The 57,393-nt window shown below is 66.6% G+C and carries 48 protein-coding genes and 1 tRNA gene (2 of these 49 only partly in view); 26 read left to right on the forward strand and 23 right to left on the reverse strand.

Going from position 1 to position 57,393, the window contains the following annotated elements; all coding sequences use genetic code 11:
- Positions 1-107, reverse strand: the 5' portion of a protein-coding gene (locus tag IB257_RS20860) for a LysE family translocator (protein ID WP_192492742.1). 526 nt of this gene lie to the left of the window's left edge; the window shows 107 of its 633 coding nt (coding positions 1-107); it begins with the start codon at positions 105-107; the stop codon falls past the left edge of the window.
- Positions 108-199: 92 nt separating this feature from the next.
- Here IB257_RS20860 and rsmB point away from each other — a divergent pair, with 92 nt between their 5' ends.
- The 7 genes from rsmB (at position 200) to IB257_RS20895 (ending at position 9,634) form a co-directional block, all read left to right on the forward strand.
- Positions 200-1,537, forward strand: a complete 1,338-nt coding sequence (gene rsmB / locus IB257_RS20865) for a 16S rRNA (cytosine(967)-C(5))-methyltransferase RsmB (protein WP_192492743.1) — start codon at positions 200-202, stop codon at positions 1,535-1,537.
- Between the two features lie 40 nt (positions 1,538-1,577).
- The gene (locus IB257_RS20870) at positions 1,578-2,168 is read left to right on the forward strand and encodes a DUF4390 domain-containing protein (RefSeq protein ID WP_082401241.1); all 591 of its coding nucleotides are present in this window, start codon (positions 1,578-1,580) and stop codon (positions 2,166-2,168) included.
- Positions 2,165-4,480 carry an ATP-binding protein gene (locus IB257_RS20875; RefSeq protein WP_192492744.1) on the forward strand — a complete coding sequence of 772 codons (2,316 nt, stop codon included), beginning with the start codon at positions 2,165-2,167 and terminating at the stop codon, positions 4,478-4,480. Before IB257_RS20870 ends, IB257_RS20875 begins: the two co-directional genes overlap by 4 nt.
- Positions 4,481-4,491: 11 nt before the next feature.
- Positions 4,492-5,184, forward strand: a complete 693-nt coding sequence (locus IB257_RS20880) for a response regulator (RefSeq protein ID WP_054457731.1) — start codon at positions 4,492-4,494, stop codon at positions 5,182-5,184.
- A complete protein-coding gene (gene trkA / locus IB257_RS20885; RefSeq protein WP_054457730.1) occupies positions 5,181-6,560 on the forward strand; it encodes a Trk system potassium transporter TrkA in 1,380 nt (459 codons plus the stop codon). The genes IB257_RS20880 and trkA overlap by 4 nt, the downstream gene beginning before the upstream one ends.
- Positions 6,561-6,611: 51 nt before the next feature.
- On the forward strand, positions 6,612-8,081 hold the full coding sequence (locus IB257_RS20890) for a TrkH family potassium uptake protein (RefSeq protein WP_054457729.1): 1,470 nt from the start codon (positions 6,612-6,614) through the stop codon (positions 8,079-8,081).
- A 308-nt stretch (positions 8,082-8,389) separates the two neighbouring features.
- The gene (locus IB257_RS20895) at positions 8,390-9,634 is read left to right on the forward strand and encodes a YbdK family carboxylate-amine ligase (protein ID WP_054457728.1); all 1,245 of its coding nucleotides are present in this window, start codon (positions 8,390-8,392) and stop codon (positions 9,632-9,634) included.
- A 56-nt stretch (positions 9,635-9,690) separates the two neighbouring features.
- Here IB257_RS20895 and IB257_RS20900 read toward each other — a convergent pair whose 3' ends face one another.
- On the reverse strand, positions 9,691-10,623 hold the full coding sequence (locus IB257_RS20900) for a methyltransferase domain-containing protein (protein ID WP_054457727.1): 933 nt from the start codon (positions 10,621-10,623) through the stop codon (positions 9,691-9,693).
- A 287-nt stretch (positions 10,624-10,910) separates the two neighbouring features.
- Here IB257_RS20900 and IB257_RS20905 point away from each other — a divergent pair, with 287 nt between their 5' ends.
- Together IB257_RS20905 and IB257_RS20910 are read left to right on the forward strand one after the other, a co-directional pair.
- On the forward strand, positions 10,911-11,456 hold the full coding sequence (locus IB257_RS20905; protein ID WP_370540115.1) for a ComF family protein: 546 nt from the start codon (positions 10,911-10,913) through the stop codon (positions 11,454-11,456).
- A gap of 80 nt (positions 11,457-11,536) precedes the next feature.
- Positions 11,537-12,007 (forward strand): tRNA (cytidine(34)-2'-O)-methyltransferase, encoded by a 471-nt coding sequence (locus IB257_RS20910; protein WP_054457725.1) that lies wholly within the window; start codon positions 11,537-11,539, stop codon positions 12,005-12,007.
- A 50-nt stretch (positions 12,008-12,057) separates the two neighbouring features.
- Here the strand turns inward: IB257_RS20910 and IB257_RS20915 are convergent, their stop codons facing one another.
- The 5 genes from IB257_RS20915 to IB257_RS20935 form a co-directional block, all read right to left on the reverse strand.
- Complete coding sequence (locus IB257_RS20915; RefSeq protein ID WP_054457724.1) at positions 12,058-13,050, reverse strand: tripartite tricarboxylate transporter substrate binding protein; 993 nt, start codon at positions 13,048-13,050, stop codon at positions 12,058-12,060.
- 48 nt (positions 13,051-13,098) lie between these two features.
- Entirely contained in the window at positions 13,099-14,181 is a 1,083-nt protein-coding gene (locus IB257_RS20920) for an NAD(P)H-dependent glycerol-3-phosphate dehydrogenase (RefSeq protein ID WP_054457723.1), read from the reverse strand.
- A gap of 94 nt (positions 14,182-14,275) precedes the next feature.
- The gene (gene secB / locus IB257_RS20925; RefSeq protein WP_054457722.1) at positions 14,276-14,806 is read right to left on the reverse strand and encodes a protein-export chaperone SecB; all 531 of its coding nucleotides are present in this window, start codon (positions 14,804-14,806) and stop codon (positions 14,276-14,278) included.
- Between the two features lie 40 nt (positions 14,807-14,846).
- Positions 14,847-15,104 carry a glutaredoxin 3 gene (gene grxC / locus IB257_RS20930; RefSeq protein WP_054457721.1) on the reverse strand — a complete coding sequence of 86 codons (258 nt, stop codon included), beginning with the start codon at positions 15,102-15,104 and terminating at the stop codon, positions 14,847-14,849.
- Between the two features lie 51 nt (positions 15,105-15,155).
- Positions 15,156-15,578, reverse strand: a complete 423-nt coding sequence (locus IB257_RS20935) for a rhodanese-like domain-containing protein (protein ID WP_059378185.1) — start codon at positions 15,576-15,578, stop codon at positions 15,156-15,158.
- A gap of 162 nt (positions 15,579-15,740) precedes the next feature.
- Between IB257_RS20935 and gpmA the strand changes: the two genes are divergently transcribed.
- The 7 genes from gpmA (at position 15,741) to IB257_RS20970 (ending at position 23,903) form a co-directional block, all read left to right on the forward strand.
- The gene (gene gpmA, locus IB257_RS20940; protein ID WP_054457719.1) at positions 15,741-16,493 is read left to right on the forward strand and encodes a 2,3-diphosphoglycerate-dependent phosphoglycerate mutase; all 753 of its coding nucleotides are present in this window, start codon (positions 15,741-15,743) and stop codon (positions 16,491-16,493) included.
- 7 nt (positions 16,494-16,500) lie between these two features.
- Positions 16,501-18,120 (forward strand): murein hydrolase activator EnvC, encoded by a 1,620-nt coding sequence (locus tag IB257_RS20945; RefSeq protein ID WP_192492745.1) that lies wholly within the window; start codon positions 16,501-16,503, stop codon positions 18,118-18,120.
- 59 nt (positions 18,121-18,179) lie between these two features.
- Complete coding sequence (locus tag IB257_RS20950; RefSeq protein WP_054457717.1) at positions 18,180-19,625, forward strand: S41 family peptidase; 1,446 nt, start codon at positions 18,180-18,182, stop codon at positions 19,623-19,625.
- A complete protein-coding gene (locus tag IB257_RS20955) occupies positions 19,622-20,377 on the forward strand; it encodes a molybdopterin-synthase adenylyltransferase MoeB (RefSeq protein ID WP_054457716.1) in 756 nt (251 codons plus the stop codon). Before IB257_RS20950 ends, IB257_RS20955 begins: the two co-directional genes overlap by 4 nt.
- A 107-nt stretch (positions 20,378-20,484) precedes the next feature.
- Positions 20,485-21,672 (forward strand): GGDEF domain-containing protein, encoded by a 1,188-nt coding sequence (locus tag IB257_RS20960; protein WP_192492746.1) that lies wholly within the window; start codon positions 20,485-20,487, stop codon positions 21,670-21,672.
- A gap of 102 nt (positions 21,673-21,774) precedes the next feature.
- Positions 21,775-22,494, forward strand: a complete 720-nt coding sequence (locus IB257_RS20965; protein WP_175182281.1) for a FadR/GntR family transcriptional regulator — start codon at positions 21,775-21,777, stop codon at positions 22,492-22,494.
- Positions 22,491-23,903, forward strand: coding sequence for an FAD-binding oxidoreductase (locus tag IB257_RS20970; RefSeq protein WP_054457713.1), 1,413 nt, complete (start codon positions 22,491-22,493; stop codon positions 23,901-23,903). The genes IB257_RS20965 and IB257_RS20970 overlap by 4 nt, the downstream gene beginning before the upstream one ends.
- Positions 23,904-24,893: 990 nt before the next feature.
- On the opposite strand, the gene thiC is transcribed toward IB257_RS20970, so the two are convergent.
- Positions 24,894-26,807 (reverse strand): phosphomethylpyrimidine synthase ThiC, encoded by a 1,914-nt coding sequence (gene thiC, locus IB257_RS20975; RefSeq protein ID WP_192354765.1) that lies wholly within the window; start codon positions 26,805-26,807, stop codon positions 24,894-24,896.
- Between the two features lie 373 nt (positions 26,808-27,180).
- Here thiC and IB257_RS20980 point away from each other — a divergent pair, with 373 nt between their 5' ends.
- Positions 27,181-27,741, forward strand: coding sequence for a hypothetical protein (locus tag IB257_RS20980; protein WP_054457711.1), 561 nt, complete (start codon positions 27,181-27,183; stop codon positions 27,739-27,741).
- A gap of 112 nt (positions 27,742-27,853) precedes the next feature.
- On the opposite strand, the gene nadS is transcribed toward IB257_RS20980, so the two are convergent.
- The 3 genes from nadS to IB257_RS20995 form a co-directional block, all read right to left on the reverse strand.
- A complete protein-coding gene (gene nadS / locus IB257_RS20985) occupies positions 27,854-28,144 on the reverse strand; it encodes a NadS family protein (protein WP_119450206.1) in 291 nt (96 codons plus the stop codon).
- A 1-nt stretch (position 28,145) separates the two neighbouring features.
- The gene (locus IB257_RS20990) at positions 28,146-28,448 is read right to left on the reverse strand and encodes a type II toxin-antitoxin system RelE/ParE family toxin (protein WP_192492791.1); all 303 of its coding nucleotides are present in this window, start codon (positions 28,446-28,448) and stop codon (positions 28,146-28,148) included.
- A gap of 81 nt (positions 28,449-28,529) precedes the next feature.
- On the reverse strand, positions 28,530-28,982 hold the full coding sequence (locus IB257_RS20995; protein WP_054457708.1) for a helix-turn-helix domain-containing protein: 453 nt from the start codon (positions 28,980-28,982) through the stop codon (positions 28,530-28,532).
- A gap of 79 nt (positions 28,983-29,061) precedes the next feature.
- Between IB257_RS20995 and IB257_RS21000 the strand changes: the two genes are divergently transcribed.
- On the forward strand, positions 29,062-29,772 hold the full coding sequence (locus IB257_RS21000; RefSeq protein ID WP_192492747.1) for a response regulator transcription factor: 711 nt from the start codon (positions 29,062-29,064) through the stop codon (positions 29,770-29,772).
- Here IB257_RS21000 and proB read toward each other — a convergent pair.
- The 5 genes from proB to IB257_RS21025 form a co-directional block, all read right to left on the reverse strand.
- Positions 29,741-30,877, reverse strand: coding sequence for a glutamate 5-kinase (gene proB / locus IB257_RS21005; RefSeq protein WP_054457706.1), 1,137 nt, complete (start codon positions 30,875-30,877; stop codon positions 29,741-29,743). The two genes, IB257_RS21000 and proB, sit on opposite strands and share 32 nt — an antisense overlap.
- 56 nt (positions 30,878-30,933) lie before the next feature.
- Positions 30,934-32,070, reverse strand: coding sequence for a GTPase ObgE (obgE, locus tag IB257_RS21010; RefSeq protein WP_054457705.1), 1,137 nt, complete (start codon positions 32,068-32,070; stop codon positions 30,934-30,936).
- Positions 32,071-32,261: 191 nt separating this feature from the next.
- On the reverse strand, positions 32,262-32,522 hold the full coding sequence (gene rpmA, locus IB257_RS21015; protein ID WP_006216229.1) for a 50S ribosomal protein L27: 261 nt from the start codon (positions 32,520-32,522) through the stop codon (positions 32,262-32,264).
- A gap of 34 nt (positions 32,523-32,556) precedes the next feature.
- Entirely contained in the window at positions 32,557-32,868 is a 312-nt protein-coding gene (rplU, locus tag IB257_RS21020) for a 50S ribosomal protein L21 (RefSeq protein WP_006216228.1), read from the reverse strand.
- A gap of 284 nt (positions 32,869-33,152) precedes the next feature.
- Complete coding sequence (locus tag IB257_RS21025) at positions 33,153-33,911, reverse strand: IclR family transcriptional regulator (protein ID WP_119450208.1); 759 nt, start codon at positions 33,909-33,911, stop codon at positions 33,153-33,155.
- Between the two features lie 104 nt (positions 33,912-34,015).
- Between IB257_RS21025 and IB257_RS21030 the strand changes: the two genes are divergently transcribed.
- The 4 genes from IB257_RS21030 (at position 34,016) to IB257_RS21045 (ending at position 38,865) form a co-directional block, all read left to right on the forward strand.
- Complete coding sequence (locus IB257_RS21030) at positions 34,016-35,179, forward strand: fumarylacetoacetate hydrolase family protein (RefSeq protein WP_192492748.1); 1,164 nt, start codon at positions 34,016-34,018, stop codon at positions 35,177-35,179.
- Between the two features lie 195 nt (positions 35,180-35,374).
- Positions 35,375-36,340, forward strand: a complete 966-nt coding sequence (gene ispB / locus IB257_RS21035; protein WP_192492749.1) for an octaprenyl diphosphate synthase — start codon at positions 35,375-35,377, stop codon at positions 36,338-36,340.
- A 149-nt stretch (positions 36,341-36,489) separates the two neighbouring features.
- Positions 36,490-36,566: transfer RNA gene (locus tag IB257_RS21040), tRNA-Pro, on the forward strand.
- Between the two features lie 160 nt (positions 36,567-36,726).
- The gene (locus IB257_RS21045) at positions 36,727-38,865 is read left to right on the forward strand and encodes a LamG-like jellyroll fold domain-containing protein (RefSeq protein ID WP_175213048.1); all 2,139 of its coding nucleotides are present in this window, start codon (positions 36,727-36,729) and stop codon (positions 38,863-38,865) included.
- A 39-nt stretch (positions 38,866-38,904) separates the two neighbouring features.
- Here the strand turns inward: IB257_RS21045 and IB257_RS21050 are convergent, their stop codons facing one another.
- Positions 38,905-39,870: a LysR family transcriptional regulator gene (locus IB257_RS21050; protein ID WP_175213049.1), complete on the reverse strand. Its 966-nt coding sequence runs from the start codon at positions 39,868-39,870 to the stop codon at positions 38,905-38,907.
- Between the two features lie 124 nt (positions 39,871-39,994).
- On the opposite strand from IB257_RS21050, the gene IB257_RS21055 reads away from it, so the two are divergent.
- Positions 39,995-40,975 carry a tripartite tricarboxylate transporter substrate binding protein gene (locus IB257_RS21055; protein WP_192492750.1) on the forward strand — a complete coding sequence of 327 codons (981 nt, stop codon included), beginning with the start codon at positions 39,995-39,997 and terminating at the stop codon, positions 40,973-40,975.
- Complete coding sequence (locus IB257_RS21060) at positions 40,972-42,498, forward strand: sulfatase-like hydrolase/transferase (RefSeq protein WP_175213051.1); 1,527 nt, start codon at positions 40,972-40,974, stop codon at positions 42,496-42,498. The genes IB257_RS21055 and IB257_RS21060 overlap by 4 nt, the downstream gene beginning before the upstream one ends.
- A gap of 22 nt (positions 42,499-42,520) precedes the next feature.
- Here the strand turns inward: IB257_RS21060 and IB257_RS21065 are convergent, their stop codons facing one another.
- Together IB257_RS21065 and IB257_RS21070 are read right to left on the reverse strand one after the other, a co-directional pair.
- Entirely contained in the window at positions 42,521-45,904 is a 3,384-nt protein-coding gene (locus IB257_RS21065; protein WP_192492751.1) for an ATP-binding protein, read from the reverse strand.
- 222 nt (positions 45,905-46,126) lie between these two features.
- Entirely contained in the window at positions 46,127-46,858 is a 732-nt protein-coding gene (locus tag IB257_RS21070) for a response regulator (protein ID WP_306650739.1), read from the reverse strand.
- Positions 46,859-47,202: 344 nt separating this feature from the next.
- Between IB257_RS21070 and IB257_RS21075 the strand changes: the two genes are divergently transcribed.
- Together IB257_RS21075 and IB257_RS21080 are read left to right on the forward strand one after the other, a co-directional pair.
- The gene (locus IB257_RS21075; RefSeq protein ID WP_192492752.1) at positions 47,203-48,891 is read left to right on the forward strand and encodes a ShlB/FhaC/HecB family hemolysin secretion/activation protein; all 1,689 of its coding nucleotides are present in this window, start codon (positions 47,203-47,205) and stop codon (positions 48,889-48,891) included.
- 80 nt (positions 48,892-48,971) lie between these two features.
- Positions 48,972-51,998: a filamentous hemagglutinin N-terminal domain-containing protein gene (locus IB257_RS21080; protein ID WP_192492753.1), complete on the forward strand. Its 3,027-nt coding sequence runs from the start codon at positions 48,972-48,974 to the stop codon at positions 51,996-51,998.
- 68 nt (positions 51,999-52,066) lie between these two features.
- Here IB257_RS21080 and IB257_RS21085 read toward each other — a convergent pair whose 3' ends face one another.
- The 4 genes from IB257_RS21085 to IB257_RS21100 form a co-directional block, all read right to left on the reverse strand.
- Entirely contained in the window at positions 52,067-53,257 is a 1,191-nt protein-coding gene (locus tag IB257_RS21085) for a fimbrial protein (protein ID WP_054457693.1), read from the reverse strand.
- Between the two features lie 36 nt (positions 53,258-53,293).
- Positions 53,294-54,055, reverse strand: a complete 762-nt coding sequence (locus IB257_RS21090) for a molecular chaperone (RefSeq protein WP_225589052.1) — start codon at positions 54,053-54,055, stop codon at positions 53,294-53,296.
- Positions 54,052-56,673, reverse strand: a complete 2,622-nt coding sequence (locus tag IB257_RS21095) for a fimbria/pilus outer membrane usher protein (RefSeq protein ID WP_192492754.1) — start codon at positions 56,671-56,673, stop codon at positions 54,052-54,054. Before IB257_RS21095 ends, IB257_RS21090 begins: the two co-directional genes overlap by 4 nt.
- A gap of 81 nt (positions 56,674-56,754) precedes the next feature.
- Positions 56,755-57,393, reverse strand: the 3' portion of a protein-coding gene (locus IB257_RS21100; protein ID WP_225589053.1) for a molecular chaperone. Its footprint extends 93 nt past the window's final position; the window shows 639 of its 732 coding nt (coding positions 94-732); its start codon lies beyond the right edge, outside the window; the stop codon is at positions 56,755-56,757.

Raw genomic sequence — 57,393 nt, forward strand, 5'->3', positions numbered from 1 at the left:
ACGCCGTGGCGCGAACCGTTGCTCATGGCGAGCAGGACGGTGGGGCCCGGCGTGATGATGGTGATGGCCGAGGCCAGGATGAAGAGCAGCAGGGTGGCGAGGGTCATGAGGGGCTCCGTGGCTGGGGCCAGTGTGCCGCGACGGCCGCCATTCGTCCAGGTCCGGCTACCATAGCGGTCTTATCTCCTGAATTTGCATCATGTCCACGCGTTCCGACTCCCCCAATCTGGCCCCTCCGCTGTCCTCCGTCCTGCTTTCCAGCGCGGAGGTGGTCGAGGGCGTGCTGGACGGCCGCTCCCTGACGGACGCGCTGGCCGACGTGGAATCGTTCCTGCGACCCGCCACGCAGGCCGTGTCGTTCCATGCCATGCGTTACCTGGGCTGGGCCGACGCCGTGGGCCGCGAGATGGTGCAGCGCTATCCCAGCGTGTTGTTCGAATCTTTGTTGCTGGTGTCGCTGACCCTGCTGAAGGAAGAAGGCGATGCCGCCGCCGCCCTGCCGGGCATGCCGGTCTACGCGGCGCACACGGTGGTGGACCAGGCCGTGACGGCGGCCTCCCGCAGCCGCGCCCTGGCTTCCTATAAGGGCATGCTCAACGCCTGCCTGCGTCGTTTCCTGCGCGAGCGCGCTGCGCTCGAGGCTGCCGTGGGGGACAGCCCCGAGGCCCAATGGAACCACCCCGGCTGGTGGGTCAAGCAGCTGAGCGTGGCCTATCCGCGGGAATGGCGCGAGATCCTGGCTGCGGCCAATGTGCCCGCGCCGCTGACCCTGCGGGTCAATCGCCGCCGCGCCAGCCGCGAGCAGGTGTTGGCCGCCTTCCAGGCCGCCGGCCTGGCGGCCGAACCTGTGGGCCAGTCCGGCCTGGTACTGGCCACGCCCAAGCCGGTCACGCAACTGCCCGGCTTTGCCGAGGGCTGGTGGTCGGTGCAGGACGCCGGCGCGCAACTGGCGGCCGAACTGCTGGCGCCTGCCGACGGCATGCGGGTGCTGGACGCCTGCTCGGCCCCTGGCGGCAAGACCGCCCACCTGCTGGAGCTGGCCGATATCGACCTGCTGGCGCTGGATGCCGACGCCGACCGGCTGGCCCGCGTCGGGCAGAACCTGGACCGGCTGGGTCTGGCAAGCGATCGTGTCCAGTTGAAAGCGGCGGATGCGGCCGACCTGGACGCCTGGTGGGACGGCAAGCCGTTCGACGCCGTGCTGGCCGACGTCCCCTGCACGGCCTCGGGCATCGTGCGCCGCCATCCCGACATCCGCTGGCTGCGGCGCGAGAACGACGTGCGTCGCACGGCCACCCTGCAGGCCAGCATCCTGGACGCGCTCTGGCGCACCGTGGCGCCCGGCGGGCGGCTGCTTTACGTGACTTGCTCGATCTTCCCGATCGAGGGTACGCGCCAGGCGCTGGAGTTCATGCAGCGCCATCCGGAGGCGCAGCGCCTGGACGCGCCCGGCCAATTGCTGCCAGTTGCGGTCGATGCAACACCTGCGGCGCAGCGCGACGGGTTTTTCTACGCCTTGTTTGCCAAGCAGTCCTGAATCGCCAAGAATAGGGGGCATGACGTAGTTCCGGTGCCGTATGTCCATTATTCCGCGCTTATTTCTCGGGTTGTTGCTCGCATCTGCCTTGCTTTCCTTCGTGCCGGGCGGGCAGGCGCATGGGGCGGAACCCAAGGTCACCGAAGTTCGCCCGGCGGTTCGAGACGGCCAGCTCCAGATCGACGCGGACATCGAGTTCGAACTGAACTCGCAGCTGCGCGAAGCCGCCCAGCGCGGAGTGCCGCTGTATCTCACCGCCGACCTCACCGTCACGCGCGAACGCTGGTGGTGGTTCGACAAGTCCCTGGTCGACACGTCCCGCACCTGGCGCATCATCTACAACGCCCTGACCCGGCAATGGCGGGTGGGCGTGGGCGAACTTACCTTTCCAGTCGCCTCGCTGGATGACGCCATGGGGGTCATCCGGCATATCCGCAACTGGCCGGTGGCGGACGCCGCCGACTTCGATGCGGGCGTGCTGTACGGCGGCCAGTTGCGCCTGCGCCTGGATACGTCGCTGCTGCCGCGGCCCTTCCAGGTCAACGCCCTGAACAGCAGCTCCTGGGTACAGTCGACGCCGTGGATGGACTTCACGTTCGTGCTCAGCGACAAGGAGAAAGACCCGTCATGAGGCTTGTGCTTCGGCTGGCCCTGATGGTTGGCGCCGCAAGCGGCCTGGCATTGCTGGGGCTGTTGGCGTGGTCCACCGGCAATGCCTCGCGCTTTGCGCGCTACTACGACACGCTGCTGGTGCTGAATGGCATTTTTGCGCTGGCGCTCTTCATCTGGGTGGTGGCGCTGACCGTGAGGCTGGCGCGGCAGATCCGTCGACGCCAGTTCGGCGCGCGGCTGACGGCCCGTTTTTCCCTGGCGTTTGCGCTGATCGGCGTGGTGCCCGGCGCCCTGATCTACACCGTGTCGGTGCAGTTCATGTCGCGCTCGATCGAATCCTGGTTCAACGTGCGCGTGGACACGGCGCTGGAGGCGGGCCTGAACCTGGGCCGCGCCGCGCTGGATTCGCTGCTGGCCGACCTGGACGCGCGTGCGCGCTCCATGGCGATGGAACTGAACCGCAGTTCCGACAGCGGCGTGACGCTCGCCTTGACGCGGCTGCGCGAGGCCAACGGCGTGCAGGAAGCCATGGTCTTTACCGGCAGCGGGCGCATGATCGCGTTCTCCACCAGCCAGTACGGGCAATTGCTGCCCGCGATGCCGCCGTCCACCGTCATGAACCAGCTGCGGCTGGCGCGCGGCTACTCCGCCGCCGAGGCCGATGACCCGGTGACCCCCGGCGCTGAAGGCGGGCTGCACCTGCGGGTGGTGATTCCGCTGACCGGCCCCGACCGCTACGACAACCTGTTGGGACCGGCATCCGAACCGCGTTGGCTGCAGCTGCTGCAGCCGGTACCCGAGCAGATCGCCCACAACGCCAATCTGGTGCAGCAGGGTTTTCGCGACTACCAGGAGCTGGCGCTGTCGCGGCTGGGCTTGCGCAAGCTGTACGGCATCACCCTGACCCTGGCCTTGCTGCTGGCGGCCTTCGGCGCCATCGCGGTGGCGCTCTCATTGTCCAAGCGGCTGGTGCGCCCGCTGCTCAGCCTGGCGGGCGGCACGCAGGCCGTGGGCGTGGGCGACTACCGGCCCTTGCCCGAGCCGCCCGAGCGCGACGAAGTCGGCCAGCTCACGCGTTCGTTCAACGCCATGACACGCCAGCTCGACGAGGCCCGCCGCATGGTCGAGAGCAACCGGCAGCAGCTGGAACGCTCCAATGTCTATCTGGAAAGCGTGCTGTCGAACCTGTCCTCCGGGGTGCTGGTGTTCGACGAATCGTTCCGCGTCACCACCGTCAACCAGGGCGCCCAGACCATCCTGGGCGCGGACCTGCGCTCGGTGATCGGACGGCCGCTGGAAACCGTGGCCGGCATGCTGGAGTTCGCCAACATCGTGCGGCAGGCTTTTTCCGCCCACGCCGCGGTGGGGTCCGAGCGCCAGCACTGGCAGCAGCAATTCGAGATCGCCCCGGGCCAGGACGACGCGCCCGCTGGCTCGCAGCCCCTGACCCTGCTGGCGCGCGGCACGCATCTGCGCGTGGACGGGCGCGGCAACGGCTATCTGGTGGTGTTTGACGACATCACCGAAGTGATCTCGGCCAACCGGACCGTGGCCTGGGGCGAAGTCGCCCGCAGACTGGCGCACGAGATCAAGAACCCGCTTACGCCGATCCAGCTATCGGCCGAGCGCCTGGCGATGAAGCTGGAGGGCAAGCTGCCTCCCGCCGAGGCCCAGATCGTGGCACGGTCTACCAATACCATCGTCAACCAGGTGGCATCGCTCAAGCAGATGGTGGACGACTTCCGCGAATATGCCCGCACGCCGCCGGCCGTGATGCAACGCATCGACTTCAACGCCCTGGTGGCGGACGTGCTGTCGCTGTACGGCTGGGAGCCCGAAGGCGGTTCGTCGCGCCTGGCCGAAATGGCCCTGAATCTGGACGTGACGCTGGCGCCGGACCTGCCGCCCATCGAGGGCGATCCCACCCAGTTGCGGCAGGTGATCCATAACCTGATGTCCAATGCCCGCGACGCGATCGCCGAGCAGGGCGGGCAAGGGCGGGTCAGCGTGACCACGCAGCTCATGCGCAGCGAGCAGCCCGACCGGGCGGCCCATCAGGCGCTCAGGTTCACGGTCGCCGACACGGGCCCGGGCTTTCCTCCCCAGGTCATGCAGCGCGCGTTCGAGCCCTACGTCACCACCAAGTCCCACGGGACTGGGTTAGGATTGGCAATCGTACGCAAGATCGTGGAAGAACACGGCGGGCGTATAGACCTTGCGAACCGCAAGGAAGGGGGCGCGCGGATCTCCATATTGTTGACCCGGCTGGCTTCCGAGGCCGATACTATGGACGCGACCGCGCAAGAAAAGGATAATGCGGCTACGCAATAGGTGGATGCTTTATGGCCAGAATTCTGGTGGTTGACGACGAAGTCGGTATACGCGAGCTTTTGTCGGAAATCCTATACGACGAAGGACACACGGTCGAGCTGGCTGAAAACGCGGCGCAAGCGCGCGCCGCACGCTTGCGCATGCGTCCTGACCTGGTGTTGCTGGACATCTGGATGCCGGACACGGACGGCGTCAGCCTGCTCAAGGAATGGGGCTCGCAAGGCCTGCTGGACATGCCCGTGATCATGATGAGCGGCCATGCCACCATCGACACGGCAGTCGAAGCCACGCGCATCGGCGCCATGGACTTCCTTGAAAAGCCGATCACGCTGCAGCGCCTCCTGAAGACGGTCGCCGCCGGCCTGGCGCGCGGCCGCGCGCCGCATCCGGCGCCTGCCACCGCGCATTCGGCCGTGGCCAGCCCGGCGGTGGCGCTGGAAGACGAACTCGATCCCCCGGTCCAGGCCGCCGCGCCGTCCAACGAAGTCCCCGTCACGTCCAACGGCCAACTGGGCAGCATTTCGCTGGACCAACCGCTGCGCGAGGCGCGCGACGAATTCGAGCGTATCTATTTTGAATACCACCTGGTCCGCGAAAGCCACAGCATGACCCGCGTGTCGGAACGCACGGGGCTGGAACGCACCCACCTGTACCGCAAGCTCAAGCAATTGGGCATCGAGTCCGCCCGCAAGCGGAGCTCATGAAGATCCTGATCATGGGCGCTGGTCGCGTAGGCACCAGCGTGGCCGAGAACCTGGTGTCCGAAGAGAACGACATCACGGTGATCGATTCGGATCCTGTCCAGCTCCAATACCTGCAAGAACACTTCGACCTGCGCGTCGTCCATGGCGACGGCTCGCAGGTTTCGGTGCTGGAGGCCGCTGGCGCCGCCGACACCGACCTGCTGATCGCCTGTGCGGCCTCGGATTCGGCCAATATGGTGGCCTGCAAGATCGCGCGCCAGCTGTTCAACATTCCCCGCCGCATTGCCCGCATCCGTTCGGTGGAGTTCGCCGAACACCCGGAACTCATGAGCGAAGAGGGCTTCTGCATCGACGCCCTGATCAGCCCCGAGCGCAGCGTCACCACCTATCTGCACAGCCTGATCGAATTTCCCGAGGCCCTGCAGGTGGTGGAGTTCGCCGAAGGCCGGGTCAGCGTCGTGACCGTGCGGGTCGGCGCGGGCAGCCCGATGGCCCATTCGCCGGTCGACAAGCTGCGCGACGTCTGGCCCGACGTGAAGGCGCGAGTGATCGACGTGCTGCGCGGCGGCAGGCCGCTGCGGGCCGGCAGCGGTACCGTCGTCGCCCCGGGCGACGAGGTGGTGCTGGTGGTGGACTCGCGCGATGCGCGCCGCGCCGTTCGGCAGCTGCGTGAGGCCGAGCGTGCCGTGCGCCGCGTGATGATCGCGGGCGGCGGCAACATCGGCCTGCGCCTGGCGCGCCAACTGGCCGAGGAAAAATACAGCGTCCGCATCATCGAGCGCGACCAGAAGCGCTGCGAATACCTGGCGACCCAGTTGCCCGACAGTGTGCTGGTGCTGCACGGCAGCGGCACCGACGAGGCGCTGCTGGAACGCGAGAACATCGAGGACATGGACACCTGGCTGGCGCTGACCAGCGACGACGAGGACAACATCATGTCCTCGCTGCTGGCCAAGCGCCTTGGCGCGCGCAAGGTGATCGCGCTGATCAACCGCCAGGCCTACGGCGAGCTGATGCAGGGCAGCCATATCGACATCGCCGTGTCGCCATCCCAGGCCACCATGAGCGAACTCCTGCGGCATGTGCGCCGCGGCGACGTGGCCGCCGTGCACCGGCTGCGCCAGGGCGTGGCGGAAGCGCTGGAGGCCATCGCCCACGGCGACCGCTCCACCTCCAAGGTGGTGGGGCGCGCGGTCGGGCAGATCAGCCTGCCCAAAGGCGCCAGCATCGGCGCGCTGGTGCGGGAGGACGAAATCATCCTGCCGGACGCCGACACCGTGATCGAATCCGACGACCACGTCATCGTCTTCGTGCCCTCGCGCCGGCAGATGCCGCGCGTGGAAAAGCTGTTCCAAGTCTCGGCGTCGTTCTTCTGATGCGCGCCGCCTCCTTCCTTCTGCGCGGGCCGCGCGCGGCCGGATAGCTCCATGAAGCGCGTCCTGGGCACTCTCTACATCCTGGGCCTGACGATGGTGATGTTCGCGCTCACCATGCTGATCCCGCTGACCGTCGCCTACGTGGGCGGCGACGGCGCGCGCGAGGCCTTCCTGGACGGGTTCCTGATCTCGGTGGGCATAGGCGGCGGCCTGGCCGCGATAACGCGCCGCGCCCGCTGCGAGCTGCGGGCGCGCGACGGCTTCGTGCTGGTGTCGGCCGTGTGGGCGGGCCTGCCCCTGCTGGCGGCCATTCCGCTGCTGCTCTACTTCCATGGCGCCGGCTTGCCGCTGTCGTTTACCGGCGCCTATTTCGAGGCCATGTCGGGCCTGACCACCACCGGCGCCACCGTCCTGACCAATCTGGACACCTTGCCCGCGTCGATCAACCTGTGGCGGGCCACGCTGATCTGGATCGGCGGCATGGGCATCCTGGTGCTGGCCGTGGCCATTCTGCCCCTGCTTGGCGTCGGCGGGCACCAGGTGGTGCGGGCGGAAACCCCCGGACCGATGAAGGACGAGCGGCTCACGCCGCGCATCGCCAGCACCGCCAAGGCGCTGTACGCGGTGTATTTCGTATTCTCCATCCTGTGCTTCCTGGCCTACCGGGCGGTCGGCCTGTCGTGGTTCGAGGCTTGGTGCCACATGGCCACCACCATGGGCCTGGGCGGCTTTTCGACCTGGGATGACGGCTTCGCCCATTTCGATTCGGTCGCGGTGGAAATGGTGGCGATGGTGTTCATGCTGATCGCGGGCATCAACTTCGCCACCCACTTCAATGCCTTCCGCCAGCGCAGCGCGCGCGCCTACGTGCGGTGTCCGGAGGCGATCCCCTACCTGGTGGTGGTATTGGGAGTCGGGCTGGTCATTTCGGTGTTCCTGTTCCTGAAAGGGGTCTATGAAGATCCGCTGCAGGCGCTGCGCTACGGCATGTTCAACACGATTTCCATGGCGACCACCACGGGCTACGCCAATACCGACTTCGCGCAATGGCCGCTGTTCGCTCCGCTGACCATGCTGCTGCTGTCGGGCTTCGCCACGTCGGCCGGGTCGACCGGGGGCGGCATCAAGATGATCCGGGCGATCCTGCTGGTCAAGCAGGCGCGCAATGAGCTGGTCACAATGTTGCACCCGCACGCGGTCAGCCCGGTGCGCATCAATGGCCGCGCGGTCGAGACCCGCACCATGTCGTCGGTGCTGGCCTTTATGCTGTTCTACGGCCTTTCCATCGCCGTTTTCACCAGCCTGCTGCTCCTGTCTGGCCTGGATCCGATCACCGCCTTCTCGGCCGTCTTCGCCAGCGTCAACAACACCGGACCAGGCCTGGGGCCCGTCGGACCCATGGGCAACTTCGCCGTCCTGTCCGATTTCCAGATCTGGGTCTGCACCTTCGCGATGCTGATCGGGCGCCTGGAACTGCTGACGGTGCTGGTGTTGTTCACCCCTATTTTTTGGCGGAAATAGATAAGGGACAACCCTTATAAGGGTTGTCCCACCCCCTCTTGAAAGCCCCTTGAGCGCTTGCTTTCCGGCTGCCGCAGCCCGGGAGGCCGCGCCATTTCTATGCCGTGAGCGCTCGCTCACTTTCCTTCACAGGGAAAAACCGATTGCTTCGTGATGTTGCACATAAATGTCACGATTTTCCATCTTCTTGCCACAAAACAGCGGCTATCATGCGTGCACAAGCTGCCGTCTAGTGCCCCCCGGGCTGTTTCCGGGCTTCAAGGTCGAACGGCGCACACCCTCATCAAACATTCAGAAAGGAGTCCGAGATGGAACAGATCCCGTTCATTTCGTCGGCCCCCAACACCCTGGGCATCGAGCTCGAGCTGCAACTGATAGACCCGCGCAGTTTTGACCTGACCGCAGCCTCGGACGAGCTGCTGGCCCAAATGGCCAACCACCCCATCGCCGACCGCGTTAAACCGGAAATCACGCGGTCCATGATTGAACTGAATTCCTCGGTGCACGAGCACCCCATGGGCCTCTTGGCCGAGATGCGCGAAATGCGCGACGCCCTGATCGAAGCGGCGGACGCCGTGGGCGTATCGGTCGCTGGCGGGGGCGCCCACCCCTTCATGCGTTGGCAGGAACGGTCCATTTCGGACACCCCGCGCTTCCAGTACCTGGCCGAAATGTACGGTTACCTGGCGCGTCAATTTACGGTCTTCGGCCAGCACATCCACCTGGGCGTCAAGAGCGGCGACGATTCCATCAAACTGTTGCGCCGCCTGTCGCCCTATGTGCCGCACTTTATCGCCCTGTCGGCCTCGTCGCCCTATTGCGAGGGGGTGGACACCTTGTTCTCGTGCTCGCGCCTGAACGCGGTGAACAGCTTCCCGCTGGCCGGGCACATGCCGCCCGAGGTGAAGGACTGGTACCAGTTCGAGGCCCATCTGGCGCAGCTGCGCGCCTATGGCCTGGCGGAAAGCATCAAGGACCTGTACTGGGACATCCGCCCCAAGCCGGAATTCGGCACGGTCGAAATCCGCGTGTGCGACACGCCGCTGACGGTCGAACGGGCTTGCCAGCTGGCGGCTTTTGCCCAGGCCCTGGCGGTGCTGCTGATGCGCGAGGGCGACCCCGGCGACGGCGCCTGGCTGTCCTACCGCAGCAATCACTTCCAGGCTTGCCGCTTCGGCCTGCAGGGCAGCTACGTGACCCCGGACGGCCAGCGCCTGCGGCTGATGGACCACCTGCGCAACCTGTTCCAGCGCCTGATGCCGGTGGCTGAAGAACTGGGCACGGGCGACATGATCGCCGCCCTGCGCGATGAATCCATGCGCAGCGGCAACGATTCCCGCTGGCTGCGCAGCCAGTTCCACCGCTTGCGCGACCTGCCGTTGGTGGTGGAGGCCATGTCGAACGCCTGGCGCGGCGTGGCTTCGCCCGGCGTAGGGCCCGCAGAACCGACGGCGGTCCTGAGGCGCCGCATTCGCGCAACCTCCGAGCCTATGTCGGCGTTGCCGGCTTCCGAGCCCGGGGTCAGCGTGCCGATGCCGGAACGCCTGCACTAGACGGGGAGGCCGGCGCCCGCAAAGCGCCGGCTCTGCCGGTCAGCCTGCGGCCCAGGTCAGGGCGCGCGGTGCCGGCCGCCAATCGCGCTGACCGACAGCCGGGTTTCACCGGCCACGGTGCGATGCGCCGCGGCGCGCCAGGCGTGGCCGTAGGCGACTTCGATACTCAGCACGATCAGACCGTCGGGCCGGCGCTGCGCTTCCAGCGCGGCGCAGAGACGGTCGCGCCAGTCGCGGCCCACCAGGCCGCCGCGCCGGCCTTCGGCCGGGTTGCCGCCCAGCGCGCGTACGTCCTGCAGCAGCTTTTCCGGGCTGCGGTAGGTCAGGGTCAGGATCTCCTGGTCCATGACCGGATCCGCGAAGCCGTTTTCCACCAGCAGGTCGCCGAAATCATGCATGTCCACGAAGGACGGCGTAGCCGTGCGCAGCCCGGCGTCGTCCAGGGCCTGGCGCAGTTCCCGCAGCGTGGCCGGCCCAAGACAGGAGAACATCGCCAGTCCGCCCACTTTCAGGATGCGCCGCCATTCCGCCAGCACGGCGTGCGGAGCGCGGTGCCAGTGCATGGCCAGGTTGGACCACACCAGTTCCAGCGATTCGGGCGCCAGGCCCGTCGCCGCCAGGTCGGCGTTGACGAAGGCAGGGGCGGCCGGGCCGCGGCGCGCCAGCTTGCCGATCCAGGCCGACAGGCCGGCAGGGGCATGGCGCTTGCGCGCCTGTTCCAGCAGCGGTTCGCAGTTGTCCAGCCCGGTATAGGCGGCGTCGGGATAGCGTTCACGCAGCAGCGGCAGGTTGTCGCCCGCGCCGCAGCCCGCGTCCAGCATGGCTTGCGGCTGGACCCGGATGTATTGCAGGCGGCCCAGCATGCGGCGGGCGATTTCCCCGTACAGGAACTGGGCCTCGGCCAGGTCGCCGCGGCGGGCGAATTGCCGGGGCACGTCGGCGCTGACGATGGGCAGGGAGGGGAGCGTTGCGGATTCTGGCAGGGACATTTCGGTCGCACCCGCGTCTGCAACGCGGGCGGATCATGGTTTCATGAGGGATGGCATCCATTATTGCGCATCCCGGCCGCGGTTTCCGATTGCCCCTACGGGTCATGGGGCGGCGGCTGCTGTCGCGCGTCGGTTGCGACTGCCCCTTGTGCGGCGCCCGGGTGGCGGGTGCTAGGCTTTGCGCGGGCTGCGAGGCGGATATCTGCGGCGATGCTCTCCGCCGGGCCGATAGTGGGGTGGTCGCGCGTCGCCCTGCAGCGCCACGCTGTCCTCGTTGCGCCCTGCGGTTGCGCCCGGATGCGCCGCACTGCGCCGCCTGCCTGGGCGCGCCCCGGACGTTTTCGCGCACGATTGCCGCCTTTGACTACGCGCCGCCCGCCGACACCTTGATCCTGATGCTGAAGACCCGGCTGCGCCTCAGCATGGCGCCGGTGCTGGCCCGGATGATCGCGGCTGCCGTGGCCCGAGACGGGCCTGCGCCGGAAGGCGCCTTGCTGGTGCCCGTTCCCGCCAGCCGCGCATCGCTGCGCCAGCGCGGCATGAATCCGGCCGGTGAAATTGCGCGCAGCCTGGCGGCGGAGCTGGGGCTGCCGCTGGCGCGCGGGCTGCTGCGGCGCCGGCGCGAGACGCCCCGGCAGACCGCGCAGGGCCGCCAGGCCCGCCGGCTCGGGGCGCAAAACCTGTTTTATTGCGTGGGCGACGTGCGCGGCCGGCAGCTGCTATTGGTGGACGACGTCATGACCACCGGCAGCACCGCCAACGCGGCCGCCGCTGCGCTGCTGGCAGCAGGAGCTGCGGATGTCACGGTGCTGGTGGCGGCGCGCACGCCCTGAGCCGGCCCCCAGGTAAATCGGCGACAATTCCCGGTGCGCGGCGACGTTTCCGCCGCAAGCCGTCCCGAGTCCCTAGCGCCATGTTCCACGTCATCCTTGTTTGTCCTGAAATCCCGCCCAATACCGGCAACGCCATCCGCCTGTGCGCCAATACGGGCGCGCAATTGCACTTGGTTCGTCCCTTGGGCTTCGAGCTCGACGACGCCCGCATGCGCCGCGCCGGCTTGGACTACCACGAATGGCAGCCCGTCCGCGTGCACGACACGCTGGAGGAGGCTTTGGCCGATACCGGCGCCGCGCCGTCCAGCATCTACGCGCTGACCACGCATGCGCAACGCAGCGTGGCGGATATCGGCTTCAAGCCGGGCGACGTGTTCGTATTCGGCCGCGAAACTTCGGGCCTGTCGGAAGAACATCAGGCGATGTTCCCGCCCCAGCAGCGCCTGCGCCTGCCGATGCGCGCTGGCCAACGCAGCCTGAACCTGTCGAATGCCGTCGCCGTGACGGTGTTCGAGGCCTGGCGTCAACAGGGGTATGAAGGGGGAGTGTGACGGGGGCGCGCTGAAGCCGGCGCGCCTGGCCCGTCACGGCTGGGCTGCAATCAATCCAGCGACAGATTCAGCTTCTCGATCACCTGGTCCCAGCGCGCCTTTTCATTCTTGATGCGGGCGGTCAGGGCTTCCGGCGTGGACGGCGCGGGGGTGAAGTACTGCAGCGCCAGCTGCTTGCGCACCGCTTCGCTGCCGATGATGCGCGCCAGCTCGCTGTTGAGCCGTTCGACGATGGGCGTGGGCGTCCCGGCCGGAACCAGCACGGCATTCCAGGAAATGGCTTCAAAGTCCGGATAGCCCTGGGATGCCATCGTCGGCACGCCCGGCAGCGCCTCGCTGGGCTGCAGGCTGGTCACGGCCAGCAGCTTCACCTTGCCGTCGCGGGCCTGGGGCACGGCGATGGCGGGCACCATGAAGCCGGCCTGGACATCGCCGCCGATGATGGCCGAGATGACCTGCGGGAAGCCGGAATAGGGGATGTGCGCCAGGTCTACGCCGGCGCTTTCCTTGAACATTTCCATCGCCAGATGGGCCGAGCTGCCCGGGCCCACGGAACCGTAGTTCAGCGAATTGCCGCGGCCCTTCACCAGCGCGACGAAGTCCTTGACGTTATCGACCTTCAGGCTGCTGGGCACGACCAGCACGTTGGGGCTGGTGCCCACCAGCGATACCGGCTGCAGATCGCGCAGCGGGTCGTAGCCCAGCGTCTTCTTGTACAGCGTGGGGGCGGTGACCAGCGGGCCGTTGATCGTGTAGAGCAGCGTGTAGCCGTCCGGCTTGGCCTGCGACACGATGCGCGTGCCGATGTTGCCGCCGGCGCCCGGCTTGTTGTCGATCACGATGGGCTGGCCCAACGCCTGCGACAGCGGTTCCGAGATGGTGCGCGCCAGGATGTCGGGCGACGAGCCGGGCGGGAAGGGCACGACCATGTGGATCGGACGGTCGGGCCAGTCGGCATGGGCGGCGGCGGGCAGGATGGCGGCCAGGCTCAGGCACAGGCCGCGTAGCAGCGGGCCGACCCGGAACTTGCGGGTTTGCGTCATGAAGGATGTCTCCTCGGGGTTGTGCGTGGTATTTGTTTTTGGGGCGGCTCAGCGGGGCCGGTTGTCCGGCGACGCGTCCGGCTGGCTGGCTATCCCGCTTTCGTAGCGGGCGTCGCGCGCCAACAGGGCGGACACGGCCGTCATTGGGGCCACGCCGTCGAACAGCACGGCGCAGACGGCTTCGGTGATGGGCAGTTCGACCCCGATGGCGCGGGCGCGGTCCAGCGCGGCGCGCGCGCAGCGCACGCCTTCGGCCGTGATGCCGCTGGCCAGGATGTCGGCCAGCTTGCGCCCGGCGCCGATCTCCAGGCCCACGCGGCGGTTGCGCGACAGCTCGCCTGTCGCGGTCAGGACCAGGTCGCCCAGGCCGGTCAGCCCGGCGAAGGTCTCGGCCTGCGCGCCCAGCGCCACGCCGAAGCGGGTCATCTCGGCCAGGCCGCGGGTGATCAGCGCGGCGCGGGCATTGGTGCCCAGGGCCAGGCCGTCGCCAATGCCGCAGGCGACCGCGATCACGTTTTTCAGCGCGCCGCCCACTTCCACGCCCACCAGGTCGGTGCTGGCGTAGACGCGCAGCGCCGCGCCGTGGAAGGCGGCAGTGGTGGCATCGCGCAAGGCGGGGCTGTCGCTGGCCACGGTCAGCGCGACCGGCAGGCCCTGCGCGACTTCGCGCGCGAACGAGGGGCCCGACAATGCGCCGCCGGTGGCGCCAGGCAGGGCCTCGCGCATGATTTCATGGGGCAGCCTGGCCGTGTCGGCTTCAAAGCCCTTGCACGTCCAGACGATGGGAGTGTCCTGCAATCCCAGCGCGGGCAGCCGGCGGGACAGCTCGCCGCAGATGGCGGTCAAGCCGGCCACGGGCACGCCCAGTACGATCAGCCGGCGCGCGCCGTCTTCTTGCAGGCTGCGCAGCGTGGCGTCGAGATCGGAGGAGATATTCAGTGCCTGCGGCAGGGCGATGCCCGGCAGGTAGCGCGCGTTTTCGTGCGAGGCGGCCATGTCGGCGGCCTGCGCGGCATCGCGCGCCCAGAGTACGGTGGCGTGGCGGCGGCTGGCAGCCGCCGCCAGCGCGGTGCCCCAACTTCCCGCACCCAGGACGGCGACGCGCAGGCGTGGCTCGATGGGATTTTTCATCGCCGAGCCGCCTCAAGATGAAAAGCGCCCCCACGGGGGGCAGCAAGCCGAAGGCGCAGCGTGGGGGCTCTTTTCATTGGACGCCGCGGCTGCTTTACTGGCGGGTCGCGCCGGGGGGCAGGATGATGCCCGAGTCGCTGCCGTTGCCGTTGGCGGCGCTTTGCTGCTGTTGCAGCTCGGCCAGGCGCTGCTCGTACAGGGCCTGGAAGTTCACTTCGGTCAGGTGCAGCGGCGGCATCGAGGTGCGGGTGATCGCGTCGGCGATGTTGGCGCGCAGGTAGGGGTACAGCATGGTCGGGCAGACGATGCCCAGCAGCGGGTCGAGCTGTTCTTCGGGGATGTTGGCGGCCTCGAAGATGCCGGCTTGCGTGCCTTCGACCAGGTACACGACCTTTTCATTGATGCGGGTGGTGACGGTGACGGTAACCGTGGTTTCGAACACGGTTTCAGCCAGGCGCTGGCCACCCACGGTGATGCTTACCTCGACCTGGGGCGCTTCCTGTTCCAGGAAGACGTGGGGCGCATTCGGCATTTCCAGCGAAAGGTCTTTCAGGTAGACGCGCTGCAGATTGAACGAGGGCGCGTTGCCGCCTTCTTGCTGGGTGTTTTGGTCTTGATCAGCCATGAGTGTTTCCGTTGGTGGGAGGGGCAAAAAGGGAGGCGATTTAGCTGGCCAGCATGGGGGCAAGGCCACCCGAGCGGTCCAGGGCCATCAGGTCGTCGCAACCGCCGACGTGGGTATCGCCGATGAAGATCTGCGGGACGGTGCGCCGGCCGGTGCGTTCGATCATGACGTCGCGCTGGGACGGGTCCCGGTCGATCTGGATGATTTCCAGGTCGGTCACGCCGCGCTGCTCCAGCAGGGCTTTGGCGCGGGCGCAATAGGGACAATAGTCCTTGCTGTACATGACGACTTTATTCATGGGCGCTCCTGTGAGTACAAGAATAGGTAGATGGGGGCGCGGCCCCAGGCTTCAACCCTTCTGGGTCACGGGCAGGCTGGCGGCCGACCAGGCGCGCATGCCGCCTTCCAGCGGCACGACATCGGCGAAACCCTGGGCGCGCAGCTTGGCGGCGGCGCGGGCAGAATCGCGGCCATTGTCGCAAACCACGACCAGCGGCTTGTTCTTGGGCAGCGAGGCGGCCTTTTGCTCCAGATCGGCCGCCGGCACGTTGCGGGCCTGGGCGATGTGGCCGGCCTGGAACTGTTCGGCGGGACGGACGTCGACCCATACGGCCTGGCGCTGGTTGACCATCTGGATGGCCTCGGTCGTGCTCACGGCCGAACCGGTGCGGCCTTTGCGCAGGGCGGGGATGGCCAGCATGATGCCGGAGATCACGGCAACGGCGACGATGAAGACGTTGTTTTTATCGATCAAGAATTGCAAAAGGTCCACGGGGCATCCTGAAGTGCGGCGACTAGCCTGGTATAGGCGAACCCTGATGCGCCGCGCCGCAGAAATGGGCGGGTGCGCCGGGGCAAAATCAAGGGCAAAATCGCTCAATTATAAAATGAGCGCATTCCTTCACTTTAACCCGCGTTACAAGCGTCCCAAATCATGCACAAACTCGTTCTGATGCGCCACGGCGAAAGCCAGTGGAATCTGGAAAACCGCTTCACCGGTTGGACCGACGTCGACCTCACCGAGACCGGCCGCGAACAGGCCCGCAAGGCCGGCGAACTGCTCAAGAAAGAAGGCTTCACCTTCGATCTGGCCTACTCGTCGCTGCTCAAGCGCGCCATCCGCACCCTGTGGATCGCCCTGGACGCCATGGACGCCATGTACACCCCGGTCGGCGTGACCTGGCGCCTGAACGAACGTCACTACGGCGCGCTGCAAGGCTTGAACAAGGCCGAAACCGCCGCCAAGTACGGCGACGAGCAAGTGCTGATCTGGCGCCGCGCCTACGCCATCGCCCCGGAACCGCTGGCGCTGGACGACGAACGCCACCCGCGTTTCGACAAGCGCTACGCCAAGGTGCCGGCCGACCAGCTGCCCGCCACCGAATGCCTGAAGGACACCGTGGCCCGCGTGCTGCCGTTCTGGAACGAATCCATCGCTCCGGCCATCCGCGCCGGCCGCAATGTCCTGATCGCCGCCCATGGCAACAGCCTGCGCGCCCTGATCAAGCACCTGGACAACGTGTCGGACGAAGACATCGTCAACCTGAACATTCCCACCGGCCAGCCGCTGGTGTACGAATTGGATGATGACCTGCGCCCGATCCGCCACTATTATCTGGGCGATGCCGCCGAGATCGAGGCGGCCATGGCTGCGGTGGCAGCCCAGGGCAAGGCTAAGAAGGACTGATATTCCTATGCGTCGCGCGGCAGGATTGTTGTTGGCGGTCATGTTGACCGGTGGGGCGCTGTCGGCTCACGCCGCGCCCAACGACCTTGCCGGCCGCCAGTCCGACGCGGAAAAGCAGCAGGCCGCCTTGCGCGACCGCATCGAGAACCTGCAAAAGGATATCGATGACCGCGAGGCCGCCCGCAAGGAAGCCGCCGACGCGCTCAAGCAGTCCGAGTCGGCGATTTCCAAGATCAACCTGCGCCTGCGGGAGCTGGCCGAGGCCAACCGCCAGGCGCAGGCCGACCTGACCGGCCTGGAAAAGCAGATCGGCGCCCAGCAGGCGGTGCTGGCCAAGCGCCGCACCGAACTGGCCGAACAGCTGCGCACCCAGTACACCAGCGGCCTGTCGCCCTGGACCGCCCTGTTGTCGGGCGACGATCCCCAGGTGCTGGGGCGCAACCTGGGCTATCTGGATTATGTGTCGCAGGCCCGCGCCCAGGCCGTGCAGGCCCTGCGCGAGGACATCGAGCGCCTGGCCGCCCTGCAGGGACGCGCCGACGCCCGCCGCGCGGAAATCGAAAAAGTCGTGGCCGAGACCTCCGAGCAGAAGACCGCGCTGGTCGGTCAGCAAAAAGAGCGCGCCACGCTGCTGGCCCAGCTGGAAGGGCAGATCGCCGCCCAGCGCGCCGAAGCCAACAAGCTGGGCCGAGATGATCAGCGCCTGTCGCGGCTCATCACCGATCTGGACGCGGCCATCGCCAAGCAGATCGAGGACGCCCGCCGCGCCGAGGAAGCGCGCAAGCGGGCCGAGGAAGTACGTCGCGCGGAAGAAGCGCGCCGCGCCGCCGAGGAAGCCAAAAAACGCGCCGATGCCGAGCGCCGCGCCGCCGAGGACGCCCGCAAGAAGGCCGAGGCTGACCGCAAGCTGGCTGCCGATAACGCCAAGCAGGCCGCCGACAATGCCAAGCGCGAGCGTGACGCCCGCGATGCCCGCGATGCCGCCCAGGCGCGCGAACAGGTCGAAGCCGCCTCGCGCCAGAACCGCGGTCCCGTGGCCGTGGCCGATCCGGATGCCGCCGGACTGCGCCCGGCCGAGCAGAAACAGTCGCGGCTGACCACGCCCGAGCCGCCGCCTCAGGCCAAGCCCGCGGAACCGCCCAGGAAGGCGGAACCTATAGAGGAAAAACCCGCTCCAAGCCGTAGCGAGCCTGCGCAGCAAACCCAGACCGCGCGCGCCGCGCCGGCGGTGGGCGGCGGCAACGGCTTGCGCCACGGGCTGTCCATGCCGGTGCGCGGCCAGGTGCAGGGGCGCTTCGGGGTCGACCGTCCGGATGGCGGCGTATGGCGCGGCGTGGTGCTGCGCGCGGCCGAAGGCACGCCGGTCAAGGTGGTGGCCCCCGGCACGGTGGTCTACGCCGATTGGCTGCGGGGTTTTGGCAACCTCATCATTGTGGATCATGGGCAGCAATACCTGACCGTCTATGCTTACAACCAAAGTCTGCTCAAACGGGTGGGAGATTCGGTGACGGGTGGCGATACCATCGCCACGGTCGGGGCGACCGGCGGCCAAGTGGAATCCGGCCTATACTTTGAAATTCGCCATCGTGGCGCTCCTGTGGATCCGGCACAATGGCTGGCGCAGTAGATTGATGTCGTTGGTAATTACCAAACCCCATCGGCGAAAACAAAATTCGGGAAGTGTGCATGGGCACTCGTAAGTTTCGCGGTTTCGGTCTGATTGCCATCGGTGCGGTGGCTGGTGTGTTGCTCAGCGTAGGCGTGACCGCGGTCGCCCAGCGCGGCAGCCCTCTGCCACTGGACGAACTCAGGCAGCTGAGCAATGTGTTCGCCGCCATCAAGAACAACTACGTCGAGGCCGTCGACGACAAGACCCTGATCGACAATGCCATCTCCGGCATGGTGTCGAACCTCGACCCGCACTCGGCCTACCTGGACGCCGATGCCTTCCGCGAAATGCAGACGGCCACGCAAGGCGAGTTCGGCGGCCTGGGCATCGAGGTCGGCGCGGAAGACGGCTTCGTGAAGGTCATCTCGCCCATCGAAGACACGCCCGCGGCCCGCGCCGGCGTGATGGCTGGCGACCTCATTATCAAGATCGACGACACGCCCACCAAAGGCATGACGCTCAACGATGCCGTCAAGCTGATGCGTGGCGCGCCCAAGTCGCCGATCACGCTGACCATCATGCGCGCCGACCGTCCGCAGCCCATCGTGCTGAAGATCGTGCGCGACATCATCAAGGTGCGCAGCGTGCGCAGCAAGATGCTGGACAACGGCATCGGCTACGTCCGCGTCGCCCAGTTCCAGGAAAAGACCGGCGCCGACCTGGCCAAGCAATTGAAGGACCTCGGCGCCAAGGAAGCCCCCAAGGGCCTGGTGCTGGACCTGCGCAACGACCCGGGCGGCCTGCTGACCAGCGCCATCGGCGTGTCCGGCGCGTTCCTGCCGCCCGACTCGGTGGTGGTGACCACCGACGGCCGTACTCCGGACGCCCGCCACAAGTACCTGGCCACGCCTTCGGAATACGCCCGCGGCGAAAGCAACTACCTGGCCGGCCTGCCGGCCTGGACCAAGACCGTGCCGATGGTGGTGCTGGTGAACGTGGGCTCCGCCTCGGCGTCCGAGATCGTGGCCGGCGCGCTGCAGGACCACAAGCGCGCCAAGGTCCTGGGCAACCGCACCTTCGGCAAGGGCTCGGTGCAGGTGATCCTGCCGCTGTCCGAAACCACTGCGGTCAAGCTGACCACCTCGCGCTACTTCACCCCGAGCGGCCGCTCGATCCAGGCCACCGGCATCGAACCCGACTACGTCGTGGCCGACACCGCCGAAGGCGACCTGTTCCGCCTGCCGCGCGAAGCCGACCTGCAGCGCCACCTGTCCAACCAGCAGACGGCCAACGAAGTGAAGTCCAGCGCCGGCGAAGACAACGCCGATGTGCCGGCCAAGGTGTTCGAATTCGGCGGCAAGGACGACTTCCAGCTGCAACAGGCCCTGAACGTGCTGGCCGGCAAGCCGGTGCAGAAGGGTTCGGCCCGCGCCCAGGCCAAGGCTGATGCCAAGGCCGGCGGTGGTACGCCCCAGCGCATGAAGATCACGCCGACCGGAGTCGAGCCCAGCAAGGACAAATGAACGACGAGCAACTGCTGCGCTACGCCCGCCACATCCTGCTCGACGAGCTGGGAATCGAAGGGCAGGAAAAACTGCTGGCGGCGCGTGTGCTCATCGTGGGGGCGGGCGGACTGGGTTCCCCCGCCGCGCTCTATCTGGCCACTGCCGGCGTGGGCGACATCACCCTGGCCGATGACGATGTCGTCGAGCTGAGCAACCTGCAACGCCAGATCCTGCACACCACCGCCAGCGTCGGCCGCCACAAGGCCGAGTCGGGGCGGGACATGTTGGCGGCCTTCAATCCGCAGACTCGGGTCCATGCCCGCGTCGAGCGCCTGGAAGGCCAGGCCCTGTCCGACGCCGTCGCCCAGGCGGACCTGGTGCTGGACTGCACCGACAACTTCACCACCCGCCACGCCATCAACCGTGCCTGCGTGCAGCACCGCAAGCCACTGGTATCGGGCGCGGCCATACGCTTCGACGGCCAGGTCAGCGTCTATGACCTGCGCGACGACAACGCGCCCTGTTACCACTGCCTGTTCCCGGAAGCGGACGACGTCGAGCAAGCCAATTGCGCCACGATGGGCGTGTTCGCCCCGGTCGTCGGCATCATCGGCAGCATGCAGGCCGCAGAGGCCCTGAAACTGCTGTCCGGGGTGGGCGAAAGCCTGTCCGGCCGCCTGCTGTGGCTGGACGTGCGCACCATGCAATGGCGCAGCGTCAACGTCCAGCGCGACCCGGAATGCGCCGTCTGCGGCCATCGCGGGCACTGATTTCCTGTCCGGGATTGGCCCCGCGGACAATATTAAAGGCTTGAAATACCTGCTATAACGCCAGCCAGCCTACCCGAAAGCGGGTAGATGGCCAGGGACGTGACCGCGTGGATACAGCACTGAAGTTCAGTTTGCCCAAATGGCGCCTGACGCGTTGGCTGACGCATTCCGGGCACGACACCCCTGCGGACATCCGTTCGGCCCTGATCGCCAGCTTGTTCGGCACGCTGCCCATTTTTGCCGGCGGCGTCATCAACACCCTCATGATTTCCGGCGTGGTCGCCTGGCGCCGCCCCGAGCCGCTGTACCTGTCCTGGCTGGCGATGGAGGTGATACTGGCCCTGGTCCGCGTGCTGATCCTGCGGTCCGCCTTGCGCGCCGCGCCCAAGGGCGGCAATACCCATACCGATATCTACATCCTGCTGGCGCTGCTGTGGGCGTTCAGCGTGGGCTACGGCGTCTTCGTCACCTTCATCAACGGCGACTGGCTGGCCGCCACCCTGGCCGGCGTGTCCTGCGGGGCCATGGCCGGCGGCATCTGCTTCCGGAACTACGGCGCGCCGAGGCTGGTCGGCGCCATGATCTTCCTGAGCCTGGGGCCGATGTGCCTGGGCGCGGCCTTCACCGGCGAATACGTCACAGCCATCGTCTTCATCCAGATTCCGTTCTACCTGGTCAGCATGAGTGTCGCCTCGCACCGGCTCAACCGCATCCTGGTGTCGACCATGCTGGCCGAGCGCGACAGCGAACGCCGCGCCAGCGAAGACGCGCTGACCGGCCTGGCCAACCGCGCCGGCCTGCAGGCCGCGCTGGAGCGCGTCTGCGCCAGCGCGCGCGGCCAGGACAGTCCTGCGGCGCTGTTGTACATGGACATGGACGACTTCAAGCTCATCAACGACACCTACGGCCATGCTGCCGGCGACCAGGTGCTGATGACCATCGCCCAGCGCATGCGCTCCATGTTGCGGGTGGACGACGTGGCCGCGCGGATTGGTGGCGACGAGTTCATCGTGTTGGTGACCGGCATTGATGCCACGGCCGCGCTACGGCTGGGCGAGCACCTGCTGCATGACGCTTCCCAGCCGATCACGCTGGCGGATGGCACGCGGGTCAGTGTCGGCCTGTCCATCGGCATTTCCATTGTGTCCGGCGCCAACCGCAGTCCGGAAGCTGCCTTGCATTCCGCCGATGCCGCCCTCTACCGGGCCAAGGCGCAGGGCGGCCGCTGTTGCGCCGTGGCGGGGGCGGAAGAGGCCGAAAAGACCGTCCGGGACGACGAACCCGCCGTCGCCTGATCCGCCCGGTTCGCGTAATCCATCAAGCCTGAACCCGATCTGGAAGCGGCTTCTTTCTCAAAAGTTATCAGATAACCTGAGAAGTGTGCCTATAATGCCCGGATGCTGACCAAGAGCCTCACCCTGACCGAACAGGTCGCCCGCCAGATCGCCGCCGACATCGCCGGGGGCGCCTATCCCGTCGGCGCCAAGCTGCCGGCGGGTCGCGTGCTGGCCGAGCAATACGGCGTCAGCGCCGCGGTCATCCGCGAGGCCACCGAACGCCTGCGAGCCCAGGGTCTGATCCAGAGCCGGCAGGGTTCCGGCAGCACCGTGTTGTCGCGCACGGGCGCGCAGGGCTTCCAGCTTTCCGCCGGCATCGCCGTGGACCGCAAGCAGTTGGCCGGGGTCTACGAATTGCGCATGGAGCTGGAAGGCGGCGCGGCCGCGCTGGCTGCGCTGCGGCGCGACGATGCTGACCTGGCCGCCATGGCGCGCGCCCTGGCTGACCTGGGATCGCATCTGGAAGACCCGGAGCAGGGCGTGGAGCACGACATCGCCTTTCACCGCGCCATTGCCGCCGCCACGCACAACAGCTGCTACCAGGACCTGTTGCAGTACCTGAACCTGCAGCTCAGGCTGGCGGTCAGCACTGCGCGCAGCAACAGCCGCCTGCAGGCCGGTTTGACGGCCGCCGTGCACCAGGAGCACGTGGCCGTGTTCGAGGCCATCCGCGCGCGCGATCCCGAACGGGCGCGGCACGCCGCCGCCCGCCATCTGCAACAGGCGGCCAGCCGCCTGCAACTCGATCTCCTCTCTCCCGCCGCAAGGCAGACATCATGACCGCATCCGACTTTACGCAACGCCTGGTCCAGGCCCTGGGCCCCGATACCGTCATCACCGCCGAGGCCGACATTGCGCCCTGGCTGTCCGACTGGCGCGGCCTGTACAAGGGCAACGCGCAGGCGGTGGTGCGCCCGCGCACGACCGCCGAGGTCGCCACTTGCCTGGCGCTGTGCCAGGAGGCAGGCGTGCCGGTAGTGCCGCGCGGCGGCAACACCGGCCTGTGCGGTGGGGCCACGCCGGATGCCGCCGCGGGCAACGTGGTGCTGAGCCTGGACCGCATGAACGCCGTGCGCTCCATCGACACCATCGCCAACACCATGGTGGCCGAGGCGGGCGCGATCCTGGGCAATTTGCGCCGCGCCGCGCAGGACGCCGGCCGCCTGCTGCCGCTGAGCCTGGCCGCGGAAGACTCCAGCCAGATCGGCGGCAACGTTGCCACCAACGCCGGCGGCGTGAACGTGGTGCGTTATGGCATGGCGCGCGAACTGGTGCTGGGCCTGGAAGCGGTGCTGCCCACGGGCGAGATCTTCCACGGCCTGCGCACGCTGCGCAAGGACAACACCGGCTATGACCTCAAGCAATTGCTGATCGGCTCCGAAGGCACGTTGGGTGTCATTACCGCCGTCGCCTTGCGGCTGTTCCCGCGCACTGATGTGCGCTCGGTGGTGCTGGCCGCCGTCGAGTCGCCGGCGCAGGCCCTGCAACTGTTCGAGATCCTGTTCGAACAATGCGGTGCGCGGCTGCAGGCGTTCGAGTACTTCTCGGGCGACTGCCTGGATCTGGTGCTGGCGCACGCCGCGGGTGTGCAGGAACCTTTTGACCAGCGCTATCCGGCCTATGTGCTGGTGGAGCTGGCGGACACGGCCGATGAGGCCGCGCTCAATGGCCTTGTTGAAAACGTGATCGGCACGGCGCTGGAACGTGGCCTGTGCCTGGACGCAGCCGTGTCGGCGTCGCTGGCGCAATTGCAGGCGCTGTGGAAGCTGCGCGAGGAAATCTCCGAAGCCCAACGCGCCGACGGCCCGCACCTGAAGCACGACGTGTCGCTGCCGATCGAACGTATTCCCGACTTCATGGAATCCGCCGAGGCCCGCGTGCGCGCGCTGTACCCGGACATCCGCCCCTTCATCTTCGGCCACTTCGGCGACGGCAACCTGCACTACAACCTGTCGCGCCCGGCCGGAGCCGATCGCGACTGGGTGGCGGTGCATGGGGCGGCGATCACTGATGCGGTGCTGGACGAGGTCAATCGCTATGGCGGGAGCATTTCGGCAGAGCACGGGATCGGGCAGCTGAAGCGGGATCATTTCCTGCATAGCAAGGACGCGCTGGAGCTGCGGTTGATGCGGGAAATCAAGGCTGTATTGGATCCTGCGGGGATTATGAATCCGGGGAAGTTGCTGTAGTTTTTTTGGGGCGTTTTTGAGCGGGGCTTCGGCGGTGTGCATGAGCGAAGCGTCGTAGGCCGCACGGCGGTGCGGGCGGCATGGCGGCGAGCGCCCACGATTGCGGTCCGGAGCGTTCGCTCCGGACTGCCCCTTCGTCATCTTCGTCACCGCCTTCGGCGGTTCCTTCAGATTCCCTCGGGCGCATCGAGGTTGCTCGCCGCCATGCCGCCCGCACCGCCGTGCTACCTGCGTCTTGGCCTGTTGCGTCGCTAGAGCTGTGTTCAGTGGCGAGTCTTGCGGGGCCCGCTCATTGCGGCCGCCCGGGCGGCCGCAATGAGCATGCGCGCTTGCTTGCGTCGTGATGGGAGCGCTGGCGCGAATGCGACGAGCGGTTTGCTAGTGGTTGTCGCCGTTTTTTGGGGGGGCGGTGATGGGCGGCGCGCGTTGGACAGAAGCTTGCGCACGCAGATCCTCTCGCGCGCGCCGCCCATCCGGCGGCGGAGTTGAAATGACGACGTTTGCCGCCTCATGACGCTTCAGTAGGATGGGTGAAGCGAGAACCCCAAGCGTCCAGCGCACGTAGCCTGCGGGCAGATCCGTACGTACTTCACTCATCCTGCCCAATTTCACGCACTCACCACCAGCGCGCAGCGTCATCATCCGACGCGAGACACCGCGTAAGCCCCCAAAGGCCGCCCGCGCGGCCGGCCGGGGGCGGGCCCCGCAAGATCCTCGCCCACCCCCGCCGGTGGCGAAAACGCCAAGCAAACAGCTCGTCTCGGCGATCGTGAAAATTCAACAGACAGAGCACGGCGCGGCAGTGGCCTGCCGGGTGCGGGGCGTCGATAAGCCCGAGGGAATCGGAAGGGAAGGCCGTAGGCCTGGACGACGATGACGACGGGGCAGTCCGGAGCGAAGGCTCCGGACCGCAATCGTTGCCCCGCGCCCGGCAGGCCACTGCCGCGCCGTGCGCCTCAAGAACTCAACGCACACGCAGCAGCAAAAACATCACTGCCGATGATAAACCTCGGCTCCCTTCTTAACGAACTCGATGGACTTCTCCTCCATCCCCTTCTGCAACGCATCCTTCTCGCTAACCCCCTGAGCCGCCGCATAATCCCGCACGTCCTGGGTGATCTTCATCGAGCAGAAATGCGGTCCGCACATCGAGCAGAAGTGCGCCACCTTCATCGAATCCTTCGGCAGCGTTTCGTCGTGGAATTCCTTGGCCGTGTCCGGATCCAGTCCCAGGTTGAACTGGTCGTCCCAGCGGAACTCGAAGCGCGCCTTGGACAGCGCGTTGTCGCGGATTGCCGCGCCCGGGTGGCCCTTGGCCAGGTCCGCTGCGTGGGCTGCGATCTTGTACGTGATGATGCCGTCCTTCACGTCCTTCTTGTTCGGCAGGCCCAGGTGTTCCTTGGGCGTCACATAACAGAGCATCGCCGTGCCGTACCAGCCGATCAGCGCTGCGCCGATGCCCGAGGTGATGTGGTCGTAGCCGGGGGCGATGTCGGTGGTCAGGGGGCCCAGCGTGTAGAACGGCGCCTCGTGGCAGTGTTCCAGCTGCAGCTCCATGTTTTCCTTGATCATCTGCATCGGTACGTGGCCCGGCCCTTCGATCATGACCTGCACGTCATGCTTCCACGCCACCTGCGTCAGTTCGCCCAGCGTCTTCAGCTCGGCGAATTGCGCCTCGTCGTTGGCGTCGTATCCCGAACCCGGGCGCAGGCCGTCGCCCAGCGAGAAGCTGACGTCGTAGGCCTTCATGATTTCGCAGATTTCCTCGAAACGCTCGTACAGGAAACTTTCCTTGTGGTGCGCCAGGCACCACTTGGCCATGATCGAACCGCCGCGCGAGACGATGCCGGTCATGCGGTCGGCCGTCATCGGGATGAACGGCAGACGCACGCCCGCGTGGATGGTGAAGTAGTCCACGCCCTGTTCCGCCTGCTCGATCAGCGTGTCGCGGAAAATCTCCCAGGTCAGGTCCTCGGCCTTGCCGTCGACCTTCTCCAGCGCCTGGTAGATCGGCACGGTGCCGATCGGCACGGGCGAGTTGCGGATGATCCATTCGCGCGTTTCGTGGATGTGCTTGCCGGTGGACAGATCCATGACCGTGTCGCCGCCCCAGCGGATCGCCCAGGTCATCTTTTCCACTTCCTCGCCGATGCCGGAGCTGACGGCGGAGTTGCCGATGTTGGCGTTGATCTTCACCAGGAAGTTGCGGCCGATGGCCATCGGCTCCACTTCAGGGTGGTTGATGTTGGCGGGGATGATGGCACGGCCGCGCGCGATCTCGTCGCGCACGAACTCGGGCGTGATGGCCGCGGGAATCGAGGCGCCGAAGGACTGGCCGGGATGCTGGCGCAGCAGGCGCTTGACCATCTTTTCGCCATCGGGGCCGCTTTCGCGCAACGTCTGCAGGTAGTGTTCGCGGCGCAGGCTTTCGCGGATCGCCACGTATTCCATTTCTGGCGTGATGATGCCGCGGCGCGCGTAATGCATCTGCGACACGTTGGCGCCCGACTTGGCGCGGCGCGGCGGACGCTGCAGGTCAAAGCGCATGGCCGTCAGCTTGGGATCGGTCAGGCGTTCCTTGCCGTAGTCGCTGGTCGGGCCCGACAGCACTTCCGTGTCGCCGCGCTCTTCGATCCAGCCGCGGCGCAGTTCGGGCAGGCCGCGGCGGATGTCGATCTTGGCTTCGGGGTCGGTGTAGGGGCCGCTGCAGTCATAGACCGTCAGCGGCGGGTTCTTCTCGCCACCGAACATCGTCGGCGTATCGTCCTGCTCGATCTCGCGGAATGGCACGCGGATGTCGGGGCGCGAGCCCACTTCATACACGCGGCGGGATTTGGGCAGCGGTGCGACGGCCGCCGCGTCGACTTCGGCGGTAGCGGCCAGGAATTTGGGATTGGCGTTCATGGAAAGCTCCAAGCGAGTGGTTGGAGCCGATCGGGAAGGAATTCCCGCCGCGCGCGCAAAGACGCATGGCGGGAATACGGCTCCCAGCATCGGCATTATCCGTACTGGTACGAAGGGACTCTCTCAACACGTCCGGCCATGTAGGCGGGACGAGTACCCCTGCGCGAAAGCGAAGTATAGAGGCTGGCGCGCGTTCCGACGAATCGCGCGGCTGCTGCGCCGCGTCGGCCGGAGCAGGCGGGAGCTGGTATTACCGCTTTACAATTGGATTCAGACTATGGCGACACCGTCATTCAGGTTCGGTACACTTTTCCCCAGTGCCGGGGATGAAGTGCATCGCCTGGTCTTAGTCCACATTAAGAAGGAAACGAGCATGCAACTGACCCTACGCAAATTGGCGCCCGCCCTGGTAGTCGTGACGTTGGCGCTAGCGGGTTGCAAGACCGCCCCGACTAAGACGTCTGGCGACACCGCCACGCCGCAAGCAGGCCAAGAGGCCGCCAAGCCGGCAGCCGCGGCCTCGGTGGACTTCTACCTGGCGCAGAAGCAGCCTGGCGCAGGCATGCGCGAAATCGCGCTGCCTGACGGCAAGCTCTACATGCAGACCGTGCCTGTCCTGACGCGCGCCGACCTCACCGACGCCGCCGCGCTGGTGGACCGCCAGGGTCAGAACTTCGTCGGCCTGCGCTTCTCGGAAGCCGGCGCCCGCAAGCTCAATGACGTCAGCACCAAGAACGTCGGCAACATGCTGGCGCTCGTGATCGACCAGGAACTGGTCGCCGCTCCGCTGATCGGCGAACCGCTGAACCGCGGCGTGCTGGCCTTTGGCGTGGCCTCGGCCCAGGCCGCCTCGGAAATCGCCGCCAAGATCCGCGGCGACGCTGCCGTGCCGCCGGCTGGCGGCGCCGCTCCGGCTCCTGCTGCCAAGCCCTGAACAGCACAGCAAGCGACAAAAAAGCCCGGCATGCCGGGCTTTTTCATGGCCGCGCACAATGCGCGGGGGAAGGTTGATGAGGGCTTGGCGTCTTTTGCGCGGTCCCATGCGCCTAACGGTGCAGGGCGCGTAGCGCGATCTCAGGCTCGTTGGCCACGACTTTCAGCAGAGCAGCAGCTGGTCCGGTAGGAGACCGGCGCTTTTGCTCCCAGTTTTGCAAGGTGCGAACGCTGACCTGCAACGCCGCCGCAAACTCAGCTTGAGACAGCTTGGTCTGTTCGCGCACCCGCTTCACGTCCAGAGGATCAAGCGTGGATATTCTCGAAGGACGCGTCTCTCCCTTGCGTATCGCTGCCGCTTCTTTGAGACTCGCCTTCAAATCGGCGAATAACTGCCTGTCCATTTCACAAGTCCTTTACCAACGCCCGCAGTTCAGAAAGTTCCGCTGAGCTCAAGTTGTCCCGCACGTTCTTTGGGTAGGCCAACAGCATCAGAATCTGGTCGTCATCGGTGAGCCAGTAATAGATCACCCGTATCCCCCCGCTCTTGCCGATTCCCGGCCGCGCGTGGCGCACCTTTCGTATGCCGCCTCCGCCAGGAATCACATGGCCGCAGGCGGGATCCTCCAGCAGCATTTGCTGCAATTCACGATAACCATCATCTGGCAGCAGGGACGTGATTTGCCTACGTGCTTTACCGGGAGGCAGGGGCGCTACTGCGCGATATCTGTCACTGGGATGCGCTTGGCGGGCGCGCGCTTGCGCGAGGCCGGCAAAGATAGTTTGCGATCAGCCCAGCTTGCGGCCGCGCGTCTTGGCGCCGCGACGGACGAGGATGGTTTTTTCGATGTAGGCCTGCGTGATCGATTCAAGGATCAGGCGGTCGTCGGCCGTGAGCGATTCGAACTGCGAAGGCGAAATGTTGGGGAAGGGCCAGGGCGCCATCGGACGCGGCCGGCCGCCGGGACGCGGCACGGGTTCGGCCACGCCAGGCGCGGGCAGCGTGTTGCTGAGGTCGTAGCCTTCCACGGGAAGTTCCAGCGGGCCCTTGCCGGTTTCCAGCCATTCGACCTCGACCTTCAGGACCTGCGCCAGCTTGCGGGCCGAGCGGCTTGAGTGCCGCAGGCCGCTTTCGTAGCTGCCGATGGCGCTTTGCGAAATGCGCGCAAGACGAGCGAGGTCTTTCTGCGTGTGGCCACGCAGCAGGCGCGCATGCTTCAGTCGGTCTGAGAATGTTTTCACACCGGCGATTGAAGCTTGCTGGTCACGCGCTTTGGTGGTTATAAATATTACTTAAGTGATATTTATCAAAGGTGAGCGCATGGAGCAACGAGGCAGCGTCTTCGTCGTACGGCTCGACGCAACGGCGCGCGAGGATTTCGCCGAGGCTTTGCGTCTGATGCGTTGGCAGGTCCGCGTGTTCGATTTGTCCGCTGCCGTATTGGAACACTTGCAGGCGCAGGGCGCTGATGCCCTGGTACTTTTGGGAGGTATTAAGGGTGTGCCTGGCCTCATCGCCACGCTGCGCCGGGCGGCGCCCGCTGCGGCGGTGCTGTGGCAGGCCGCGGATGCCAGCGCGTCGGATCGCATTGCCGCGCTGGATGCGGGGGCGGACGTCTGTACCCCTGCGGGCATGGACGCGCTGGAATGGGACGCTCTGCTGCGCAATCTGTACCGGCGCGCGCCGTCGACCGCCTTGCCTTGGCGACTAGACCCGCACGTGGGCGCACTGGCGGGACCGGCTGGCGAGTTCCTGCCGTTGACGGTCACCGAGCGCGCTTTTTTTGTCCGCTTGTTGAGCGCGCCGGGCTACTGCCTGCGCCGGGAATGTTTTTTCCCTGCCGGTACGCGCAAGTCCATGGAAGGGGCGCGGCGGGTGGATGTGCTCTTGTCGCGGCTGCGTAGCAAGGCGCGCCGCCTCAATATCGACTTGCCCGTGCTTGCGGTGCGGGGATGGGGCTACATCCTGCTGCCCGAAGGCGCCGCAAGAGGGCAGGGTCTCAGAGCACTACCAGGTTATCCCGATGCATGAGTTCGGGTTCGGTCATGCTGCCCAGGATGCGCGCGATCTGCGACGAAGGCTGTCGCAGGATGCGGCGGGTGTCGGCCGATGAATAGTTGATCAGGCCACGGGCGCATTCTCGGCCCTGGCCGTCCACGCAGGCGACCACGTCGCCACGGCCGAACTCGCCTTCCACCTCGGTCACGCCGATGGGCAGCAGGCTCTTTCCTTCGCGCAGCAGCGCCTGCACGGCGCCGTCATCCAGCACCACGCGTCCGCGCAGGCGCAGGTGATCGGCCAGCCATTGCTTGCGCGCGGACCACACGGGCAGCACGGCGCGCAATTCGCTGCCGATGCACTCGCCCTGGGCCAGGCGCGTAAGCACATTGCGCTCGCGGCCCGATGCGATGACGGTATGCGCGCCGCTATGCGCCGCGCGCTTGGCCGCCAGCACCTTGGTCAGCATGCCGCCGGTGCCGATGCCGCTGCCCGCGCCGCCGGCCATGGCTTCCAGCGCGGGGTCGCCTGCCTGGGCATGCGACATGAACTTGGCGTCGGGATTCTTGCGCGGATCGGAGTCGTACAGGCCGCGTTGATCGGTCAGGATGATCAGCGTGTCGGCTTCGATCAGATTGGTGACCAGCGCGCCCAGGGTGTCGTTGTCGCCCAGCCGGATTTCGTCGGTGACGACCGTGTCGTTTTCGTTCACGATCGGCACCACGCCCAGGCGCAGCAGGGCGAACAGCGTGCTGCGCGCGTTCAGGTAGCGGTGGCGGTCGGCCAGGTCTTCGTGCGTCAGCAGGATTTGCGCGGTGCGCAGGCCGTATTCGGCGAAGGCCGCTTCGTAGGCCTGGCACAGGCCCATCTGGCCCACGGCCGCGGCTGCCTGCAGTTCGTGCATGACCGACGGGCGTTTGCGCCAGCCCAGGCGCGCCATGCCTTCGGCGATGGCGCCGCTGGAGACCAGCACGATCTGCTTGCCCTGCTTGTGCAGGGCGGCGATCTGCGCGGCCCAGTGCGCCACGGCGGCGCGGTCCAGGCCTCGGCCTTCGTTGGTGACCAGCGACGAGCCGACTTTGGCGACGAGACGCTGGGCGTTGGTGACGACGGAAACGGCGGGTGTTTCAGCAGACATGATGGCGGCCGGCTGCGGCGAGAAAAAGGCGTAATCGTAAGGACTGCGATTATGGCTTATTCGTCGTCGCCGCGCGGCGCGGGGCGCTGGTCGGCGGTCGAGCGCTTGTCGTCGAAGCGCGGGTCCGGCGCGACATAGTTCTCTTCGGCCTGGTCTTGCGACAGGTGTTCCTTTTCGCGTTCGGCGTCCAGGTAGTCCTGCAGCGCATAGATCAGGTCTTGCGTGCCTTCGCCCGACAGGCCGGAAATGCCGAACACCGGGCCCTTCCAGTCGTAGAGTTCAAGGAAGCGGCGCTTGGTGTCCTCGGGATCGGGCACCATGTCCAGCTTGTTCAGGACCAGCCAGCGCGGCTTGGCGGCCAGTTCCGGATCGTAGCGGCGCAGTTCCTCGACGATGGCGCGCGCGTCGACCACGGCCTGCTCGACCGGATCCGCGTCCGGGTCGGGCGTGGAGACGTCCACCAGATGCAGCAGCACGCGGGTGCGCGCCAGGTGGCGCAGGAACAGGTGGCCCAGGCCGGCGCCTTCGGAGGCGCCTTCGATCAGGCCGGGAATGTCGGCCACGACGAAGCTGCGCGACGGCGAGGTGCGCACCACGCCCAGGTTGGGGTGCAGCGTGGTGAAGGGGTAGTCCGCGATCTTCGGCTTGGCATTGGAAATGCGCGTGATCAGCGTGGACTTGCCGGCGTTGGGCAGGCCCAGCAGGCCCACGTCCGCAAGCACCTTCAGTTCCATGCGCAGGTAGCGGTGTTCGCCTTCCTTGCCGGGCGTCCACTGGCGGGGCGCGCGGTTCACGCTCGACTTGAAATGGATATTGCCCATGCCGCCCTGGCCGCCTGCGGCCAGCACCACCTTCTGGTCGTGCTGGTTGAGGTCGAACAGGATTTCGCCGGTGTCGGCGTCATGGATGATGGTGCCCACCGGCACGCGCAGCGTGATGTCCGGAGCGGCCGCGCCGTACTGGTCCGAGCCGCGGCCGTTTTCGCCGTTCTTGGCGCGGTGCAGGCGCGCATAGCGGTAGTCGATCAGCGTGTTGATGTTGCGGTCTGCCACGGCGTAGATGGTGCCGCCGCGTCCGCCGTCGCCGCCGTCCGGGCCGCCTCTGGGAATGAATTTTTCGCGGCGAAAGCTCGCCACGCCATTGCCGCCTTTGCCGGCGACGACTTCGATGGTGGCTTCGTCTACGAATTTCATGATGTCCGCGCGTGTAGTGGTAAGGAGTGGGGCGGGGCCGTCATTCGGCGCCGCCGGGAGGCAGGGGCCGGAACCGTCCGGCTGCTGCCCGAAATCTGGAAAAGCTTAAAACAAAAAAGCCCTGCCGCATGCGACAGGGCTTTTGCCGTTCTGGAACGCGGCGAACCGCGTTGCTGACCGTGCTGGTCCGATTACTCGGCAGCGACGATCGAAACGGTCTGCTTGTTCAACGCGCCCTTGAAGCCGAATTGAACCTTGCCGTCGATCAGCGCGAACAGGGTGTGATCCTTGCCCATGCCGACGTTCACGCCAGCGTGGAAGCGCGTGCCGCGCTGACGCACGATGATCGAACCAGCGGGAATCAATTCGCCGCCGAATGCCTTGACGCCCAGACGCTTCGATTCTGAGTCGCGTCCGTTCCGCGTAGAGCCGCCGCCCTTTTTCTGTGCCATGTTTAGCTCCTGCTAAGTGGTACCGAGTCGCTTCTTAAGCCGTGATGGCTTCGATGCGGATTTCGGTGTAGTTCTGACGGTGGCCCTGACGCTTCTGGTAGTGCTTGCGACGGCGCATCTTGAAGATCTTGACCTTGTCGTGGCGGCCTTGCGCAAGAACCGTTGCCTTGACCACGGCGCCGGAGACGAGGGGCGTGCCAACTTTCAGTTGGTCGCCTTCGCCCACGGACAGCACTTGGTCCAGGGTGATTTCTTGCCCAATGTCTGCCGGTATCTGTTCTATCTTGAGTTTTTCGCCAGCGGCAACGCGATACTGCTTGCCACCGGTTTTTACGACCGCGTACATGGGGGATTCCTTAAATAGGTAAATGGGTTCATCTGCGCTGCCTGCCCTGCTGGGCGGGATTGCCGCTCTGGCGGGCGCTTTCTTCTCCTGGCGCCAGAGCCTGGCAAGAGAGGGAAAGGCCTTGATGCCTGGGAAAGTAGAACCTTCCTTGGCACCCAGAGGGGTGACGCAAATGCAACCGACGTAATTCGGGCATTGCTGACCGAATCCGGAATATTAGCCCGGGACTTTCAGAAAGTCAAAAAGCCGTTGCAGGCTAAGGGCTTAGGTGTCGCATGCGCGCTTCAAGCGCCGGGGATCACCCGCAGGGCGATGTCCCGCGCCACGAGGCGGATGCCCGCAATGACGTCATGGCGGTGCGTCTCGTCCAGCCGGTCGGTGGGGATCGACGTGCTGACGGCCACCCGCTTGCCCTGCGGCGTCATGCCCACGTAGGCGGCATAGCAGACCAGGCCTGTCGCCACTTCCTCCAGATCCTGCGCGAGGCCTGTGCTGCGCACCTGGGCCAGTTCCTGATCGAGCGCGGCGCGGGTGGCGAGGCTGCGCTCGGTGACGCGCGGCAGCGTATCCGGCACGCGGGCGGCCAGGTCTTCGGGCGGCAGGCTGGCCAGCAACGCCTTGCCCAGCGCGCAGGCGTGCGCCGGCAGGCGCAGGCCCAGGTCCGACACCAGCCGCACCGGGCGGCGCGCGTCTTCGCGGGCCAGGTAGACCACGTCGAAGCCATCCAGCGTCGCCAGTTGCACCACTTCGTTGTGCCGCGCCACGAAAGCGCCCGCGGCCGCCTGGAACGCCGCCTGCAGTCCGTCCTGGCGCAGATAGGCATGGCCCAGCGCCATCAGTTCGATGCCGATGACGTAGCCGCCATCACGGCGCTCGATCCAGCGGCGCTGTTCCAGGCAATCCAGCAGCAGATAGAGGGTGCTGCGGGCGAGCTGGCAGGATTCAGCCAGCTCGGATGCCTTGACCGGCGTGTTGCGGCTGGCCAGCACTTGCAGGATGTCGTGCGTGCGGCGGATGGCGGGGACGTCGTGTACGGTTGCCATGCTCTATTTGTCCAACATATTGGACATAAATTCATGATGTTGGACATGATAATGGAAGTCTCCTAGACTGCCCCGCACATCATTCGAACAAGGCGAGGAGACTCATGGACCAAGCAAAGGCGCTGCCCGTCGATCTGGAACAGGCGTTGCTGGTGGGGCGGGTGTGGAGGCCGGGGCATGGTCCCAGCGTCGTGGCGGTGCGCCGCGGCGAGGTGATCGACATCACGGCGGCCGCGTCCACCATGGCGGACCTGCTGGACCGTCCCGACCGCGTGGCGCTCGCCGCCAGCGCCGCCGGCGAGTCGCTGGGCGATGTGCATGCCCTGATGGCAGCCAGCCTGGCAGGCCGGGAGGGCTTGCGCCTGCTGGCGCCTTGCGACTTGCAGCCCGTCAAGGCGGCGGGCGTCACCTTCGCCATCAGCCTGCTGGAACGCATGATCGAGGAAGAGGCCGGCGGCGATGCCAGCCGCGCCGAGGAAATCCGCGTCCGCATGCAGGCGCTGATCGGCTCGGACCTGTCCCGCCTGCGGCCGGGCTCGCCCGAAGCTGCCAAACTGAAGGCCGAGCTGACCGAGCGCGGCCAGTGGTCGCAATACCTGGAGGTGGGCATAGGTCCGGACGCCGAGATTTTCTCCAAGGCGCCGCCCATGGCGTCGGTGGGGACGGGTGCGCATATCGGCGTGCTGCCCGAATCCCGCTGGAACAATCCCGAACCCGAGATCGTGCTGGCGGTGGACAGTCGCGGCGAGGTCGTCGGCGCCACGTTGGGCAACGACGTCAACCTGCGCGACATCGAAGGCCGCAGCGCCTTGTTGCTGACCAAGGCCAAGGACAACAACGGCTCTTGCGCCATCGGTCCCTTCATTCGCCTGTTCGACGGGGACTTCAGCCTGGACAGCGTGCGCCAGGCCGATGTGTCCTTGCGCATCGAGGGCCTGGACGGCTTCGTGCTGGACGGCGTGAGCCACATGCGCGAGATCAGCCGCGATCCGCTGGACCTGGCGCGCCAGGCTTGCGGCAAGCATCATCAGTACCCGGACGGCTTCATGCTGTTCCTGGGCACCATGTTCTCGCCCACCCAGGACCGCATGGGCCCGGGCACCGGCTTCACCCACAAGCTGGGCGACCGCGTCGTGATCGCGTCCGAGCGCCTGGGCGCGCTGGTCAACGAAGTGCGTCTGGCCACCGAGATCGAGCTCTGGACCTTCGGGGTGCGCGCACTTTACGCCAGCCTGGCCGCGCGCGGCCTGCCGAGGCAAGGCGCCTGATCCACCGCAGGACGGCGCCGGGCGGGGGCGCGCTCCGGGGCGCCACCCCTGCCGGCGATTCCGCCAGGATGACGGCTCGCGTCCGTCACTCCCCGTATAATCCTTGGTCGAATCCTCCCGCCGTCTGCGGCGGGCCCAGCGGTAAGAGCCGGCGCGCGTTCACGCCGCGGCTCGTTTCACTCTCCCGGATACGTCTTGAATCTCCCCGAGCTTGTTGCCCCCATTGCAGACGATATGAAAGCCGTCGACGCGGTCATCCGCGAGCGGCTGAATTCCGAGGTGGTCCTGATCCGCACGATCGGCGACTACATCATAGGCGCGGGCGGCAAGCGCATGCGCCCGGCCATGGTACTGATGGTGGCGCGCGCGCTGGGCTACGAGGGCACGCACCACCAGCTGCTGGCCGCCGTGGTTGAGTTCATCCACACCGCGACCCTGCTGCACGACGACGTGGTCGACGAATCCGACCTGCGCCGCGGGCGTGAAACCGCCAACGCGGTCTTCGGTAACGCCGCCAGCGTGCTGGTGGGCGACTACCTGTATTCGCGCTCCTTCGAGATGATGGTGGAAGCGAACTCGATGCGCGTCATGAGCATCCTGTCCGAAGCCACCACGGTGATCGCCGAGGGCGAGGTGCTGCAACTGCTGAACGTGCATGATCCGGACGTCTCGCAGGAGCGCTATCTGCAAGTGGTGCGCTACAAGACCGCCAAGCTGTTCGAGGCCGCCGCCCAGGTGGGCGCCGTGCTGGCGGGCGCCACCCCCGAGCAGGAAGCCGCCGCGGCCGCCTATGGCCGCCACGTGGGCACCGCCTTCCAGTTGGTGGATGACGTGCTGGACTACAGCGGCGACGCCGCCGCCCTGGGCAAGAACGTGGGCGACGACTTGCGCGAGGGCAAGCCCACGCTGCCGCTGATCCGCGTGATGGAAGTGGGCACGCCGGAACAGCAGCAATTGATCCGGGACGCCATCAAGACCGGCGACGCCGACTTCGCCGCCGTGGCCGCCGCCATCCAGGCTACCGATGCCCTGGAACACGCCCGCCAGGCCGCCGTGGCCGAAGCGGCTCTGGCCCGAAAAGCACTTTCTGCTTACCCCATTTCCCCTTTTCAAAAATCTCTGTTAGAATTCTGCGCTTTCGCGGTGAACAGAGATCGCTAAGCGAATTAGGCGAAAAATCTGGGGCAACCCAGGTGTTGGGAAAACCCGGATGGGAAAGCCCGGTGGCCTGAAACGTGGCGGTTGATAGTGAAAGCGAAAGATGATTTGGTTGCACTGAGCGCAGCGAAGTCAGTAGTAGTAGTAAGACTCGGGGCGTAGCTCAGCCTGGTAGAGTACTGCGTTCGGGACGCAGGAGTCGGAGGTTCGAATCCTCTCGCCCCGACCACTCATGTGGTCGAATTCATGAAGGTGTTTCCCGACGCCTTTGGCTGAAAGCCGGTATCGCGCAAGCGTTGCCGGCTTTTTTGCATTTACGTGTCGGATTCAGTCATCCCGCCGTCATTCCGCGTCTCTAGACTCCCGCCTTTTTCGAACAGGCAGCAGAGATGACGAAGGACAGCAAGCACGGCCAGGGTGATACGCAGATCGTGGAGCAGGCGGCGGATGCCTTGCCGCAGGCGCCCGACAACCGGCGGCGCAGCTTGCTGCGCGCCGGCTTGGGCGTGACGCTGTTGCCCATGGGCGGCAGTTTCCTGCTCAGCGGCTGCAATGGCGGCGGCGACGATGACGATGATGATGACGGCGATGGCGGCACGGGCAAGCCTCAGCCGGCCCTGGTGTCGAGCTTTGCGCTGGCGGTGCTGCCGGATACGCAGTTCTATTCTCGCTACGCGACCGACGCCGAGAACCAGCAGTTCATGCGCAAGTACGGCAGCGAGCCCTACCAGGCGCAGACGCGCTGGGTGGCCGAGCACGCCAAGGCGCTCAACATTCCCTTCCTGGTCCATCTGGGCGACGTGGTCGACCAGCAGGGCAAGCCCGACCAGTGGAAGGTGGCCAGCGCCGCGATGAAGGTGCTGGAAGACGCCAAGGTGCCGTACTCGATCCTGGCGGGCAACCACGACGTGATCGTCGACCGCGACTATGTCGACGAGAGCAGCCAGTCGGCCAATACCGACGCGCAGCGCGACCTGGCCAAGGAACCCTACCTGCAGCATTTCAGCGTCACGCGCGCCAAGCAGCAGGCCACCTTCGGCGGCCGCGATGCCAGCGGCTTTCACGAGTACCACGTGTTCGAGGCCGAAGGGCAGAAGTTCCTGGTGCTGTCGCTGTCCTGGCGCGCATCGAATGACGCGCTGGCCTGGGCCAACCAGGTGCTGCGCGCCAATCCCACGCTGCCCGCCATTCTGATCAACCACCAGCTGCTGAACATCGACAAGGATGGCGTCAGCCCGCTGGAAGTGCCCTACGGCAAGATGCTGTGGGACAAGCTGATCCGCGACAACGATCAGATCTTCATGACGCTCAACGGCCACTACCACGGCGCCACCCGCCTGACCAAGACCAACGCCTATGGCAACGCGGTGGAGGAGATGGTGGTGGATTACCAGATGGCCTACCAGGGCGGCAACGGCCTGATGCGTCTGTACGAATTCGATCTGGGCAACAACGAGATCCGCGTGCTGTCTTTCTCGCCCTGGGTGCCGCAGAAGCCCAAGGACACGCTCAACGCATTTGACCAGGCGGTGCTGACCGCGCCCAACGAGCAGTTCACCATCAAGATGGACTTCGCCAGCCGCTTCTCCGGCTTCAACAAGACGTTCAAGGCGGCGGCGCCCTCGCATACCTCGCTGGTCGAACAGGCTTCGGCGCTGATCCTGGCCAACTACACGGATCCCACGACCGTCGAACAGAAGCCGGCCGCGGACGTCAACGACTACCCGCTGGTGGCGGGGACGCTGGCGCACTGGCGCTTCTTCGGCGGGCAGGCCGGCCTGTCCGTCAAGGTGGGCGAGACCGTCGCGGATCTGACCGGCCTGAATCCGATCCGCCGCGCGGCGCTCAACATAGACGGCGTGGCGGGCGCGCAGGAAGGCGACCTGCTGTGGTCGGACGATCACCATTACCTGTCCGCCGCGCCCGGTTCAGTGCGGTTCCTGAACACCGATAAGAACACCGCGCGCATGAGTTACTTCACCACCGAAGCCACTGCGGCGATCAACGGCGCCACGGTGCCCAACGGCTACACGGTCGAGGCGTTCCTGAAGATCGACCGGGACTGGAGCGCGCAGAAGCACGCCTGGATGAACGTGATGACGCGCGACGGCAAGCGCGGCGATCTGGCCGGGTTCAATGGCGGCGACCCGGAATCCCCGCCCTTGATCTTCGCCGTGTCCAGCTTGCGCGAGATCCAGTGGGAAATCGTGCCGGTCGTGGCGGGTGAGCGCGGCGGCAAGACCAACTGGTCGGGCGAGATCATCGCGGACAAATGGTTCCACGTCGCGGTGGTCAACGACGCCGACACGCACGAGACCATTCTGTACATCGAGGGCGCGCCGGTATTGCGCAACGTCAGCAATGCGCCGGGCCTGGCGACGCTGGCCGCCGACATGCCCTGGGTGATCGGAGCGGGTTCGTGGGACGGCGAACGCGCCGACGGCTTCTTCGGCAGCATCGGCGAGATACGCATCGTGGATAAGGCGCTCAAGCCCGCGCAATGGCTGACCGCGCGCCGCGCGAGCTAGCGCGTCATGCGGGACGCGCGCGACGCGTCCCGCAGGTGTTCAGCGTGGCGCCGCCGCGTCAGCCGCCTCGGCCCGCAGGCACTCGATCAAATCCCGCATCCGCGGCGACAAATCCAGGCTGTGGTGCCGCACGATGCCCAGCGGGCCGAATACGGGAGGCAGCTCGATATCCAGAACGGCAACGCCGCCGCTGCCGGCCGGGTGGCGTGCGACGCAACGGGGCAGCAGCGACAGCAGGTCGCTGCTGGCCATCAGCATCATATTGTTCAGGGCCGAGGCCGATTCGATGCGCGACGGCGGGTACTGGCCGTGACGCTGCAGCAGCATGTCCAGGCCGATGCGCGCCGGGCTGCCGCGCGGCGGCATGATCCACGGATAGGCCGCCAGTTGCGCCCAGGAGACCTGGGCCACGTCCGCCAGCGGATGTCCGCTGCGCGCGCATACGCACATCGGCTCTTCGTACAGCACTTGCGTCAGGGTATCGGGCGTGCGCACGGCGGCGCCCATGCGCGCCACCAGTAGGTCCAGCTTGCGGGTGTGCAGGTCTGGCATCAGCGCTTCCAGTGAACCCTCGCGCACCAGCACATTGACATTGGCCGCCTGTTGCTCGAAACGCAGCAGCGCGCGCGGCACCAGGTAGGCCGCCGCCGCCGAGTTGACGCCGACATGGATGGTTTCCGCGTCGAGGCCGGGCGCGGCGGACCATTCGCCGCTCATGCGTTCCAGGTCACCCAGCACCCAGCGGGCGTGACGGATCAGGGAGTCGCCATGGGGCGTGGGGAAGGTGCCCTTCGGGGTCCGGTCGAACAGCCGGGCGCCCAGCATGTCCTCCAGTTCCGCGAGCATGCGCGACACCGCTGGCTGGGTGGTGGCCATGCGTTGCGCCGCCACGCCGACGTTGTGGACTTCGTCCAGCAATAGCATGAGTTGCAGGTGGCGCAGGCGCAGCCGGCCACGCAGATACCAGTCTTGCTGCAGGGGAGCGATGGTGTCGGGAGGGTTCATCTCTACATATCAACTCTGATATGGAAAGTGAAAAATATATCATTGGACTGGAATGATGGGCTGGCAGATGATGATTGCCAGCGAGCCGCCCGCGAATGAGGCGAGCCGCGGGATGGAGACAATCATGCTGAAACTTGTGCGCGGCGCCCTGGCCGCCCTGAGTCTGGCCGTACCTCTGGCCGTTCCCCAGGCGGCCGTCGCGGCTTATCCGGACCGCCCCGTCACGCTGGTCGTGCCCTCGGTGCCCGGCGGCGCGGCCGATGTGGTCGGGCGTCTGGTCGCTGCGGAAATGTCCAAACAATGGAACGTTCCGGTCATCGTGGAAAACCGCGCCGGTGGCGCCGGCGTCATCGGTTCCCAGGCGGTGGCACGCGCCAAGCCCGACGGCTACACGCTGCTGCTGGGGCCGGACGCCTCGTTCACGGCGGTGCCTTACCTGATGCAGGACGTGCCGTATCGTGCCGAGGACTTCGCGCCCGTCGCGACGCTGGCGACCCTGCAGTACGTGTTGGTGGCGGCGCCCACGGCGCCGTTCAAGTCCTTGCGTGAACTGCTGGAGCAGGCGCGCGCCCGGCCCGACTCCATTACCTACGCCAGCGGCGGTCCGGGTTCCACCCATCATCTGGCGATGGCGTTGTTCGAGCATGCCGCCGGCATCTCGCTCAAGCACGTGCCGTACAAGGCCGCGCCCCAGGGCTTTGTCGGCGTGATGGGCAGCCAGGTCGATCTGATGTTCATCGTCGCCAGCACGGCCGTGCCGCAGATCAAGGCCGGCAAGGTGCAGGGGCTGGCCAACGCGGGAGCCGCGCCCATCGCGGGCGCGCCCGACCTGCCGATGGTGAAGGACGCAGTGAAGGACTTCACGTTCTACAGCTGGTTCGGCCTGTTCGCGCCGGCGCAGACGCCCGCTCCGGTGCTGGCCGATTTGCAGCGCGCCGTCGCCGCTGTCCTGAAGAGTCCCGAGGTCCGGGACAAGATGCAGGCCCAGGGCATGATCGTGGGCGACCAGGACGGGCTGGGCTTGAACGAACGCATCGCCCATGACATCCGTGTGCTCGCGCCCGTGCTTTCCGACATCAAGACCGCCACCAGCAAGCAGCAATGAAACGCCCCAACATTCTTCTCATCACGACCGACCAGCATCGCGGTGACTGCCTGGGCTTTGCGGGACGCCGGGTCAAGACGCCGCACATTGATCTGCTGGCGCGCACTGGCACGCATTTCGCGGCCTGCATCACGCCCAACGTCGTCTGCCAGCCTTCGCGCGCCTCCATGCTGACCGGCCTGCTGCCGCTGACGCATGGCGTCTGCGACAACGGCATAGACCTGGATCTGCGTACCGGCGAGGCGGGCTTTGCCGGCAGCCTGGCCGCTGCCGGCTACGACACGGGCTTCATCGGCAAGGCGCATTTCTCCACGCACCACACCTTCCAGGCCACGGGACGGCCCGAATGCCAGTACAGCGAGGCGGGCATGGGACCGGGCTGGGCGGGGCCCTACATGGGCTTCAAGCATGTGGAGCTGGTGGTGGAAGGCCACAACTATTGGCTGCCCACGCCTTTGCCCGGCGGCCTGAATCATTCGCGCTGGCACTACGGCGACGGGTTGGGCGAACTGCGCAACCAGCTGTATGGGACCGACCTGGGCCCGGCCTGCGGCGCGCCGCAGACCTTCCATTCCGCTTTGCCGGCGGCCTGGCACAACTCCGCCTGGATCGGCGATCGCACCATCGATTATTTGCGCGAGCATCGCAATCAGCCGTTCTGCCTGTGGGCATCGTTTCCCGATCCTCATCACCCTTTCGATTGCCCCGAGCCCTGGTCGCGCCTGCATCATCCCGACGAGGTCGATCTGCCGCGCCATCGCGTCACCGACTACGATCGCCGGCCCTGGTGGCACAGGGCCAGCATGGAAAGCAAGCCCATGGGCAATGCCGAAGTGCAGGCGGTACGGCAGAATTTTTCGCGCATGCCGACCCAATCAGACGAGGCGCTGCGCCGGATCATCGCCAACTACTACGGCATGATCTCGCTGGTGGACCATCAGGTGGGGCGCATCATGAAGGCGCTGAGCGAATACGGGCTGGACCAGGACACCATCGTCATCTTCACCTCGGATCATGGCGAATGGCTGGGCGACCACGGACTGATGCTCAAGGGTCCCATGCCGTATGAAGGCCTGCTGCGCGTGGCCATGGTGGCCAGCGGCCCCGGCATCGCGGCCGGGAGAAAGGTGGAAGACCCGGTTTCCACGCTGGACCTTGCTGCGACCTTCTGCGACTACGCCGGCGCATCGGCCCTGGGGCCGCAACACGGCCGCAGCTTGCGTCCGTTGCTGGAAGGCGGGGATGCCACCCGCGAGTTCGCCTTGAGCGAATGGGACGTGGCGGCATCGCGCTGCGGCGTGGAGCTGAAGCTGCGCACTGTGCGCACGCGCGACTGGAAGCTGACCGTCGAACTGGGCAGCGGCGCGGGCGAGATGTATTGCCTGGCCGAAGATCCGGACGAGATGGACAATCTCTTCGACGATCCGGGTCATGCCGCGAAACGGCGGGAGCTGGCCGCCATGCTCGCAACCCGGCCTGCGGACCAGTTGCCGGCGCGCGTGCCGGCATCGGGTATCGCTTGAACCTGCGGCGCAAACCGGACGGTCAAGCCTGTTCGGTGGTCGGCTGGCCAGCAGGCTTGGCCAGGGCGCTTTTCACTGCGGCGAGCACGTCGTCGCAGATGAGCGCCACCGCGTCCGCCGACCCGCGCACGCCTGGCTGGTTCAGGCGGGTATCGAGCTGAGCGCACTGTTCGGCCAGCGCGGGCAGGCGGAAAATGGCCAGCATGCCACGCAAGGCGTGCAGTTCGCCGCGCAGGCTGCCGCTGTCTTCGTCGATGGCAGCGCGTTTGATGGTGTCCAGGGACTGCGCGCAAGATTGCTCCAGCGTGCGCAGCAGCGCCGGGGGGAAGGCGCGTCCACCGGTCAAGGCTTGCGGACCGTTATCGGCCGCAGCCGGTGCTTGTTGCGGGCCGCGGCCGGCTTGCCCGCATACGTCCAGCAAGGCGTGTTCGAGTTCGGCCAGCGGCAAAGGTTTGGTCAGCACCCGCGCGATGCCGGCTTCATTGCAGCGCTGCCGCTCGTGTTTCGTCACGCAGGCCGTGGCGGCGATGACGGGCATGTCCGGCCGCATGGATCGAGCCTGTCGGGCCAGCGCGTAGCCGTCCACGCCGGGCATCGCGAGATCGGTGACCAGCACGTCATAGCGGTGCGCTGCCAGCAGTGCGCAAGCCTGCGCACCTCCCTCCGCCAGATCGACTTCGCAGCCCAGCAGCTTGAACTGTTCTTCGAACAGGCCGCGGTTGGCGGCGTTGTCTTCGGCCACCAGCACCCGCAACGAGCGGGTCGAATGCCGCGGCGCAGGCGCGGGGGCCGCGGTGGACAGGGGCGCGTCCTGCAGCACATGCCGCAAGGCCGAGGCCAGGCCATGCAATCCGTACATCGAAACGCTGAGCTTGCGTCCCGTGTCCTGCGGCGTGGCGGGTCCGAGCATGCCGCAATCGATCACCCATGAAGATTGGTCCAGCAATCTGTCTTCGTCCTCCGGCTGCCAGTCCGTCTTGTCGCCCCAGATGATGAGGACCGTCGCTTCGTCCAGCGTGTCCTCGTCCAGTTCGGATGGATGGCGGCGGGCGTTGACGCGCAGTCCCCAGGTTCGCAGGACGGCTTCCAGGCCGTGACGGCAGTTGTCGCGCGCGGCCAGCAGCAACACCTGCTCGCCGGCGAACCATGGCCTGTCGGCCTCGGCGTTCTCGATGCCCAGCGGCAAGGAGAACGCGAACAGGCTGCCGCTTCCAGGTTTGCTGCGCACGGACAGGGAGCCGCCCATTGCCTCGACCAACCGGCAACACAGGGTCAGCCCCAGGCCCGTGCCGCCATAGCGCCGGCCTATGGTCGCGTCGGCCTGGCTGAAAGCGCGAAAGACACTCCGGGTCTGTTCTTCCGTCATGCCCATGCCGGTGTCCTCCACCTCGACGGCGATGCGGGCCGCGTCGGTGCGGGTACGCAGCACCACCTTGCCGTGGTCGGTGAATTTGATGGCATTGGAGAGCAGGTTGTGGATCACTTGTCCCAGTCGGGTGGCATCCCCTCGCATGGGCTGCCTGAGCGCAGCGCCCAGATCGCCGAGCAAGGCCAGTCCTTTGGCCTGGGCCTGGGGCGCGAACATGGATAGGGCGTGCGAGGCGACTTCGAGCAGGTCGAACTCCGTCTGCTCCAGGCTCAGTTCGCCGGCCTCGATCTTGGAGAAGTCCAGCACGTCGCTGATCGTGGCCAGCAGCAATCCCGACGACACTCGCACGGTTTCGAGATGGTTGCGCTGGATTGGCGCCAGGCGCGAGCGCGAGAGCAGCTCAAGGTGTCCCAGGATGGCGTGCAGCGGCGTGCGTATTTCATGGCTCATCGCCGCCAGGAAGGCCGACTTGGCGGCATTGCCGCGGTCCGCGGCGGCCTTGGCTTCACGCAGGCGGTGGGCCAGCTGATATTTTTCGGTGACGTCGATGAACGCAGCCACGACCACGTTAGATCCGCGGTAGCGCGCGCCTGCCATGCTGACCGACAAGGTGACGGGAGTGCCATCGCAGGCGACGAACGAGAGGTCTTCCTCCACCACATCCGTATCGCGCCTGCCTGCGGCCGTGCCGGCGCGCCGCCGATAACGATTGGCCAGCTCTGCCGAAAGGCTGAATTTTCCCACGCCCACGCGCGCGGTCATCTTTTCCATGGCCGGGCTGTGCAATAGCGGACTGCCGCTGGCAGCGTCGATCAGACCCAGGCCCACGGGAGCCGTCTCGATGAGCGTGCGGTTGAGATGCTCGCTCTCCAGCGCCAGCCTGGAACGGTTCATCAAGGGCCGGACCACGCGCAGCTCGAAGTAGAGCAGCAGCGCCCATATCAACGCCAGCGTGGTTGCGGTCATGGTCGCGGGCGTGGTCAGCTGTGCGCTGATGGCATTGACGATGCTGCTCCAGTCCAGCGTGAAGACCAGCACCCAGCCCGTCGGGCCCAATCCTTCTGAAATCGAGAACTGGCCAGAGCGCGTTCTTTCCTGGCGCGTTCCGGCAGGGATATCGGCGAGGTCGGCGGCCGGAGCGGTTTCCTGCGCGTCGCCGACACCGCCGCCCGGCGACGCAGCGATGAGTTGGCCGCTGGCGGACATGATGGCGAAGTCGCCCGCCTGCAGGTTTGCCGCCTGCGAGGCGCCGGGTTGCAGGGGGGAATACTCCGTCACCAGCACGGCGACCGGGACGCCCTTGTCCAGTATGGTTCCACCGATGCGGAAGACCTGCTTGCCCGTGATCGGATTAGCGACGGGAGGGATCCAGCGCAAGGAGCGCCATGTGTCGGTGCCGGCATCGGTCGCGATCAGCATGCGCCGGCTGACTTCGCCGGTCAGCAGGGCGAGGTAGCGGTCGCGGTCCGCCAGGATCCTCTGGCGGACCGCTGCTTCGGGGGCAGGGACCAGGCCGGCGATGCTGCCATTGACCCCAAAGAAGAACGAGGCCAGCGAGTTGTCATGGGCCGCGGGCCCGCCTGAGGGAACGCGTCCGATCTGCTCGGCCAGATTGAAGAACTTTCCTGTCGCAGCGTTCGTCACCCGGCCGCCGCCCGAACCCAATATCCATTGAGAGCGGGAATCCTCGTCGGCCTCCACCAGCAGTTCTTCGCCCCGGCTGCGGTACTTTGCGATCTGGGCCGCGTCAAAGGGCGCCGCTTCTCGCCACATCAGCTCCGCGCTTGCCAGGCTGATCCGGAAGGCGTTCTCGCGCGTATAGATTTCCTTCATGAGCACGGCGTGTTCGGCCACGAACGATTGGCGCACGTACTCCAGATATTTTTCGGCGGTGGTCTTGGCTTCCAGGGCGAAGGTCAGCAGCACCGCGACCGTGATCAGCACGCCGCCGCCCAGGCTCTGCCAGCGCTGATAGCGGCGAAAGCGCGTCACGGTGTCGAGCCGCGAGGGGCTCAGGCGGTGGCGTAGTCGAATCAAGGCGCGGGAGGATGGGTGTCAGGCGGCGCCGGCATGCCGTCTCGGATAGGCGGGCGCTGCGGGTTTCTGGGGGCGGGCGCAGCTACTTGAACATTATTCCGGCCCGTTTGGCGCAAAGGCTTGCCAGCGGCTTTGACATGGATCAAGCGGCTGCCACTCGGGTCTGGTCGCGTCCAGCGTGTCGACATTGAACAAGGGGCAAGCACTGGTACCGCTGGAGACTCAGGCCGCTTTCTCGCCCTTCACGTCGGGTGGCGTCATATCGGCCATCGGCAGGGCGGCGCAGCCGTACCGGACCAGGTCCGCGTCGCGTTCGATGCCCAGCTTCCTCATCGCGCTGCGCTTCTGTGAGCTGACCGTTTGCACGCTGCGGCTGGAAATACGCGATATCTCGGTGATGGTGGCGCCCGCGCAAAACAGACGGATGATCTCTGCCTCTCGCCGCGTCAACCGCGGCTGTTGCGGCGAGAGGGATTCGCGGATGATCATGTCCTTCACCGTCGGCGAATAGTAGGTCCGGCCGCGGCTCATCGCGTGTATCGCTTCGGCGATATGGCGCGTTGAATCTGCCTTGCTGAGGATGCACAGGTTCTTTTCGGCCAGCAGCGCCCGCAGCAGCGTGGGATGCTCGACCATGGTGAGCACGGCCACTCGCAGCGCCGGGAAGCGCCGCCGCAAAAATCCGATGAGCCCCAGCCCGTCGCCGTGCTTGCCGCCCGGCATCGCGTAGTCCGAGACCACCGCGTCGCACGGTTGAGTTTCAAGCAGGGCCACCAGGTCCGTGGAGTTCCTGGCGCAGCCGATCACTTCGATGGCCGGATCTCGCGCGAGCTCGTGGCTCACGCCCAGGGACACGATGGGATGGTCGTCGGCAATGATGACGCGGATGCGGCCGTGTGACATGTTTCTTTCCCCGTTCATCCAGAGCCTGCTGCGGAACTGCCGTGCGTCCATGGCGATTGCCGCCAAGTTTCGCAAGCAGGCGTTTGAAACGCTGTATGTGCGCGGCTGCTGTGGCGATGCCGCGTGCCGCCATATTACCGACGGCGTCCTCGCCAAAGAATAGGAGGAGTACTAAAGTGCGGCGCTCGTCGCAGCCGCCGCCACCCCCAACTCCGCGGCAGGCGACTGCCGAATCGTAGTAGTACGACTCCGATTTCGTAGTCTTCCCACAGTTCCACTCCCGTCCGCTCCGTATTCTGCCGGCAGGACGAGAATCGCCCGGCTTGGCAGGAGCGGCAGCCGGCCCGGGGGCAAACGCTTCCTGTGAAAAAAAGGCAGAGAGCAGGGGGCGGGAGATGACAGGGGAGAACGCGCGCCATCGGATGGCTGCGCTGGCCGCCGGGCTGGTCATGGCGTTGTGTGCGGACGTCTCGCGGGCGCAGATCCCGGATGCGGGGCGCGCCATGCGCGACCTGCAATCGGTCTTGCCCGCCATGCCCTCGGGTGGCACGGCTCCGGAGGTGCAATTGCCCGAACCGCAGCCGCCCGCAGCCGCGTCCGGCGAAGCGGCCACAGGCCCCGCCGTCAAGGTGCTCAAGTTCCGCTTCGAAGGCAACCGCGCCGTTGACGACGCGACGCTGCGGGCGCTGCTGGCCGATCTGGCGGGCACGGCGCTGACGTTTCCGGACCTGCGCCTGGCCGCTGATCGCGTCACCGCTTACTACCATGATCGGGGCTATGTGCTGGCGCGCGCCTACCTGCCGCCGCAAGACATCGATGCGGGCGTCCTGCGCATCGCCGTGCTGGAGGGCAGCTATGGCGAGATCGGTCTGCGGAACCGCTCGCGGATCCGCGATGCTGTGCTGGAACAGCCGCTCTCCGTTCTGCGTCCGGGGGGTGCAGTGCAGGCCCGTGAGCTGGAGCGCGCGCTGCTGTTGCTCAGCGAGCTGCCCGGCGTGGCGGTGAAGGGAACGCTACGGCCCGGCGCCGAAACCGGCAGCACCAGCCTGCTGGTGGATGCCGAGGCGGGACCGCTCGTCTTCGGCAGCGTGGACGCGGACAATTTTGGCGGCTACTACACCGGCGAATACCGGCTGAGCGGAAGCATCGGCGTCAATAACCCCCTGCGCCTGGGCGACCAGCTCAATCTGCGACTGTTGGGGAGCGATGGCGGGCAGCGCTACTACAACGCCGGCTATCAGCTTCCCCTTGGCTCCTGGTCCACGCGCGTCGGCATTGGCATGTCCAGCATGCGGTACGAACTCGGCAGGCGTTTCGAACCCCTGGGTGCGCACGGCCGCGCCGACGTGTCGACCGTGTTCATCCAGCAGCCCTTGGTGCGCACGCGCCGCGCCAGCTTGCGCCTGCAATTGCAGCACGAGCGCAAGCGTCTGGTCGACAGCATGGATCTCTTCGACGTAAGCAGCAGCAAGCGTATCGGGCTATGGACCGTGGCCCTGGCCGGCAGCAGCGAGGACGGATGGCTCGGCGGCGGAAGGACCATCTTGCAGCTGTCGCATGGCCGCGGCCGACTGCGCCTGGGCGATTCGCAAGCCGAGCGCGAGGACCGTCTGACCGTGCGCACTGCAGGCTGGTTCGCCAAGACCAATCTTTCGGCCAGCCGACTGCAGCAGCTTGGGGACCACCTGCAGCTTTATGCGCGGCTGGACGCGCAATGGGCGTCGAAGAACCTGGACAGTTCCGAGAAATTCAGCCTGGGCGGACCCTATGGCGTACGCGCCTATCCGCTGGGCGCGGCCAGCGGCGACGAGGGCTGGCTGGCCGGCGTCGAATTGCGCTACCAAATGGCTCCCGGGTGGCAGGCGAGCGCCTTTGCGGACCGCGGCAGCGTGCGCCTGAGCAAACAGCGCTGGACGCGGGGAGGCAACCGCAACGACCTGAGTGCGGCGGGATTCGGCATCACGCAGTACGGCGCCAACCATCAGGTGAACCTGAGCATCGCCTGGCCGATGGGCCGGCGGCTACCCGCGACGGAAGCGGACCGCGAGCCCCGCTTGTGGTTCCAGGCGTCGCGCTACTTCTGACGCAGGCGCATCACGCGCGCAGTTTTCTCAACCGGCGCAGTCTGCCGTGGCGGCGGATGCGCCATTCTCGCGAGGCAATCATGAACAAGACATATGCATTGGTATGGAACGAGGTCAGACAAAGTTGGAGCGTGGCGCGCGAGTCGGCGCGCCGCCATGGAAAATGCGGCGGCGGCAGGCGTAGTCGCGTTGCCGCGCTGGCCCTGATCGGACTGGCGAGCCTGTCTGGCGCGCATGCTGCACCGACGGGAGGGACGATCGCAGCCGGCAATGGCATAGGCGATATCCACACCACGCTGGACCAGAAACAGGTGTCGATCAATCAGCACACGCAAAAGCTGATCATCGATTGGAACAGCTTCAGTATCGGCGCCGACGAACGTGTCGCCTTCAACCAGCCTGGCGCCGGATCCATCGCGCTGAACCGGGTGAACGGCCTGTCGCCAAGTTCGATCCTGGGACGCATGGACGCAAATGGCCAGGTTTTCCTCGTCAACCCCAACGGCATCGTCTTCGGCAGGGGCGCGGAGGTCAACGTGGGCGGACTGGTAGCGTCGACCAAGCAGCTTTCCGACGCCGATTTCAACGCGGGCAACTATCGCTTCGCCGGGCCATCGGAGGCCTCCGTATTGAACCAGGGCGTGATTGCCGCGCGCGACCGCGGCAGCGTCGCGCTGCTGGGCGCCAAGGTCAGCAATCAGGGTGTGATCCGGGCGCGGCTGGGGCGGATCGCGCTGGCAGCCGGCGCAGAGTTCACTGTGAACTTCGACGGCAACGGCTTGCTCGATTTGCGGATGGATGGCGCCGCGCTGTCCGCCCTGGCCGAGAATGGCGGCATGCTGAGCGCCGACGGCGGGCAGGTCCTGATGACGGCCAGCGCCGCGGGAGCGGCCTTGCGCACGGTGGTCAACAGCCAGGGCATCATCGAAGCGAAGACGCTGCAGGGTCAAGGCGGCAAGATTACGTTGGACGGCGGCGGCGCCGGTGTGGTGGTGGCTGCGGGCAAGCTGAATGCCAGCGCGCTTGCCTCGCCAGGCAACGGCGGCGAGGTGGAGATGCGGGGGCAGCAGGTGGCCGTGCGGCTTGGCACTGAGGTCGACACGCGGGCCTTGAACGGCGATAGCGGCACCTGGCGCATCGCGTCGGCAGGGGTGACGGTGGGCGAAAACGCCACCGCGGCAAACGTCACGGTGCACGCGGACACCGTCGCCAGCAATCTCGCGGCCACCAACATCGTGCTGGAAGGCGCTGCGGGCGACGTCGCGCTCAATGGCCCGATCGCTTGGCACAGCGGCAACACGCTAGGCTTGGTTGCGGCGGGTGATATCACGGTCAACGCAGACCTGGCCGCAACCGGCCAGAACGTCGCCATCGCCATGTCCGCCGGCGGAGAAATCGCGCTTAACGGCAAGACTGCCATTACCGGCATCAACGGTGCCTTGTCCTTGCAGGCGCCCGGAGGCCATATTCTGGGCGAAGGGGCGGTGATCACGCTGTCCGGCGCAGGCGCATCGTTCAGCGCGCATGACCAGCGTTACGCGGTGATCCAGAACCTCGCCCAACTGCAGGACATCGACCGCAACCTGAGCGGCCTGTACGTGCTGGGCAATAGCCTGAGTGGACGCGGTTCGATCCAGGCGATAGGCGGTCCGTATGACATCTTTTCAGGCACTTTCGACGGTCTGGGCAATACGCTCAGCGGCTACTCGGTCAGCGGCGCCGGTCCCAACGTGGGCTTGTTCGCCGCATCCTCCGGCAGCATCAGCAATGTCAACCTGGCGTCGATGACTGTCAACGCGCCGGCCGCCGGCGCGGCATCCATGTCGGTGGGCGCACTGGTGGGCCGCAATTCGGGCCAGATCATCAATGTGTCCACGGCCGGAATGTCCGTGAAGGGCAGTTCGTATCACCGTAACGTGGTGGGCGGCCTGGTGGGCACCAACGCCGGCGGCAGTATCGACCGCGCCACCGTTGCAGGCAGCGTATATGCAGGTTCGCACACGGTCGCCATAGGCGGGCTGACAGGTGAAAACCTGAATTCCGCGGCGAGCCGTGGCGTCATTACGCGTAGCGTCTCGCGCAATCTGGTATCGGGAGCGATGCAACGCGATGAGCTGGGCGGCATGGGCGGTCTGGTTGGCGTGAATCGCGGCCTGATCGCGGATGCCTCCAGTCACGCGAGCACCCAGGCCACGGGAGCTGGCCACAATGTGGGCGGGCTGGTGGGCAGCAATCTGGGCGGCGACATCGAATGCTCGCTTGCGACCGGACGGGTGCAGAACGGCAGCGATGCGTACACCGGCGGCCTGGTGGGGTTGAATAGCGGGGCCATTTCAGGCTCGGCCGCCGAAGGTGGCGTCAGTGCCGAGGGCGGCGGCTCCACCGGCGGCCTCGCAGGGCGCAACAGCGCCGGCGGCTTGCTGCTGGACGTCAAGGCCGCAGGCGATGTGACGGCCGCCTATGGTGTCAATGTGGGCGGCCTGGTCGGCGCCAACGATGGACACATCGACACGGCGGAGGCGGGTGGCGAGGTCAAGGCCGGCTACAACCGGAATGGAGGCCGGGCGGGCGGTCTGGCTGGCTATAACAGCGGCACGATAGAAGCCTCGGTCGCCCGCGGCAAGATTGCTGGCGGACACTATGGGTACAGCGGGGGACTGGTCGGCTACAACACCGGCACGCTGGGCACGGTCAACGCCAGCGGCAACGTGGCAGCGGGGCAGGGCAGTGCGGTCGGGGGGCTGGTCGGCGCCAATCAGGGCCTGATCGTTTCGGCGATGGCCAATGGCAATGTCTACGGCGGCGTCAACAGCCGTGCCGGTGGCGTGGTGGGAGAGAACGGCGACATGGGAGAGGTCCGGCAGTCCTCTTCCTCGGGCGAAGTGGGTGGCGCGAGCCGCGCCCTGCTGGGGGGCATTGCTGGGTTGAACCAGGGCGAAATCTCCTATTCCAGCGCGAGCGGCAAGGTGAATTTCGTGAACTCCCTTCAGCATACCTACGGCGGCCTGGCCGGCGCGAACTACGGCGTGCTGCGCGCCAACAGCACGTTGGGGCTGGCATCCCTGGTGCCGCCGGTGGGCTTGAACTACGGGATTGTCGAGCGTTGATCGACAGTGCATGAACAGGGCCATGGACGCGCGCGTCCGTGGCCCTGTTGGCATGAGGCGCCCTGGCCTCAGGGAAACTCGAAGGTGAACTCCGCGCTGCCATCGGCGATGCCGGCCTTGACCGCTCCGTCGACCGGCGCCGTGCGGAGATAGTGGGCTCGCAGCATCAGCACGGCCTGGTCGCCGACGCGCTGCATGTCATACGCGGCGCCGAAGCGGACCGGGACTTTGCCGGTATCGTTGATCATGGCAATGCCTATGCCCTCGGCGGCTTCGGAGCCGGGCTTCAGGTTCAGCACATGGGGATCGGTGTTGGGGCCGTACTTGTCGGCAAAAGTAATGGTCGGCTTGGCCGAGGCGCTGCATTGGGTGAGCACGATGGAAAATTCCTTGGCTGGCGAGGTGGCTCCCGGTGTATCGAAGAGCGAGAGGGGCAGGTCTCCCAGCGAGACTGGGATCGTCCGGTAGGCGCCGACCTCGCATTTGTTGGGGACGATTACCCCCGTGCCACCGCCAATGCCGATGACGCCGGTGCCCTGGTAGGAAAACGGCAGACTGCCGCAGACGCCGGTAATGCCCGGTGTCCAGACGGGAAAGTTCTGGATGGCCTCGCCGTAGCCCACCGCGCCCTGCTGGTAGTTGACGGCATAGAGCATCAGCGTGATGTTGGGGTCCACGCCGGTCACTTTCAGTTCACCGCTGGGCAGGTTGGCCGCGGCGTCGGTCAGTACCAGGCGCTGGATGTACTCGGTGACGGTGGAGTTTTTCTGCGACGCGGACCCGGCGGTGTCGTAGTACACGGGACGCTTGTCCATGACCACGGGCAGCGCGCCGGGTTTGATCCGTCTTTCGATGCCGTCCGCGCCCATGACGGATACCTGCAGCCCGATGCCGGGTACGTTTGTCTGCGCCGTGCCGTCGGCGGCCACGCCTGCGTTGGGACCCCACTGCGCCGCCGCAACCAATTCGTGGAGGACGCCTGCGCCCACGCCCGAGCCAAGCTGGAAATTGTTGAAAAGCCCGGCGCCCCGCTCGAACAGCACATCGCCAATTTGCGAGGAACTGGTCAGCGGCGAGACTTCACGCCAGGGGCCGCCGGCCTGGTTCGACTGGCTGCAGTGGATGGCAGGGCGGTTCATGACCAGTTCGCCGCGAACCGGGGCGCACGGCAATGCCATCGCGGCGGCCAGCAGGAGGAGGGCGGCCCGTGCAGGCTTGTCGATCGCATGGGTGCGTGCGGGGATAGGGAGCTTGCTCATCAGGGTGTACTCCTGGATGCCGGGATCGGCTTGGACTCAGTTTGCGGCTGCGAGCGCTGCCGCGCCGTGGATCAGGTCGCCGGCGTCATCGGCGGCCTCGTAGCGCAGCGTGCTTGCGTGCGCCTGGGGTTGATGGCCGGCGGGTAGCGCGAACCGAGAGGTGGCGTACGGCGGCACGGTCAAACCGTCCAGGCGCTGCACGCCCGCCGCGGCGGGAAGCTCCAGCCGTGCCAGCGACACATGGAAAGGGGTGGGGTTGTGCGCTTCCAGCTGCCATGGCGCAGCGGCGTCTCCAGAGCGCCGGTACTTCCACGCGACTTGCGCCGGGGCCTCCCGAGGATCGCCTTGCAGCGCCGGCGGACGGAACAAGACCTTCATCCTCAGCCGGAACGACAGCTGCAACTGGTTGCGGCGCGACGGCTGCAGCGAAGGGATTTCAAGGAAATTGATCCAGAACACCGATTCGCGGTCGCCCGGCAGGGGTTCGCCCGTGTAGCGCAGCTCCAGCGCCTTGCGCTCCCCGGCATCCAGCCGGTAGACCGGGGGGGTCAGCACGAAAGGGACGGGCAGCTTGCTGGGATCGGTGCGCGCCTGCGCTTGCTCCTGGTCCAGCCAGGTCTGCACCAGGATGGGCGTCTCCCCCGAGTTGCTGGTGCGTATCGTCAGCGACCTGGCTTGCGCTGGATAGATGAAGCGTGTGCCAACCACGGTCAGGTCCGCATGCGCCCAGGCTGCCATGCAGGCCATCAGCAGGCCGGCGGTCAGGCGCGGTGCGCATGCGCGCAGCAGGCCCATCATCGGCGCGCCAGCGGGCCGGGGCCCGTGGGCCTGCCGCCGTCCGCCGGCATCGGCGCGCAGGTGAGCGAAATCTCATCGTAGCCCCGGGCGCGCTGCCGCGCGCGCTCGGGTAGGGCGTAGTCGATGGCGCAGCGCTGCTGCAGCCCCGGTCCCCACTGCACGATGACGCGGCCTTGATCCTGTTCCGCCCGCATGACGATGCGGCTGCCCTGACCCACCGCGCCCACCGGCTTGCCGTCGGCGGCGTTCAGCACTTCCGCGCCAAAGGGCAGCGCGGCGCCGTCGGCCTGGTGGGCGTCGATCAGCACCGGCCGGGCCACGCGGGTCGGGTAGGACAGCAGCACGACTGCGCCGGCGCGCGGCGCCACGTTGCGCGAACTGGCCTGCAGCTCCACGTCGTCGGGGATGTCGCGCGGATCGATGTCGACGGTGTTGAGCTGGTAGGGGCTCAGGCTGGCGACGACGCCATAGCCGCGGGCGTCCAGGCGGTCGCCGCCGTAGCCGATCTGCGCGCCTTGCGCGTGGTCGGCGCGTACCAGCGCGACCGTTTCCCCCAGCGTCTGCGAGAAGGTCACTCCGCCAGCATGGACAAGCACGCCGCCCGACGCGTTCAGCGATGCCTGGCGGAAGCCCGCTCCCTGCGAAATACCCGCTCCCACCCAGGACTGCGGCAGGCGGTAGCCGATGTTTGCGCTTGCCGAGTTGGCGTTCTCGCGGCTGGCATGAGAGGCGGATACCGAATAGGTGCCTTGGTCGGACTCGCCCATCGAGCCCGCGACCGAGGTGGTGAAGTTGGCGCCGGCGCGGGAATCGGCGCTGTAGTAACTGTTGAGCATGGGAGCGCCGCGCTCGGCCCGGCCCAGGGGAATCGAAAGGTTCACGGTGACCAGTGTGGAGTTGTCGCGGCCGCCGCCCCGGTAGGAATTTCGGGTGGCCAGGTTTTGCATGCGCTGCACGCCGAAGGAATAGGAAATGTCGCGCCAACGGTTGCTGTAGCCCAGCGCGAAGTTGATGGTGTTGCCATGGCCTTGCCAGTATTGGATGGCCGACCCCGACAGATAGACGTTTCCGCCGTTGACGCCAAGCTGCTGGCTGAGGTTGGCGTCGAGCCGTCCGCGCGTGCGGCCCACGTCGCCGAACCAGCGGTAGCGCTGTGGCGCGCCTTGCAGGGCGATGCTCTCGCGCAAGCCCACGAAGCCGCTGGTGGAATAGCGGTAGGCCAGGAGCGAAAAGTTGGTGCCGCTATTGGGCAGGTTCTTGCTGTACGACAGGCGGTAGCTGGCGCCCGTCCGCGTGCCTTCGTCCGGAAGCTCGGCGCGGGACAGCGTGACGTCGGCCGCGAATGCGCCCAGCGCGGTGTTCACCGCGGCGCCGGCCAGCGCGGAACCATAGTGCCGGGTGAAAGCGAGACCGCCGTAACCCGTGTACATGTCGCCCAGCCCGCGCTTGAACGTGCCCTGCAGCAAGTACTGCGAACTGCTGCCCATGCCCAGATCTATCGCCCGCCCCGCCGTCAGGCTGTAGCGGCTGGTGCCGGGCCGCAGCAGTTGGACGGTGGTGGCGAAGGGCACGACGAAGCTGCGCGCGCTGCCGTCCGCCTCCACGATACGCACGTCCAGGTCGCCGCCATATCCCGCCGCCTGCAGGTCTTCGAGCGCGAAGGGGCCGGGCGCCACGGTGGTTTCGTAGACGAGGTAGCCACGCTGGTACACCGACACCTGGGCATTGCTGTTGGCCGTGCCGCGGACAACCGGGGTGTAGGAACGCAACGCGCTGGGCAGCATGCGTTCGTCGCTGGCCAGCTGCACGCCCCGGAACGATACGGAGTCGAACAGGTCGCCGTCGGTGGAGCTTTCTCCCATCAACAGCTGCGACCTCCACGCCGGTACGTCGGTCTTCAGATAGGTATAGCCGCGCTGATAGTTCGCGCCATGGCCCGGTGACCAGGTCGCGCTGCCATAGTGGCGCAGCCGGAATGCGCCCACGTTGACGCCTGCATTCAGGCCCGCATAGCCACGCGTGGTACGCGTGCCGCGGCTTTCAGAGGTGAAGAGGTTGCTGTTGTAGTTCAGCCGCGCCGCCGTCACGCCGAAGTCCCAGTTCGATGGATCCACGTAGGCGCCGGGCGTGGAGAGGCGCAGATAATACTTGGGCACGGTGAGATAGAGCTTCTGCTCGGCCACCTCCAATTTGACCTGCGCGCCGGGCACGTAGCGCGACAGCTCGCCGCAGGCTGCGGTCGAGGATAGCGCAAGCATGCCCTCGCCGCGCGCGGCCTTGTCGACGTCCAGGCCTAGGCGCGCCAGCAATGCGCTGTCATAGCACGGCGTGGCGCTGGCGCTGCCGGCCAGGAGGCGGAACGGGACCTCCTCCACGCCGCGCCACTGGCCGTTGACGTAGACGTCCAGCTTGTGCCGGCCGGGCTCCATGAAGTTGCCGCGCTCGAAGCGGCTCGTGTCGATGGTCGTGCCGCCTGCGCCTTGGAACATCATCTGCGGGTCGAAGAACGCCTGCTTGCCTTGTACGGGAGCGACCCAGACCGCCAGCGCGGCGGCAAGACCGGATGCGAGCCTTTCCGCCGCCTGGCGCCGATTCGCTGGACGAGCGGGGTCTGGCAAGCGGGGGCAAGCCCTTGCGTGTAGATTTTCCATCGGGACGTGTCAGCTCTGTGGTTCGCGGGCGCAAGCTGCGCCGCGCCTTTACTCGGTAACGGCCTGCTTTGTCTTCGTGGTTCCGCCGTAGTCGGTGATGACCTCGTACTCGACCGAGACCCGGCCCGCGGGTTTGGCCGCGCGGGACGGCAATTCGAAGCGCGCCTTGTCGAATGGCGCGACCATGCCGCCTTCGAGCACGGTGCGCTTGTCGCCTGCGACCAGATCGACGCTGGCGAAGGAGACGTAATAAGGCGTCGGGTTCGTAACTTCCAGCGCGCGTCCACGCAGCCTCCAGCTCAACAGCGCCGGCGCGGCTTGAACGTGAGGACGCAGCGCGGCTGGCCTGAAGAAAACCTTGATGCGCGACCGGAACTGGAAGATCAGCACATTGGCTTCGTTCGGATCGCGCGGCGGCGTTTCCAACACGTTGAGATAGAACAGGCTCTCGCGATCGGCGGGCAGCGGCTCGCGGGTGTATGAGATCCTCAGCACCGCGCCGCTGTCCGGGTCCACCCGCACGACCGCTGGCGCCAGGACGAAAGGCACGCGCATGTCCGCCGGCGACCTGTCTGCATTGCCGTCGTCCAGCCAGCTCTGCGCCAGCACGGGACCGACGCCCGCGTTGCGGATGGCCAGCGTCACGTCGCGGGAATCCGGCGAGATGACCAGGCGCGTGCTTTGCAG

The sequence above is a fragment of the Achromobacter sp. ACM03 genome, from assembly GCF_014851665.1.
Taxonomy (GTDB): domain Bacteria; phylum Pseudomonadota; class Gammaproteobacteria; order Burkholderiales; family Burkholderiaceae_B; genus Achromobacter; species Achromobacter aegrifaciens.

What these genes read in the sequence shown, in the direction of transcription:
- thiC (WP_192354765.1), bottom strand. Translation starts at nt 26,807, where the DNA reads ATGAACGCCAATCCCAAATTCCTGGCCGCTACCGCCGAAGTCGACGCG.
- rsmB (WP_192492743.1), top strand. Translation starts at nt 200, where the DNA reads ATGTCCACGCGTTCCGACTCCCCCAATCTGGCCCCTCCGCTGTCCTCC.
- IB257_RS20900 (WP_054457727.1), bottom strand. Translation starts at nt 10,623, where the DNA reads ATGTCCCTGCCAGAATCCGCAACGCTCCCCTCCCTGCCCATCGTCAGC.
- rplU (WP_006216228.1), bottom strand. Translation starts at nt 32,868, where the DNA reads ATGTACGCGGTCGTAAAAACCGGTGGCAAGCAGTATCGCGTTGCCGCT.
- IB257_RS20870 (WP_082401241.1), top strand. Translation starts at nt 1,578, where the DNA reads ATGTCCATTATTCCGCGCTTATTTCTCGGGTTGTTGCTCGCATCTGCC.
- IB257_RS21045 (WP_175213048.1), top strand. Translation starts at nt 36,727, where the DNA reads ATGACGAAGGACAGCAAGCACGGCCAGGGTGATACGCAGATCGTGGAG.
- IB257_RS20950 (WP_054457717.1), top strand. Translation starts at nt 18,180, where the DNA reads ATGGGCACTCGTAAGTTTCGCGGTTTCGGTCTGATTGCCATCGGTGCG.
- IB257_RS21085 (WP_054457693.1), bottom strand. Translation starts at nt 53,257, where the DNA reads ATGAGCAAGCTCCCTATCCCCGCACGCACCCATGCGATCGACAAGCCT.
- IB257_RS20875 (WP_192492744.1), top strand. Translation starts at nt 2,165, where the DNA reads ATGAGGCTTGTGCTTCGGCTGGCCCTGATGGTTGGCGCCGCAAGCGGC.
- IB257_RS20970 (WP_054457713.1), top strand. Translation starts at nt 22,491, where the DNA reads ATGACCGCATCCGACTTTACGCAACGCCTGGTCCAGGCCCTGGGCCCC.
- nadS (WP_119450206.1), bottom strand. Translation starts at nt 28,144, where the DNA reads ATGGACAGGCAGTTATTCGCCGATTTGAAGGCGAGTCTCAAAGAAGCG.
- IB257_RS21030 (WP_192492748.1), top strand. Translation starts at nt 34,016, where the DNA reads ATGGACCAAGCAAAGGCGCTGCCCGTCGATCTGGAACAGGCGTTGCTG.
- secB (WP_054457722.1), bottom strand. Translation starts at nt 14,806, where the DNA reads ATGGCTGATCAAGACCAAAACACCCAGCAAGAAGGCGGCAACGCGCCC.
- IB257_RS20890 (WP_054457729.1), top strand. Translation starts at nt 6,612, where the DNA reads ATGAAGCGCGTCCTGGGCACTCTCTACATCCTGGGCCTGACGATGGTG.
- IB257_RS21025 (WP_119450208.1), bottom strand. Translation starts at nt 33,911, where the DNA reads ATGGCAACCGTACACGACGTCCCCGCCATCCGCCGCACGCACGACATC.
- IB257_RS20920 (WP_054457723.1), bottom strand. Translation starts at nt 14,181, where the DNA reads ATGAAAAATCCCATCGAGCCACGCCTGCGCGTCGCCGTCCTGGGTGCG.
- IB257_RS21055 (WP_192492750.1), top strand. Translation starts at nt 39,995, where the DNA reads ATGCTGAAACTTGTGCGCGGCGCCCTGGCCGCCCTGAGTCTGGCCGTA.
- IB257_RS20915 (WP_054457724.1), bottom strand. Translation starts at nt 13,050, where the DNA reads ATGACGCAAACCCGCAAGTTCCGGGTCGGCCCGCTGCTACGCGGCCTG.
- IB257_RS20945 (WP_192492745.1), top strand. Translation starts at nt 16,501, where the DNA reads ATGCGTCGCGCGGCAGGATTGTTGTTGGCGGTCATGTTGACCGGTGGG.
- trkA (WP_054457730.1), top strand. Translation starts at nt 5,181, where the DNA reads ATGAAGATCCTGATCATGGGCGCTGGTCGCGTAGGCACCAGCGTGGCC.
- IB257_RS21090 (WP_225589052.1), bottom strand. Translation starts at nt 54,055, where the DNA reads ATGATGGGCCTGCTGCGCGCATGCGCACCGCGCCTGACCGCCGGCCTG.
- IB257_RS20895 (WP_054457728.1), top strand. Translation starts at nt 8,390, where the DNA reads ATGGAACAGATCCCGTTCATTTCGTCGGCCCCCAACACCCTGGGCATC.
- rpmA (WP_006216229.1), bottom strand. Translation starts at nt 32,522, where the DNA reads ATGGCACAGAAAAAGGGCGGCGGCTCTACGCGGAACGGACGCGACTCA.
- gpmA (WP_054457719.1), top strand. Translation starts at nt 15,741, where the DNA reads ATGCACAAACTCGTTCTGATGCGCCACGGCGAAAGCCAGTGGAATCTG.
- IB257_RS21000 (WP_192492747.1), top strand. Translation starts at nt 29,062, where the DNA reads ATGGAGCAACGAGGCAGCGTCTTCGTCGTACGGCTCGACGCAACGGCG.
- IB257_RS20965 (WP_175182281.1), top strand. Translation starts at nt 21,775, where the DNA reads ATGCTGACCAAGAGCCTCACCCTGACCGAACAGGTCGCCCGCCAGATC.
- grxC (WP_054457721.1), bottom strand. Translation starts at nt 15,104, where the DNA reads ATGAATAAAGTCGTCATGTACAGCAAGGACTATTGTCCCTATTGCGCC.
- IB257_RS20880 (WP_054457731.1), top strand. Translation starts at nt 4,492, where the DNA reads ATGGCCAGAATTCTGGTGGTTGACGACGAAGTCGGTATACGCGAGCTT.
- IB257_RS20910 (WP_054457725.1), top strand. Translation starts at nt 11,537, where the DNA reads ATGTTCCACGTCATCCTTGTTTGTCCTGAAATCCCGCCCAATACCGGC.
- IB257_RS21070 (WP_306650739.1), bottom strand. Translation starts at nt 46,858, where the DNA reads ATGGACGCACGGCAGTTCCGCAGCAGGCTCTGGATGAACGGGGAAAGA.
- IB257_RS21075 (WP_192492752.1), top strand. Translation starts at nt 47,203, where the DNA reads ATGACAGGGGAGAACGCGCGCCATCGGATGGCTGCGCTGGCCGCCGGG.
- IB257_RS20980 (WP_054457711.1), top strand. Translation starts at nt 27,181, where the DNA reads ATGCAACTGACCCTACGCAAATTGGCGCCCGCCCTGGTAGTCGTGACG.
- IB257_RS21080 (WP_192492753.1), top strand. Translation starts at nt 48,972, where the DNA reads ATGAACAAGACATATGCATTGGTATGGAACGAGGTCAGACAAAGTTGG.
- IB257_RS21050 (WP_175213049.1), bottom strand. Translation starts at nt 39,870, where the DNA reads ATGAACCCTCCCGACACCATCGCTCCCCTGCAGCAAGACTGGTATCTG.
- obgE (WP_054457705.1), bottom strand. Translation starts at nt 32,070, where the DNA reads ATGAAATTCGTAGACGAAGCCACCATCGAAGTCGTCGCCGGCAAAGGC.
- IB257_RS21060 (WP_175213051.1), top strand. Translation starts at nt 40,972, where the DNA reads ATGAAACGCCCCAACATTCTTCTCATCACGACCGACCAGCATCGCGGT.
- IB257_RS20955 (WP_054457716.1), top strand. Translation starts at nt 19,622, where the DNA reads ATGAACGACGAGCAACTGCTGCGCTACGCCCGCCACATCCTGCTCGAC.
- proB (WP_054457706.1), bottom strand. Translation starts at nt 30,877, where the DNA reads ATGTCTGCTGAAACACCCGCCGTTTCCGTCGTCACCAACGCCCAGCGT.